Consider the following 47,417-nt stretch of genomic DNA (forward strand, 5'->3'; position numbering starts at 1 on the left):
TCTTCATTCGAGGGGTGCAAGGTAACGTCCTGCCAGACCGCGCCAGCATCATGCTCCGCGTGTCTCTAGGTGGGGGATTTTGAGGTGCCCACAGGTGGGGGAATTTGCCCGCCCATCGGGGCCAACTCTTGCTTCAGGCTATGAGTCCAACTGATTCGCGTTGGGTCGGTGTCGATGAAGCCATCCAGCTTGGCTTCCCGCGCCTTTTTGTCCAGCCCATTCGTCGCTTGTGCAAACCGAGCCACTTCGCTGTTATATGCGTCGATCATGCGCGTCATGTTCGCGGCGACGGCGGACTTGGAAGAGTTGTAACACCAAGCATCGCGCTGAGTTTTGACGCCACCCGAGTAGCTTTCGAACAGCGCCTGCGGCTCTTTTCCGTCCTTGTCGCCGAGCGCAATGTACTCCCCGAAGCCGTCGTCCCGCTGCTTCAACCAATCTCCGTGCTGGTCAGGCGTGATCGACCGCCAGCCACGCACTTGCGTGATTCCGTCGATGCTACCGAAGGTGCTGATCTTGGCTAGTTTCTCTTCGCGCGTCAGGTAGTCACCGATGTCATGGAAGAAAATCTGGCCGTGCTGTGTGGCGTCCGGGTTCTTGACCAAGATGGAGATGGCAATCGGTGCGCGGCTGCCGCCACCAAAAATCTTGCCGCCTTCCCTGCGCGACACTTCACCGGAAGTTCTCTGATTTCCCCGCAGGTGGAACACGTGGATGCTGCTGAACTCGTCAGCCAGACACTTTCGCAAGCCATCGGCCGTGTTTGCTTCAAGGAACCCTGCATTGGTCACAAAACCGATCACACCGCTCTTGCCGATCCGGTCGCTGGCCCAACGGATCGCACGAATGTAGCTGTCATACAGCGCGTTCTTGTTCGTGGCACTGGACCGCTCGGCATAGGTGCTTCGGATGCGACTGTCGAGATGCGGGTACGCCACATTCTGGTTGTTGTCGTTCGCGCTGTCCTGACCGGCTGAATAGGGCGGGTTGCCCATGATGACCCGGATGTCGAGCTTCTTCTGGCGTTTACGGCGGGCACTGTTGCTTGCCTGAACCGCATCAACCAAGTCTTCTTTCTCGTAAAGCTGAAAGGTATCTGCAAGACATATGCCTTCGAACGGCTGATACTTTCCGCCGACGATGCCGTGATACACGGCTTCTATGTTCACGGCGGCGATATAGTAGGCCAACAGCACGATCTCATTGGCGTGGATTTCGTGTTTGTACTTGTGCGGCAGTTCTTCGGGCTTGATGAGACCGCTTTGCAGAAGACGCGTCACAAACGTGCCCGTACCGACGAACGGGTCGATGATGTGGACGCCCTTGCTACCCAAGGTCTGGCCGAACTCGGACTGCAACACATGCCCGACACTATGAATGATGAAGTCCACGACTTCGACCGGCGTGTAGACAATGCCAAGTTTGTCTCGAAGCAGCGGGAACGCCTTGGCAAAGAAATTGTTATATAGCTCCACCACGATTTTCTGCTTGCCCGATGCATTGTCGATGCCTTCGGCCCGCATCTTCACGCTCTCGTAGAACCGTTCCAGCGTGTCGGATTCTTTATCCAGTCGGTGTTCTTGCAAAACGTCCAACACGCTCTGCATCGCCAGCGACATCGGGTTGTGCTTCGCGAAGCTGTAGTCGGCGAACAAGGCGTCGAAGACCGGCTTAGTGATGAGATGCTGCGCCAACATCTCGATGATCTCGCCATCCGTGATGCTGCCGTTCAGGTCGTCACGCAGTTCGGCGGCGAATGCGTCGAATGCTTCCCGCTCCTTGGTGTTGGCCGGGTTCTCGATAATGCCGGTGATGCGGTCGATGTGGGTCCGGGCGATCTTGGCAATATCGTTCGCCCAATCTTCCCAATGGTGACGGTTGCCGACCTTCTGTACCAGTTTCGCGTAGATAGCCTTCTCGATCTCGCCGATCTCGAATTCCAGTTCATGCTGTTCTTGCACGGTGCGCTTCTTGACCGCTTCGCCGATGGTGAAGCCGCCCTTACCAGCGTCCTTATTCTTCGTCCCGTTGGTTTTCTGCTGCTTCTTCTGAATCTTGTCAGTGATCGCGATGACTTCCATCTTGCTGGTGTCCTTGCCGATCAAGTCGAGCTTGTTCACCATCGCATCGAAGCGGTCATCGTGCGAGCGTAGGGCTTGCAAGACCTGCCAGACCACGGCATAGGTCTTGTTGTCGTTCAGGGCTTCATGCGGTTCGACACCGGCCGGAATCACGACCGGCAGGACGACATAACCGCGCTTCTTGCCCGGTGCATTGCGCATCACGCGACCGACTGACTGCACCACGTCAACCTGCGAGTTACGCGGCGTCAGGAACAGCACGGCATCCAATGCCGGTACGTCCACACCTTCGGACAAGCAACGGACGTTACTGAGAATGCGACAGGTGTTTTCGGGCGTCTCGGCCTTCAGCCATGCCAGCTTCGCTTCCTTCTCGCTGGCGTTCATGCCACCGTCAACGTGTTCGGCTTCGCAGTGAAGTCGCGCCGCCTGTTCAAACTCTTCGGTTTCTTCGCTTTCTTGATACGCTTCGACGACCGATTGGAACATCCCGGCGATCTGTTTCGAACTGACCTTGTGCGTCTTGGCCCCTTTCGAGACTTCAATGACCTGACAGAAGGCTACCGCACGGCTCATGGGATCGCCGTCGCCAACCAAGTCTTCGGTCAAGCCCTGCTTCGAAAGCGCCTTCCAGCAGCCGACGATCTTGGCAGCATCGTCCACCTTCAACTGGTTGTTCTCATCGCGCAGCAGGTCTTGCAGACGCCGGTTGACGTGCGTCTCTTCGACTGCCAGCACGATCACCTTGTAATCCACCAGCAACCCGCGCTTCACGGCTTCCGAGAAGGTGATGACGAACAGTTCTTCCCCGTACAGGGCCTTGTCGTCCATCGAGCAAAGCGCCACGTTGTCACGTTCAGCCGTGGCCTTGGCTGAATCCCCATAGATACGTGGCGTCGCCGTCATGTACAGGCGCTTGGCAGAGCGGATGTAGTCGGCGTCGTGGACCCGGACGAAGGTGCTTTCGTCATCGTCGCCGAAGGTCGCGCCGGTCGTGCGGTGCGCTTCATCGCAGACGATCAGGTCGAAGTCCGCCATCCCGAACTGCTTTTGCGCACGGCTGATGACATCAATTGAGTGGTACGTGCTGAACACGACGCTCATGTGCGATGCGTCGTGCCGCTTCGACATCTCTTCTACCAGTCGTGCCGAATTCGTGGTTGCCGGATAGCGCAGTTCATGGACGAAGGTCTGAACCATGTCGTCTTCTTTCTTGCGCTTCTTGCCAACGTCGCTGTCGGAACAAACCGCGAAGCTATGAAGCGGCGTCTCACTCTCCTGCGTCCACTCCGTCAAGGTCTGGCTCAACAGCGACAAACTCGGTACAAGGAACAGCACCCGCTTGCCAGCACCGGCGATTGTTTCGGCGATCTTCAGCGCGGTCATTGTTTTGCCCGTACCACAGGCCATTATCAGCGTCCCACGGTCGGCATCGGCCAGACCATGAACAACTGCGTTCAATGCACCCTGTTGGTGCGGGCGCAGTTCCTTCTTCGCCTTGATGACCGGCGCGGCCTTGGGATGGTACTGGCCCCAATCGATCTGGCTTTCTTCAAGGGCGGTCAGGTCGATCTTGCTGACTGGTGGCTGCTGGTCCAGCAACGCATCTTCGGCGTGTTCGCTCCAATGGTTCGTCGTGGCGACGATGATCCGGCGCGTGAAGGGCTTCTTGCCCGATGCCGTGAAGAAGCTGTCGATGTCGCCTTTCTGGACCTTGTAGTCCGGCGCGTACATCTTGCATTGAATCGCATGGAACTCGTCAGTGCCACGCGTCTTCGCCACAAGATCGATGCCGGTGTCCCGCTTGTCCAACCCCTGCAAGTCAGCCCATTCCGCATAGGCCCACACGTCGCTATACAGATCGCGATACGTGGCTTCGTTCCGCAAATAGGTGACGATCAACTCTTCGAAGTAGGTTCCTTTCTCCCGTTCAGTAACGGCAGTGTGGCGGAAGGTATCGAGTAGTTTTTCGAGTGCGGTCATATGTGTTGTTGCTTTCGTTATGGCGCTTCAGCCATGAAGCCGACATTATGCCTTCCGCCCAATCAACCGACACCTGACGAATTCGCGAAGCACGGGCAGAAAAGCCGAAAGGAGACACCCACGACATGGGTGGGCGCAAGATTGTGTGTTCTTCACCACAACATTGCCACGAGATGACTCGTGCCGGTATTGCGCAGAAGCCGCCAGTCGGCATCGCTGACGGCGTCTTGCGCGCCCGTTGCCAGCGCAACCACGATGCCGCGATGCGGCGCGTCGGCGAGCACCGCGTCGATGCGTGCACGCACCGCAGAGCGCACGCGTTCGATGCGAACGCCCATGCCCTGTGCATCCGCCGCCAGCCGTCGTGCGTGTTCGGGACGGTTGACGTAGCCGGTCGCGCGCACGCCGCGCGAGAGCAACGTGGTTTCCGGATCGCGCAGGCCGAAGTTGCCCTCGCCATGCGGACGTTTCAGCCGCACAGTCAAACGCCAGCGTGCGCCGGGTTCGATGCGTGGCAACGGCGCATCGCGCGCAACCCAGGTGAGCTGTATCAGTTGCGGCAGCTTCGCACCTGGGGCGCGTGCCGACCAGGACTCCACGGCGAACAGGAAGCTCGCCCTGCTTTCATCGTGGGCGAGCATGCGGGCGATATGTCCGGTCACGTCGATGTCGCGCGCCTGCCAGGCAGCGGGCAGCGCTTCGGCGAGCCGCAACTCCGCGCGCCAGGCTCCATAGCCGAACCCCGCACACGCCGAAGCCACGACGACGGCAGTCCATCCGGCGAACGTGCGCACGCCAGTCATGCCACCCGCACGCCCCGCACCACGTGTAGCATCGCGCAGCATCCACACCGCACCCAGCACAGCAAGCGCCGCCGCCACCGTCAACCCGAACCACGCGCCCCGCCCCGGCAACGCCGTCTGGCGTTGCAGCACGATCACCCCGAGCGCAAATCCGCACCACACTGCCCGCATCGCGCCTCCTTCGTTACGAGGGACGCGCCAGCACGAACCGCATATCGTTGCGCGCGCAACTTTATGCGGCAGCTTTATCGCGCGACTCGTGTGAATAGAGTGAAGCGCGCGCCACCTCGAAGGAATTATGCAGACGAAAGTGCGAGCCGGGGCAGCGCCGCCGCGGCATTGGCCGTTGTGCCAAGAGCGAGTTCCTCGGGCGTCAAGCCGCGCAAGGCAGCGAGCACGGCGCCGATGCGCGGCACCTGATCCGGCGTGTTGCGCGCCCGATAGAGCCAGGACGGCGAGATGTCGGGCGCGTCGGTTTCCATGACGATCGCTTCGAGCGGCAATTGCTCCGCGAGCCGCCGGATCTGCAAGGCCCGCTCGAAGGTCAGGTTGCCGCCGAAGCCCAGATGCACGCCCTGCTCGATAAACGCGTTCGCCTGCTGGAAACTGCCGTTGAACGCATGCGCGATGCCGTGGCGCACACCATGACGGCGCAGGCCCTTGAGCACCAGATCCTGCGACTTGCGCACGTGACAGATCGCGGGCAATTCGAACTCGCGGGCAAGACGCAGTTGCGCGTCATAGAAGTGTTGCTGGCGCGCGTCGTCGAGGCCCGGAACGAAGTAATCGAGGCCGATCTCACCGATGCCGACGAAACGCGAATCGGCGAGGCTCGCTTCGATCTCGGCGCGCAGCACGTCGAGATCTTCGTCGCGCGCTTGCGGCGTATAGAGCGGATGAATCCCGAGCGCGTAGACCGCGCCCGGTGTCCGATGCGCGAGCGCGCGCACGGTTGCGAAATTCTCGCGCGCGACGGCGGGAATCACGATGCGCGTGACGCCCGACGCGCGCGCGGCCGACGCCACCGCATCGCGGTCGCCGTCGAACTCGCTGGCATCGAGATGGCAATGCGTATCGATCCACATGAAAAGCGCGCTCCCACCGCGTGGTCCATTACACCGGCACGACCGGCTCCTCGTGCAACGTGCCGTCGCGCAGCCGCACGATGCGGTCGCAGCGCGCCGCGAGGTCCTGATCGTGCGTGACGATCACGAAGCTCGTCTGGAACTGATCGGACAATTCGAGCATCAGGTTGAACACCGTGTCCGCCGTGCTGCCGTCGAGATTGCCGGTCGGCTCGTCCGCCAGCACGCAGGCGGGCCGCGTCACCAGCGCGCGCGCGATGGCCACGCGCTGGCGCTCGCCGCCCGAGAGCTCGCCGGGGCGATGCCGCGCGCGATGGTCGAGGCCCACGCGCGCGAGCATCTCGAGCGCCTCGCGGCGCGCGTCGTCCTGTGTCATGCGGCGGATGCGCAGCGGCATCGCCACGTTGTCGAGCGCCGAGAACTCCGGCAGCAGATGGTGGAACTGGTAGACGAAGCCCAGCGCGCGATTGCGCAGGTCGTTGCGCTCGCGCTCGGACAACTCGGTAAACGGCTTGCCCAGCAGCTTGACATTGCCGGTGCCCGGCTCGTCGAGCCCACCCAGCACGTGCAGGAGCGTGCTCTTGCCCGAGCCCGACGCGCCCACGATCGCCAGTTTCTCGCCGCGCTTCACGGCGATTTCGGTGTCGTGCAAAACGTTCACGGCCAGCGCGCCCTGCCCGAACACCTTCGAAACACCATGCCCTTCGAGCACGTATGGATAGTCGCCCGCCGTGGCGAGGATCGATTGACGGTTATTCATAACGCAGCGCCTCCGCCGGACGAACCTTGGCCGCGCGCCAGCTCGGATAGAGCGTCGCGAGCGCGGAAAGCACGAACGCAATCGAGCCGATGCGGATCACGTCGGAGGCGACGAGTTCCGAGGGCAGCTCGCTGATGAAATAAACGGACGGCGGCAGGAATTGCACGCCGAAGAGATGCTCGATCATCGGCACGCTCCATGGAATGCTCCACGCGATCAGGCAACCGAGCGCGATGCCGATACCCGTGCCCGCAAAGCCGATCGTCACACCCTGCACGAAGAAGATCTTCATGATCGAGCCGGGCTGCGCGCCGAGCGTGCGCAGGATCGCGATATCGGCCTGCTTGTTGGTGACGGTCATCACGAGCGACGAAACCAGATTGAACGCCGCCACCGCGATGATAAGCGTGAGAATGATGAACATCATGCGCTTTTCGATCTGCACTGCGGAGAACCAGGTCTTGTTCTGCTGCGTCCAGTCGCGGATATAGAGATCGCCCGAAAGCGTATGCACGAGCTGGCGCGCGACCGCCGGCGCGCGCTGCATGTCCTTCAGGCGCAGGCGCACGCCGCTTGGCGCGGCGAGGCGGTAGAGCACTTCGGCGTCGCGGATATTGATGAGCGCGAGTGAGCTGTCGTACTCGTAGTGCCCCGACTCGAACACGCCGGCCACCGTGAACTGCTTCAGGCGCGGCAGCATGCCCGCGGGCGTGATGCTGCCTTCGGGCGCAACGAGCGTGACTTTGTCGCCCTTCGTCACGCCGAGATTCGCGGCAAGGTCGCCACCGAGCACGATGTTGAAGCTGCCCGGCGTGAGATCGTCGAGGCTGCCTGCCTTCATTTCCTTATTGATATCGGACACCTGCGGCTCTTCGGACGGCTCGACGCCGCGCAGCGCGACGCCGCTCAAGCTCTCGCCGCGCGTGAGGAGCGCCTGCGCATCCACGTAGGGCGCGGCGCCGATCACCTCGGGGTTGGCCTTCGCCTCTTTGGCCGTGAGCTGCCAGTCGGGCATCGTGCCCGTGGGCGAGAAGATTTCGATGTGCGCGAGCACCGAGAGCATGCGGTCGCGCACGTCGCGCTGGAAACCGTTCATCACCGAAAGCACGACGATGAGCGCCGCCACGCCAAGCGCGATGCCCGACATCGAAATGAGCGCGATGAATGAAATAAAGCCGTTGCCGGTCGTGCGCTTGCCGGCGCGGGTATAGCGCCAGCCTATTTGCCATTCGTAGGGAAGTTTCAAGCGAATCCTTTTGTACGTCTTCGTTGCGCGTGGGGCGCGCCGGCCCGCAAGCTGAATTACATGCCGCAGCGACTCGGCGGCCCGCCGGGCGATCAACCCGGCGATCAACCGCGAAGTTTGCCACACTACAGACACCTCACGGACTTTGCACCGCCTCGGCCCGCCGCATGCGCGGCTCTGGCTCTTTCCATTGGATGCGGTTTGCACACCCAGGTGCCCAGCTTGCTTACGATAAGTCACTGATTCCTATGGAGCTCTTGTCGAGCTTGCACGAAATTCCTGCGCAACTGCGCCTGTGGCCATTGCTGGCCACGACGCACACCGGGACCCGGGCATGACGCGTGCCGCACCCAGGCGCCACCTGGGCCGAAGTACAATGCGCACCATCATGCCTGTCGATCGTCTCCATCTCCTCGTGCCGTTCGCGCTGCCATCTGCTGCGGCAGCCTCGACCGCGCTTTCCGGCCTCGAATATCCAGCACTCTCGAAGCTGGTCGCGCGCGCGACCATGGGCGAGCAGGTGATCGGCGAGGATTTTCAGCGCACGCTGCCGCACGAGCGCTGGGTTGCGCGCGCGTTCGGAGCCGCCGCAAACCAGACGAAGGCCGGCGCCGCAGCCGACGACGAAGCCCCGCTTGCCCCGTGGATGCTGCTCGCTGACGGCGGCACGCCCGGCGACGCCACCTGGGCCTGCGTCCAGCCCGTGCACGTGCGCATCGCGCACGACCACCTGGTGCTGATCGACCCGGCTTCGCTCGAACTCGCCGACGCCGATGCCGCCGCGCTCTACGCCGTCGCCAAGCCGCTCATCGAAGAGTTGGGGGTGCGCGTCGAAGCACCCTCGCCGCAGCGCTGGTATCTGTCGAGCGAGCATTTCGGCACGCTCGCGGGCGCCTCGCCGCTGCGCGCGAGCGGACGCAATATCGAAATCTGGCTGCCGCACGAGGCCCACTCGGGCCAGCGCTCGCGCGCATGGATGAAGGTGCAAAACGAGGTGCAGATGGCCTGGTTCGAGCACCCGGTCAACGAAGCGCGCGAGGCGCGCGGCCTGCCCGCCGTCAATTCGATCTGGTTCCACGCACAGGGCGCGCTACGTCCGGTCACGCGGGCGTTCGCGCGCGTGCGCTCGGATGCCGCGGCCACGCGCGGGCTCGCGCTCGCCGCCGGCGCCGAGCTGGGCGCGGCGCCCGACACGTTCCGCGCGCTTGCCGCCTCGGCCGGCAGCGCGCCCCGCAGTAAGCCTGACAGTACGCCCAACGGCGCGTCCAACAACGCACCCAACCGCACCCCGAACGGCACTGCCAGCGAAAGCGCGCACGCGAACGGCGCCACGCTCGTCGAGCTCGATCCGTTCTCCGCCGCCTATATCCAGCAGGACTGGGGCCGCTGGAACGCCGCGTTCGCGCAACTCGAGCGCGACTGGTTCGCGCCCGCGCTCGCCGCCCTCCAGGCGGGCGAGCTGGCCGAGCTCGGCTTCACGCTGTGCGGCGACACTGGCTCGGTCACGCTCACGGCCACGCGCGGCGACCTGCGCAAATTCTGGCGACGCCGTGAGTTTGCGTCGCTGTTCATCGAATAACGTCCAACGTCTCCTCCACGCGTTTTTTTCCACGCGTTTTTTTCATGACCTCTCACGCATGACCCGAATCGTCACCCGCGCCTGCTCCCCCGCCGATACCGAAGCCCTGGTCCGCCACGGCCTGCATCCAGTGCTTGCCCGGCTCTATGCCTCGCGCGGCGTGTGCCAGCCCGACGAGATCGAGACCGGCCTCAATCGACTGATCCCGCCCGCCGGCATGAAAGGCCTCGACGACGCCGCGATGCTGCTCGCCGACGCGCTCGAAGCGGAGTGCCGCATGCTCGTGGTCGCCGACTACGACTGCGACGGCGCGACGGCCTGCGCCGTGGCCGTGCGCGGCCTGCGCATGCTCGGCGCGCAGATCGACTATCTGGTACCGAACCGCTTCGAGTACGGCTACGGCCTCACGCCCGAGATCGTCGCGCTCGCCGCACAGCGCAAGGGCGGCCAGCCCGACCTGCTGATCACGGTCGACAACGGTATCGCCAGCGTGGAAGGCGTGGAGGCCGCCAACGCGCTCGGCATCGAAGTGCTCGTGACCGACCACCACCTGCCCGGCGACACGCTGCCCGACGCACGCGCCATCGTCAATCCGAACCAGCCGGGCTGCACGTTCGAGAGCAAGTGCATCGCGGGCGTGGGCGTCATGTTCTATACGCTGCTCGCCTTGCGCGCCGAGTTGCGCACGCGTGGCTGGTTCGACGAAGCGCGCCCCGAGCCGCGTCTGGATGGTCTGCTCGATCTGGTCGCGCTCGGCACCGTCGCCGACGTCGTGAAGCTCGACTGCAACAACCGCGTGCTCGTCGCGCAAGGCTTGCAGCGCATCCGCAACGGCCGCATGCAGCCCGGCATCGCCGCGCTGTTCCGCGCCGCGGGCCGCGACGCGAAAAGCGCCTCGGGCTTCGATCTGGGCTTCGCGCTCGGGCCGCGCCTGAACGCGGCGGGCCGCCTCTCGGACATGTCGCTCGGCATCGAATGCCTGACCACCGACGACGTGGGCCGTGCATGGGAGCTCGCCCAGCAGCTCGACACGATGAACCGCGAGCGCCGCGAGATCGAAGCGGGCATGCAGCAGCAGGCGCTCGCCGATCTCGCCAACGTCGATCCGCAGGACAATGCCACGCTCACGCTTTTCAACGAGGGCTGGCATCAGGGCGTGATCGGCATCGTCGCGGGGCGGCTCAAGGAGAAGTTCCACCGCCCCTCCTTCACGTTCGCGCCCGCCGACGATAACGGCGAGCTCGTGAAGGGCTCGGGCCGCTCGATCCCCGGTTTCCATCTGCGCGACGCCGTCGATCTGATCAGCAAGCGCGAGCCCGGCCTCATCCACAAGTTCGGCGGGCACGCGATGGCCGCCGGCTTGACGATCGCCGCCGCTGACGTGCCGCGCTTTGCGGCCGCGTTCGAGCGCGTGGGCCGCGAGTGGCTGTCCGCCGAAGCGCTCGCACGCACGGTGGAGACCGACGGCGAGCTCGAAGATGCCTGGTTCACGCCCGATTTCGTCGAAATGCTCGACGCGGCGGTCTGGGGCCAGGGCTTTCCGGCACCCGTGTTCTCGGGCGAATTCGAGGTGGCCTCGCAGGCGCTCGTAAAGGACAAGCATCTGAAGCTGCAACTGCTGCGCGGCCGCCAGCGCTTCAATGCGATCTGGTTCAACCATACCGAGTCGCTGCCGCAGCACACGACCGTCGCCTACCGGCTCGTGCGCGACACGTGGAACGGCGTCTCGCGCGTGCAACTCGTCGTGGAGCACGCAGCGCTCTGAGCAGGACGCGAGGCACGCCGGGGTCACGCCCGGCGCCGCCGCACTGCCCGCCGCGCCCTTGACGCATGTCCAATCGGCTATAATTTGATGTTTTACAAGCCGGATCACGACACAAATGGAAGCGGAACGTCTCAACGCGATCGAAGCCCTTTTGGCGGACCTGCGCACGCGCGCAGGCGAGCTACGGGGGTATCTTTGACTACGACGTAAAAGCCCGACGGCTCGTCGAAGTCAACAGCGAACTCGAAGACCCCAACGTCTGGAACGACTCCAAGCACGCCCAGGGGCTCGGCAAGGAAAAGAAGTTGCTCGAGGGCGTAGTGCACGTGCTCGACGGCATCGAGAACGACACGCGCGACACGCAAGACCTCTTCGAGATGGCCCGCGAGGAAGGCGATGAGGACACGCTCCTCGCCATCGAGACCGACGCCGGCGAGATCGAAAAGCGCGTGGCCGACGTCGAGTTCCGCCGCATGTTCGCGAATCCGGCCGACCCGAACAACGCATTTATCGACATCCAGGCGGGCGCGGGCGGCACCGAGGCCTGCGACTGGGCTTCCATGCTGCTGCGCCAGTACGTGCGCTACTGCGAGCGCAAGGGCTTCAAGACCGAAGTGCTCGAAGAGTCCGAAGGCGACGTGGCCGGCATCAAGAGCGCGACGATCAAGGTCGAAGGCGAATACGCCTACGGCTTCCTGCGCACCGAAACCGGCATTCACCGCCTCGTGCGCAAGTCGCCGTTCGACTCGTCGGGCGGTCGCCACACGTCGTTCTCGTCGGTGTTCGTGTATCCGGAAATCGACGATTCGTTCGAGATCGAAGTCAATCCGGCCGATCTGCGTATCGACACCTACCGCGCTTCGGGCGCGGGCGGTCAGCACATCAACAAGACCGACTCCGCCGTGCGTATCACGCACATGCCGTCGGGCATCGTCGTGCAGTGCCAGAACGACCGCTCGCAGCACCGCAACCGCGCCGAAGCCATGGCGATGCTGAAGTCGCGCCTGTACGAAGCCGAAATGCGCAAGCGCCAGTCGGAACAGGACAAGCTCGAAGCGGGCAAGTCGGACGTGGGCTGGGGTCACCAGATCCGCTCCTACGTGCTCGACAACAGCCGCATCAAGGATCTGCGCACGAACGTCGAAATCAGCAACACCAAGGCCGTGCTCGACGGCGATCTCGACGCGTTCATCAGCGCGAGCCTGAAACAGGGCGTGTAAGCCGGGCGCGCCCCAAGGCGCCGCCCTCTCCTGCCGCGCCGCCTGCCGCCTCCATCGAGAGCGAGCGGTGCGCGCGGCGGAAACCGAAGTCCGCACGATATGCCACACGAGGTCAGACAGACCCCGAAAGGCGCTGCGGCCCGCGAGGCACCTCGCCCGGGCCGCAAACAGAAACATCCGCAGAAATACCCGCAGAAGCACCCGCGAATCCAATCATCCGAGCCACCATGACCGAACCGACCCAGCCGAACGCGGCCAGCGACGCGCCCGAAGTCGACGACAACCAGATCATCGCCGAGCGCCGCGAAAAGCTGCGCGCGCTGCGCGAAGCGGGTGTCGCCTATCCGAACGACTTCCGCCCCACGCACCACGCCGCCGACCTGCAGCGCGACCACGCCGACACCGACAAGGACGCGCTCGAATCCCAGGCGCTCGAAGTGTCGATCGCCGGCCGCATGATGCTCAAGCGCGTGATGGGCAAGGCGAGCTTCGCGACGGTGCGCGACGGCTCGGGCCAGATCCAGTTCTTCATCACGCCCGCCGACGTGGGCGAGAGCACCTACGACGCCTTCAAGAAGTGGGACCTGGGCGACATCGTCGCGGCCAGGGGCGTGCTGTTCCGCACCAACAAGGGCGAGCTCTCGGTGCGCTGCACGCAATTGCGTCTGCTCTCCAAGTCGCTGCGTCCGCTGCCGGACAAGTTCCACGGGCTGTCCGACCAGGAAATGCGCTATCGCCAGCGCTACGTCGACCTGATCGTCACGCCCGAAGCGCGCCAGACCTTCCAGGCGCGCACGGCCGCGATCTCGTCGGTGCGCCGCTTCATGGCCGACGCCGGCTTCATGGAAGTCGAAACGCCCATGCTGCACCCGATCCCGGGCGGCGCTGCGGCCAAGCCCTTCGTCACGCATCACAACGCGCTCGACATGCAGATGTTCATGCGCATCGCGCCCGAGCTCTATCTGAAGCGCCTGATCGTGGGCGGCTTCGAGCGCGTGTTCGAGATCAACCGGAATTTCCGTAACGAAGGCGTCTCGCCCCGTCACAATCCGGAATTCACGATGATGGAGTTCTACGCCGCGTACACCGACTACGCGTGGCTCATGGACTTCACCGAGCAGTTGATCCGCCAGGCCGCCATCGACGCGAGCGGCAGCGCCGTGCTCACGTATCAGGGCCGCGAGCTCGATCTGTCGAAGCCGTTCCATCGTCTGACGATCGTGCAGGCGATCCAGAAGTACGCGCCGCAATACACGACCGAGCAGCTCGCCGATGCGGCGTTCCTGCGCACGGAGCTGAAGAAGTTCGGCGTCGATGCGAACCAGCCGCAATTTCTCAACGCCGGCGTGGGTTCGCTGCAACTGGCGCTCTTCGAAGAGACTGCCGAGTCGCAACTGTGGGAACCGACCTACATCATCGACTACCCGATTGAGGTCTCGCCGCTCGCACGCGCCTCCGACACCGCGCCGGGCATCACCGAGCGCTTCGAGCTCTTCATCACGGGCCGCGAAATCGCCAACGGCTTCTCGGAGCTCAACGATCCGGAAGATCAGGCTGCGCGCTTCAAGAAGCAGGTCGAGCAGAAGGACGCCGGCGACGAGGAAGCGATGTTCTACGACGCCGACTACATCCGCGCGCTCGAGTACGGCATGCCTCCGACTGGCGGCTGCGGTATCGGCATCGACCGTCTGATCATGCTGCTCACGGACAGCGCCAGCATCCGCGACGTCATTCTCTTCCCGCATCTGCGCCGCGAAGACTGAGCATCGACACGCCACGGCGCGCTTCTTTCGTCGAAGAGGCGCGCCGAACGGGGCGCATGCGGTTCACGCCGCATGCGCCCCGTTTGCTTTTTTCGACGCCTTTTTCGGTGCGCTTGCGTGACGCTGCGTCGGCTACCTTCAGTTTGCCTTTCAGCCATTTGTAACGAGCGGTAAAGACGGCCGCCCCGCTGCCCGCGCACGCCAGGTGCTGCGCGCTCGAAACCGGCGTCATATAGGGCTACGCGACCATCACCATCGGTCGATCCCTTTTTCAATTTGCGCACGCGCAAGCAGGGTTACAAATTGAAACGTCCGGGCGAGGGAATTGGCTCAAACTGGTCCAAAGAAAACCAACTCTGCTAAAGACGGAGCCTCTCATGAACAATCCCGATCCGAAATCGACCACACCGAACCGCCGTATTCATCCGCTCGTCGCCACTGCGGCAGCGGCTGTCATTGTCGCGAGCCTTGCGGCCACGGCGGCCATCACCGGCGTCTTCCCGAAGGCCTCGAGCACGGCCGAACAAAGCGCCCAAACCCAGACTGGCCAGACCGCGATGATGGCGTCGCAACCCGTGGTCGACTCGACTCGCCCTGTGACCAGCGCACAAATTGCACAAAACGGCGCTCAGAGCGGTACGCCAGAGAACGCCCCGAATGCCGCCCAAAACAACGCGCCCGCGCAGCCACAGCCTGCGCCCGCAGCCCAGCAACAAGCTGCGGCACCGGCCGCCCCGCCGCCGCAGTACAGCCAGCAACCACAGCAATACGCTCGGGAGGCCCCGCCCCAGCAGGCCGAGTGCGCCTCGTGCGGCGTGGTCCAGAGTATTTCCGAAACGCGCCACGAAGGTCACGGCACCGGCATTGGCGCGGTGGGCGGCGCAGTCGCGGGCGGCGTGGTCGGCAATCAGTTCGGCAGCGGCAACGGCCGCACGGCAATGACGTTACTGGGCGCGCTGGGTGGCGGCCTCGCCGGCAATTCAGTGGAAAAGCATCTGCGCAGCACCACGAGCTACTCGGTACGCGTGCGCATGAACAGCGGCAAGATGCGCTACTTCACTTATCACGAAGCGCCGCCGTTCCAGCAGGGCCAGCGCGTGCGAGTCGAGCACGGCATGCTCGCCGCAGGCTGAAGATACGTGATTGCGTGCACCTGTCCTGCCGCCTGAGCACAACAGCCACAAACGAAAAAGGCGATTCGCCGTGCGGGCGAATCGCCTTTTTCATTGCTGCCTGCGGTAACCCGCGGCAACCCGAGCCAACGCAGGTCAGTAGTCCGCGTCTTCGATCCAGGCCGCCTGGATTGCCTCCAGGATCTTCTCGTTCGAGCGCTCGGGATCGTCGTCGAAGCCTTCGAGCTCGGTGATCCAGCGATGCAGATCAGTGAAGCGCACATACTGCGGGTCGATCTCCGGATGCGTATCCGTCAACGCCATTGCGATGTCCTGCGTATCGGTCCATTTCATGGCAGCGCGCTCCTCTCTCCGATGGATTAGTGATTTTCCTTCGCGTGGTTGATCGAGTAACGCGGAATCTCGACCACCAGGTCATCTTCGGCGGGCACGAGGGCCTGGCACGACAGCCGCGAAGTGGGCTCCAGACCCCACGCCTTGTCGAGCAGGTCGTCTTCAGTTTCTTCCGACGGCTCGAGCGCATCGAATCCTTCGCGCACGATCACGTGACAGGTCGTGCAGGCGCATGACTTCTCGCAAGCATGTTCGATCTCGATGCCGTGCGCGAGCAGCGCATCGCACACACTCTCACCCGGCTTGGCGTCGATGACCGCGCCCTCCGGACACAGTTCGACATGGGGCAGCACCACGATTTGAGGCATTGTGATTTCCGTATCCAATAACTTCTGTATCGGGCGCAACCCGTCTGCCGACGGTGTCATCGCCCATTCTACTGACGTCGCGCGCCTTGCAGCATCGGGAAAGCACGCACGCGTCGCGTGCTTTCCGGCGTACCTCCCGGCGCGTTTGCCGGTGCGCGCTCAAACGTCCCAACGTCCGGTCCCAACGTCCATTAAGCGTTCATTGACCGCGCATGGAGGCGCGCGCCCAGGCGCGCATCGAGTGGCGTTTAGCCTATCTCGTCGAGCTTCTTGCCCGCGAGCGCGCGCTTGATGCCCTTGTTCATGCGCCGGGCGGCGAACTCGTCGGTGCCCTCGGCAAGCGCCTTGGTCGCCGCTTCGATCGCGCCGGTGTCCTCGCCCTGCGCGATTTGCACGAGCGCGGCGACCAGCGTATCGAGTTGCGTGCGCTCGGCTTCGTCGAGCAACTCGCCATCTGCGGCCAGCGCCGAGTTCGTCGCTTCGATCACGCGCTGCGCCTCGACCTGGGCCTCGCGCAGCGCGCGCGCGCGCATGTCGATATCGGCCGTCTTGAAGCTGTCCTCGAGCATCTTCGCGATGTCGTCGTCGGCGAGACCGTAGGACGGCTTCACCACCACCGACGCCTCCACGCCCGAAAGCTGCTCGCGCGCGAACACGGACAAGAGCCCGTCGGCATCCACCTGGTAGGTCACGCGGATGCGCGCCGCGCCCGCCGCCATCGGCGGAATGCCGCGCAGCTCGAAGCGCGCGAGCGAACGGCAGTCGGAGACGAGTTCGCGCTCGCCCTGCACCACGTGGATCGCCATCGCGGTCTGACCGTCCTTGAAGGTCGTGAAGTCCTGCGCGCGCGCGACCGGGATGGTCGAGTTGCGCGGGATGATCTTCTCGACGAGGCCACCCATCGTCTCCACGCCGAGCGACAGCGGAATCACGTCGAGCAGCAGCCAGTCGTCCTCGCCGCCGCGGTTGCCGGCGAGCAAATCGGCCTGGATCGCCGCGCCGAGCGCGACGACCTGGTCCGGGTCGAGATTTGTGAGCGGCGCCTGGCCGAAATACTGCTCGACGGCGCGGCGGATCACCGGCATGCGCGTCGCGCCGCCCACCAGCACCACGCCCTTCACGTCCTTCGCGGCCACCTTGGCGTCGCGCAGCGCCTTCTTTGTGGGCGTGAGCGTGCGCTGCACGAGGGCCTGCGTGAGCGCCTCGAAGCGCGGCTCGTCGATCGTCAGCGCAATCTGCTTGCCGTTCGAGAGCGCCACTTCAACGCGCGCCTCGGGTGCCGACGAGAGCGCTTCCTTCGCGTCGCGCACACGGTCGAGCAGGAGGCGCACGTCTTCGGGCTTGAGCGCCGCGCGCTCGATGCCGGACTGCTCCAGCACCCAGGCAAAGAGCACGTGATCGAAGTCGTCGCCGCCGAGCGCGGAATCGCCGCCCGCCGCGAGCACTTCGAATACGCCCTTGGTGAGCTTGAGGATCGACAGGTCGAAGGTGCCGCCGCCGAGGTCGTAGACCGCGTAGAGCCCTTCGGCGCCGTTGTCGAGACCGTAGGCGATCGCAGCGGCAGTGGGCTCGTTCAGCAGGCGCAGCACGTTCAGGCCTGCGAGGCGCGCGGCGTCCTTGGTCGCCTGGCGCTGCGCTTCGTCGAAGTACGCAGGCACCGTGATGACCGCGCCGACGAGTTCGTCACCGAGCGTGTCTTCGGCGCGCTGGCGCAGCGTGGCGAGAATTTCCGCCGAGACCTCGACCGGGCTCTTCACGCCGTCGACGGTCTGGATCTGCACCATGCCCGGCGCGTCGACGAAGTCGTACGGTGCGTTCGCCGCGCCTTCCACTTCGGCCTTGCCGCGGCCCATGAAGCGCTTGACCGAGACGATCGTGTTGCGCGGGTCGCTAGCCGCGTCGGCCTTGGCCGTGCGGCCGATGCGACGGCCGCCGTTCGCGAGATAGCGCACAACCGACGGGAGCAGCACGTGACCGTCTTCGTCGGGCAGCACGTCGGGCACGCCGCTGCGCACCGCGGCGACCAGCGAGTTCGTCGTGCCGAGGTCGATGCCGACGGCGAGCCGCCGCTGATGCGGCGCCGGCGCCATGCCGGGTTCGGAAATTTGCAGTAATGCCATCTGTGTGATCTGTTGCGGGCCGTCTCGCATCGTCTGTTCGACGCGTCGACAACCCTGTGCCGTATCCGTTTTCTACGCCCTTTTTCGCCGTGCGCCCAGCCAGACAAGCCAGACCGACTGGCCGGGGGCCTAGTCTTCCAGCCGCTCGATTTGCGCGTCGACTTCCGCCGCGACGCGCTCGACAAACATCAACTGGCGCACGGCTTCCGCCGCCGGCTGGTTCGAGCCGCTGTCGAGCAACGCGCCCAGCTTCGCGAGGCGCACGCGCTCGTCATCGCGCAAGTCGCCCGCGAGCGCATCGAGCGCGTCGACGTTCTTCGCGCCCACCGCATCCTCGATCGCCTCGCGCCACTCCATTTGCTGCATCAGGAACGCGGGTTCCATGGCCGTGTTGTTCTCCGCGCCGACGTCGATGCCGCGCAAATGCAGCAGATACGTCGCGCGCTTGAGCGGGTCGCGCAGCGTCTGATATGCCTCGTTCGCGCGCGTGGCCCATTGCATCGCCACGCGCTTTTGCGCCTCGCCGGCCGCAGCGAAGCGGTCGGGGTGCACCTGTGCCTGCACGGTGCGGTAAGCGTGGTCGAGCGTGTCGGCATCGAGCGCGAACTGCTCGGGCAAGCCGAACAGCACGAAATGGCTATCGGAGAGCGAAGAGAGCGAGGCCATCGGATAAACGTTCTTGTGGGGCTGTCGTGGGGATCTGGCGCAGGCGCTGCTGCCGTGCACCACATCAAAAAATCAAAAAGGCGGCACAGGCCGCCTTTTCACCGCTACGCGCGGGCTCAAACGCGGAAGGACTCGCCGCAGCCGCACTCGTCCTTCACGTTCGGGTTATTGAACTTGAAGCCCTCGTTCAGGCCTTCGCGCACGAAGTCGAGCTCCGTGCCGTCGATATAGGAGAGGCTCTTCGGGTCCACGATGACCTTCACGCCGTGGCTCTCGAAGACGTTGTCCTCAGGCGCGAGCTCGTCGACATACTCGAGCTTGTAAGCAAGACCCGAGCAGCCCGTCGTGCGCACGCCAAGGCGCAAACCCACGCCCTTGCCGCGTCGGACCAGGTACTTCTGCACGTGCTGTGCCGCTTTTTCCGTCAACGTGATTGCCATAACGTTTCACCACTTCCCGCGTCGTTCGCTTCAGGCTTGGCACCTGCCTCGTCACGACGCGGTGCAGGCTTGCCTGCATCCAAAATCGTTCATCTCGCAGCAGCGCACCCGTGGGTTTGCCACTGCCCCGCCCGCTCGCGCGCCCCGATACGGCGCGCCTTTATCGCGAGCTTTTGCAGACTTTAAGCCGCAGCCTTTAAGCCGCGTCTGCCTTGGCTTCCGTCGTATGACGCTGACGGTAGTCGGCGACCGCTGCCTTGATCGCGTCTTCCGCGAGAATCGAGCAGTGGATCTTCACCGGCGGCAGCGCCAGCTCTTCGGCGATCTGCGTGTTCTTGATGTCGAGCGCCTGGTCGAGCGTCTTGCCCTTCACCCACTCGGTCACGAGCGAGCTCGAAGCGATGGCCGAGCCACAGCCATAGGTCTTGAACTTCGCGTCTTCGATCACGCCGTCCGCGCCCACGCGGATCTGCAGCTTCATGACGTCGCCGCATGCGGGCGCACCAACCATGCCGGTGCCGACCGCGTCGTCGTCCTTCGCGAACGAGCCGACGTTGCGCGGGTTTTCGTAGTGGTCCAGAACCTTGTCGCTATATGCCATGATCACACTCCTTCAATTCGTGTTTGCCGCGCTGCATCTGAGTTGCGCTGCGGCCTGTCCGGTTTTTGCTGCCGATTGGTTGGCGGCAAGCCTTAGTGCGCCGCCCACTGGATGGTCGACAGGTCGATGCCGTCCTGGTGCATTTCCCACAGCGGCGAAAGCTCGCGCAGCTTGGCGATCTTCGTCTGCAGCAGGTTGATCACATAGTCGACGTCCTGTTCGGTCGTGAAGCGGCCCACCGTGAAGCGGATCGAGCTGTGCGCCAGCTCGTCGTTGCGGCCGAGCGCGCGCAGCACATACGACGGTTCGAGCGACGCCGAGGTGCACGCCGAACCCGACGACACCGCCACGTCCTTGACCGCCATGATCAGCGACTCGCCTTCGACAAAGTTGAAGCTGATGTTCAGGTTGTGCGGGACACGCTTTTCCATGTCGCCGTTCACGTAGGTCTCTTCGATTTCCGAGAGGCCCTTGAGCAGACGGTCGCGCAGCATGCGCACGCGCTCGTTTTCCGTCGCCATTTCTTCGCGGGCGATGCGGAACGCCTCACCCATGCCGACGATCTGGTGCGTGGCCAGCGTGCCCGAGCGCATGCCGCGCTCATGGCCGCCGCCGTGCATTTGCGCTTCGATGCGCACGCGCGGCTTGCGGCGCACGTACAGCGCGCCGATGCCCTTCGGGCCGTAAGTCTTGTGCGCCGAGAACGACATCAGGTCGACCTTGAGCTTTTGCAGGTCGATGGGCGCCTTGCCCGTCGATTGCGCCGCGTCGACGTGGAAAATAATGCCCTTCTCGCGGCAGATCTCGCCAATCGTCTCGATATCCTGGATCACGCCAATCTCGTTGTTCACGTGCATCACGGAAACGAGAATCGTGTCGGGGCGGATCGCCGCCTTGAAGTCGTCCAGATCGATCAGGCCATCGTCCTTCACGTTCAGGTACGTGACTTCGTAGCCTTCGCGCTCGAGTTCGCGGCAGGTGTCGAGCACGGCCTTGTGCTCGGTCTTCACCGTGATGATGTGCTTGCCCTTGCTCTTGTAGAAGTGCGCAGCACCCTTGATCGCGAGGTTGTCCGATTCGGTTGCACCGGAGGTCCAGATGATTTCGCGCGGGTCGGCGTTGACGAGCGCCGCGACGTTCTCGCGCGCTTCCTCGACAGCGCGTTCCGCGTCCCAGCCATAGGCGTGGCTGCGCGACGCCGGATTGCCGAACTGCTCGCGCAGATACGGAATCATCTTGTCCACCACGCGCGGATCGACAGGCGTCGTCGCGCTGTAGTCCATATAAATGGGCAGGTGGGGAATGTCGTTATTCATCTATCGCTCCGGGGGATTCTGTCTGCTGCTTTGTGTATTGCGCTGGCCGTGGTCGGGACCCGAAATTCGGGATCAGGAGCCGGCCATGTTGAATATGGAATTCGGCCCGAGCGGTACCGTGCGCACCGGCTCAAGCGCCGGCGCCTCGGTGCGGCGGTCGCGCAGGACGGTGGGCGCGGCGCCTTCGCGGGCGCGCTGCTTGTCCACCAGATCCTTGAGGGACACCGAATCGAGGTACTCGACCATCTTCTGGTTCAGCGTCGACCAGAGCTCGTGCGTCATACAATGGCCGTCGTGCTGCTTGGTGCCTTCGCAGGCCCCCTTGCCGCCGCACTGGGTAGCGTCGAGCGGCTCGTCCACGGCGATAATGATGTCCGCAACGGTGACGTCCTCCGCGCGGCGCGCGAGGTTATAGCCGCCGCCCGGCCCGCGGACCGATTCGACGATTTCATGACGGCGCAGCTTGCCGAACAACTGTTCCAGGTACGACAGCGAGATATGCTGGCGCTGACTGATACCCGCAAGCGTCACCGGCCCCTGCTCCTGGCGCAGGGCCAGGTCGATCATCGCCGTGACGGCGAAACGGCCTTTGGTGGTGAGTCTCATGATGTAGGGGAACCGCAATTCTCGACAATTTTCGTCAAGTATAAATACATGACTAGTTTAGTCAAGTATCCGTGCCGCCAGTTGGGTTATTAGGCACATGACGAAAAGGGAAAACGGCGCAAAACTTGCATGAGGATGCGCCGCGACGTTCATCTTAGTCCGCCACTCGGTTCGTCAATTTGGGGCGCAACGCTGCCAGTAGGCCCGAGCAGGCCGCTTCGCACTGATCGAGGACCGCCTCAAACCCCGCAGCGCCGCCAAAATACGGGTCGGTGACCACACGTTCCTGCAAATGCGGCGCGAATTCCATCAACAGACGAATCTTGTCGCGCCCGGCGGGCGGCGCCACTTGCTCAAGCGCCGTTACATTGGCGTCGTCCATCGCAACGATCAAGTCGAACGTGCGAAAGTCTTCCACCGCGATCTGGCGAGCGCGCAGCGGCGCCAGATCGTAGCCCCGCTTCGCCCCGGCGCGCTGGGCGCGTTCGTCGGGCGCCTCGCCAATATGCCAGTCGCCGGTACCCGCCGAATCGACCGACACTTGCGCGCTCAGACCCGCCTCGTCGACAAGGCGCCGCATCACGGCTTCAGCCGTGGGCGAGCGGCAGATATTGCCGAGACAAACGAAGCAGACGGAAACCTTTTTCATCGTGTCGGGTGAGGCGGACGGACGGCGGCCTGGACCAGGCCATTGGACCACTCATTGAGCCACTGCGAGCGACCGCGGCGCAAACGAACTGCCGATTATACAAAGTGCCGGCGATATGCGCTGGCCTTGGCCAGCGCCATCGTCCCGTGACGGTTTAGATCGCGCTCGTCTGCGGCAGCGGCGTAGTGTTGTGTGTTGCCTTGACCGGGGTTTTGACGTGAACATTCGCATCGCCCGCGGTGCCAACCAGGCCATATGAAACCGCACGCGCCAGTTCGGCACTCACCTGATCGGCTGCCAGCGGAAACTGCTCCTGGGCAGTATTCAAGGCATGAACCCATGCAATCGCCGCGAGCGGCACAATCAGCGCCAGCGGCCAATACATCACTATTTTCTTTTTCATGATGCGACTCTCTCTCGACTGTAGGGCAATAGGCTCAGACGCACTATCGCCAGTCGAAATGATATAGATGACCGCAATCAGGAAAAACCCGATAAACATGAACACACTGTTGTCGCAGATTAAACAGTGCAGCGCCTGTCATTGATGGCTTGACGCAGCCGTTTCGTCACGTCTTCTGTGTTTGCCCTGTCGTGTCCAGATGCGTGTGCCGCGCGGCATACAGTTCGCGGAACGTGCGTCCGGTCGGAGCTGGCATGTCGCGCCCCTCGGTCCAGCCGCGCGCGAAAGGCAGCGTGCGAATAAGCCGAGCCTGCCCGCCCATGCGCTCCAGCGCACGCACGCCGAGCTTGGTAAGCAGCGCGTAGGCACTCGGATGCAGCGCGAACCAGCCCCACACCGCCAGCGCCGCACGCTCGCGCCAGGGACGCAAGTGCCGTTCGGTCTGCTTCTCGCGCAACTTGCGCAGCAGATCCGAGAGTGGGATGCCCACCGGGCAAACACTGTTGCACTCGCCGCAGAGCGTGGCGGCCTGCGGCAGATCGAGCGCCTTGTCGATGCCGACGTAGCTCGGCGTGAGAACGGATCCCATCGGCCCCGGATAGACCCAGCCGTATGCGTGTCCGCCCACCTTCTGATAGACCGGGCAATGATTCATGCAGGCGCCGCAACGGATACAGCGCAGCATCTCCTGGAACTCGCCGCCGATGAGCCCGGTACGCCCGCCGTCGACAAGCACGACGTACATATGCTCGGGCCCGTCCTGGTCTTGCGCGCCGCGCGGGCCCGTAAGAACGGAAAAGTAATTCGACGTGGCCTGCCCCGTCGCCGAGCGCGGCAGCAAGCGCATCGCAGTGGCAAGATCCTCGAGCGTCGGCAGGACCTTTTCGATGCCGGTGACCGCTACATGCACGCGCGGCATAACGGTACACATGCCTTCGTTGCCCTCATTGGTCACGAGCACGACCGAGCCCGTCTCCGCAACGAGGAAGTTGCCGCCCGTCACGCCCATGTCCGCCGAAAGGAAGTGCGGCCGCAGCACCTCACGCGCCTCGCGCGTCATGTCGGGAATTTCCGTGAGGCGTGGCTTGTGATGCGTCTTCGCGAACAGGTCGGCGATCTCGTCCTTGTCCTTGTGGACAACGGGCGCAATGATGTGACTCGGCGGCTCGTTATTGTTGATCTGCAGGATGTATTCGCCCAGGTCCGTCTCGATGGACTGCACGCCCATCTGCCCGAGCACCGTGTTGAGCTGCATTTCCTCCGAGACCATCGACTTCGTCTTGATGACCTTGCGCACCTCGTGCTTGCGCGCGATCCCGGCAACGAGCTTCGCCGCGTCGCGCGATGTCTCGGCGAACAGGACCGTCACGCCGCGTCGCGTTGCCTCGGCCTCGAACTGCTCGATCCAGACATCGAGATTCTCCAGCGCACGATTGCGGCGCTCCTTGAGCGCCGCGCGTGTGGCCGGAAAGTCGATCGCCGTGATCGCCTCCGCGCGCGCGGAAACGAACTTGGTCGAAAGCTTCTTGAGATTTTGCTGCAGACGCTGATCGGCCAGCTTCTGGCCAGCGCGCGCCTTGAATTGCATCGATTGAACTTGCATGGCGTGGAATCGGGGCGTAAATGCTTTCGTGTGCGGTCGGATTCAGGCGAATTCCGGTGGTATCGAGGGCCTTGAAGCTACGCCTGGCGGGTGAAACGGACGATATCAGCCGGCTGGCGAGCGGTGCCTCAAACGTCGCCGGCAAGCACCTGGGCAATGTGCAGCACCCGGGTGCTGGAGTCGCCGGTGCGACGCAAGCGCCCTTCGATATTCAGCATGCAGCCGAGGTCGCCGAGCACCACGGCACCCGCCCCGCTCGCCTGCACGTTCATACATTTTTCGTCAGCGATGGCGGTGGAGATCGCGCCGTACTTGACCGCAAAGGTGCCGCCGAAGCCGCAGCAGTGCTCGCAGTCCTTCATCTCCTGCACCGCCACGCCGCGCTGCGCGAGCAACTCGCGCGGTTGCGCCTTCACACTCAGTTCGCGCAGGCCCGAGCACGAATCGTGATAGGTTACCGGCCCGCGAAATTCGCCTTCGGGCAACGTGACTTTCGCGACATTCACAAGGAAGTCCGTCAATTCGTAGACGCGCTCGCGCAACTTGCCATAACGCGCCATCAACTCGGGGTCGTCGCGAAAGAGATCGCCGTAATGCGCGCGGATCATCCCGCCACATGAACCCGACGGGACCACCACGTAGTCGTATTGCTCGAATTCGCGCAGTGTCTTTTCCGCCAGATCGCGCGCGAGCGGACGCTCGCCCGAGTTGTAGGCCGGTTGCCCGCAGCAGGTCTGGGCGGGTGGGACCGCCACCTCATAGCCAGCCTCCTCAAGCAACTTGAGCGCCGAAAAGCCAATTTCGGGACGCATTGTGTCGACAAGGCAGGTAACGAACAAACCGACTCGCATGGGAACTCCTCGTGAAAACCGTCCCCGATTATCCGACGTTTCACCGTCACCACCAATGCCGGGCTGCCCCAGCGGGTTGCCCCCAGGATTGGCCGCCCGACGCGCTCGACACGCATGCGAACGCGACCGCCAAACCGAGGCGTCGTACCGTAAGCCGCTGTCTTTTTTCACCATACGAGATACAATGGCCTTTTCCGCGTCGCGTTTCGCATACGCGCAAAACGAATCTGCCCCCGGAACCTGCCCCCATGACCGACACCAATCCGGATCCGAAGACCTCGATTCAGGTGATCGAGCGCATGATGCGCCTCCTCGACGCGCTTGCCGCGCACACCGACCCGGTCAGCCTGAAGGATCTCGCTCAACGCACTGAACTGCATCCGTCCACTGCGCACCGCATTCTCAACGACATGGTGAGTTGCCGGCTCGTCGACCGCTCGGACCCAGGCACATACCGGCTCGGCATGCGATTGCTGGAGCTCGGCAATCTCGTTAAGGCGCGCCTCTCGGTACGCGATGCGGCACTCACGCCCATGCGCGAACTGCATCGCCTCACGGGCCAGACCGTGAACCTCTCCGTGCGCCAGGGCGACGAAATCGTCTATATCGAGCGCGCCTATTCGGAACGTTCAGGCATGCAAGTGGTGCGGGCAATCGGCGGCCGCGCGCCGCTGCATCTCACTTCGGTTGGCAAGCTCTTCCTGGCCGCCGACGAAGCGAATCGCGTTCGCGCCTATGCCACGCGCACGGGCCTCTCGGGCCACACGCGCAACAGCATCACCGACCTTGGCCGGCTGGAACGCGAACTCGCCCACGTGCGCCAACAATCCTGCGCACGCGACAACGAAGAACTGGAACTGGGTGTGCGTTGCATCGCAGCGGGCATCTACGACGACACCGGCAAGCTCGTGGCCGGGCTTTCACTCTCGGCACCTGCCGACCGCCTCCAGGACTCGTGGCTTGGGCAACTGAGCAAGACGGCGCTCACGATTTCGGAATCGCTCGGTTACCACCCGGAGCCCGTTGAAGGCAACGTACAGACGGCGGCTTGAGCTGGCTTGGATTGGCTCGAGTCGACTAGAGAGGCCAACCGTCGCGCAAACCTGTTTCGCGCAACCGCATTGAAACCCGTGAAGCGCCGGCACGTCCGGCGCTTCTCTTCTTTGCGGCTCTCTTCTCTCTCTCTTCTTTACGCTCCTCACTCGACAAGTTCAGCAAGTTGGCACTTGATGCGGGTGTCGATTTCGCGTGCTTCCTTCACCAGATTGACCTGCTTCGCGGTGCTCGCCGTCTCCAGCAGCGCGGGGTCGATGCTGTAACCCTGGCGGCCGCTCAGCCACGCGAGGATGTCACCGAGATGCCAGAGCGACGGACTTCCTTCGTGCACGGGCTGCGGAAAATCGACTGTGTGCGCGAGCATCAGCTTACGCATGTTTTGACGTGACATGCCTGTCATGTCGGCAACGTCTGTCAAGCCGACGAGATCCGGCGCGGCCTCCACGAGACGCGCCGCAGGCGCCGCCTGCTTCACGTTCTGCAACGCCGAGTAGATGGCCGACCACGCGCTCTCGCTGTCGCGCGCAAAGGCCAGCGCGATGCGGCCAGGCTGCCCCACGCCGATCGTGGCATCGTCGCAGCCTGCGTGGGCCAGCCGTTCCACGAGGTCTTCGTGATCGCAATCTTCCGGCGCGAGTTGATACTTGAGCGTGAATACATAGTTCATGAGTTACTCCTGCTGTATGGCGGTCGGTCGCTCTGGCGGCGCGCTCGCGCGCAGCGCCGAGCAATTGTCGACCACGCGCCTCAACAACCATGCATGGTTGCCGGCGTTTCGCGGCGTGCTCCAGATGCTCGTAATGCAAAACTCTCCGCACCGGCAGTCAGCCTGGTTATATGGGCAGTACATCCTGCCCCACGCATGGCCATTACCGTTAGCTGGTCTAACTAACCAACCCTTCGCCTCGGCGTAGGCCAGCGCAGCCTCGACCTCTTTCTTTGGATGCGATCGTCTCATCGGCAAACTCAGTGTATGGGCCGCCACCAAAGTTGTCAATTGACAACCAACAAACCTGAAGCGACCAAATCGCGCTATCCGGGCGGGCAGCGCGTCTCGAATCATTGAAATTCTGCTGATGAAACCTGGCGCCCGACAGCTAGCCTCATGGCGTAGGAGACGCGTGCATAGGACGCGCTTACGTCGGGCACCAAAGGCAAACGCCCCGCGAAAAGCGGGGCGTTTATCCTGGCGAAGCCGAAACCGGCGTGGCGGGCCGAATCAGGTACCCGCGCCCCCCGCGTCCGCGCTCGTAATGCGCGGTTGCTGGTCCGCGCCGCCGTTGTCGATCCACGTACGCACGCGGGCCGCGTCGGCGAAACGCGAATATTTGCCGCTCGAATCGAGCAGCACCATGATGACCGGACGACCGTGAACCGTCGTCTGCATCACGAGGCACTCGCCCGCTTCGTTGATGAAACCGGTCTTCTGCAGACCGATGTCCCATGACGAATTGCGAATGAGCGCGTTCGTGCTGTTGTAGGCAAGATTGCGCTTGCCCGTAAACACGTCATAGCTGCGGTCGGTCGAGAACTGGCGAATGAGCGGGTACTGGTAGGCCGCATTCACCATCTTCACGAGATCACGCGCCGTCGAGACATTGTGGCTCGACAGCCCCGTGGAATTCTCGAAGTGCGTGTCGGTCATGCCGAGCTGCTTCGCCTTCGCATTCATGGCCGCGACGAACGCCGGACGCCCGCCCGGGTAGTAGCGCGAGAGGGCCGCGGCCGCGCGGTTCTCCGACGCCATCAGCGCGATATGCAGCATGTCTTCGCGCGAGAGCACCGAGCCCACCGAGAGGCGCGAACCGGTGTTCTTCTCGTAGTCGCGATCTTCGTCGGTGACTTCGATCGACTCGGTAAGCGACGCCTTCGAATCGAGCACGACCATTGCAGTCATGAGCTTCGAGATCGAGGCGATGGGCACCACGGCGCGCGAATTCTTGTCGAAGAGCGGTTCCAGCGTGTTCTGGTCCACCACGTAGGCGACGCCCGAGCGCAGCATCAGCGAATCGGGCGTTTCATGGAGGCCGAACGCCTGGCCCGCGGTCGGCTGACGCGGCTCGAACGCGACACGGCGCACTGCCGTGCGATGACGGCCGTTCATTGTGTAACTGACACGGCGCTTCTTCGCCGTCGGACGTGCATCGTCGTCCTTAGCGGCGGCGACGCTGGTCGCGCCTGCTTTTTTGGCGACCTTTGCAGGCGCGGCCGCCTTCGTGCCGCTTGTGCCTTTCCTGGTAGTCTTTTTGGCTTTGGCCGTCGTGGCCGCCGCGGTGTTCTGCGACGCAGCAAATGCGCCCTCGGGCACTACGAGCGTCGCACTGATGACCACGGAGACAGCCACCGACAGCGCGGTACTGACAACCGATGAGGGCACCAGCTTGAACGACAGGAGCTTGTCGGATTTCATTGGTGTTCTTGGATGGAGCGGCGGGATCGTTCGCCAAGTGTAGTAAAACCACGAAAATTTCGCAAATTGAAGCACTTATGGCTACTCGTTAAACCGAAATCTGGTTTTCAATTGAGATGACCAATGTACTTCATGCATTCGATGGAGAAAGACAATCATCCGGGCAGCCCCACCCTGCTGCGCCCTGCGCTAACAACGTTCTCCGCTGTCTACGCATTGACGGCGCGCGCGATGCAAAACTTTATGTGGGAGTAATACCGAGGACGACTCTCTAACGCCGGTGCCGCCGAAAACGCGCGACGCGCGTTCGACCGCGATGAATGTTTAACGTTCCATGAAGGAATTTGGTGGACGCGCCCAGCGCAATCCCTCACCGGCCTCCAACGAGTCATACGACGCACGCCACGTCCGGCGCACATCGTCAGGCTCAATCTTGCCAGATCGAACGCATACATGCTTGACCTTGTCAGCCAAAGCCTTGCCGCACGTAGGTTGCGGACGCTATGCCGCAGTTCACCGAGACACAGAAGGACAGCCTCATGCCGCACGCATAAGTAGTTGTTTAAAAATAGTTTAATGTAATTGTGCGTCGCACCAAAAGTTCTTGACTTTCATCTCCAGCGACCTAAAATCGAAATCAATGCTGCGACGCACCAAAGCCACACTACAGCGCCGGGCAGATCATCCTCCAGTGTCTTGCCACTTACTTCAGGCGGCCCGCGAACGAGGCCGCCAAACATCCAGGAGCGTAAACATGAGTCTGCTGACCCCTGAGCAATTCGCCGCTGCCCAGAAAGCCAACCTCGAAACGCTGTTCGGCCTCACCGGCAAGGCATTTGAAGGCGTGGAAAAGCTCGTCGAATTGAACCTTCAGGCCGTTCGCTCAAATCTGACGGAATCGCAGGAGCACGCGCAGCGCGCGCTGTCGGCGAAAGACGCGCAAGAATTCTTCGCCCTGCAATCGAGCTTCGCTCAACCGCTCACCGAAAAGCTGCTGTCGTACGGTCGCCACGTCTACGAAATCGCTTCGGCTACGCAAGCCGAGTTCGCGAAGGTCGCTGAAGCCCACTACGAAGAACAAAACCGCAAGGTCCAGTCGCTCGTCGACAACGTCGCCAAGAACGCGCCGGCCGGCTCGGAAACCGCTGTCGCCGTGATCAAGTCGGCTATCAACGCCGCGAACACGACCTACGAAACGGTCCATAAGGCCACCAAGCAAGCCGTCGAATTGGCCGAAAGCAATTTCAATGCCGCCACCGCCGCGGCCAGCAAGGCTGCCGCGCAAGCTTCGCGCTCGGCTGCCGCCACTGCTGCCAAGAAGCCGGCCTGAGCATCACGCATCGACCTGTGGCGCGCTGAAAATCGCGCCCAGCGCCGGACCTGACGCTCCGGTCCGGCATGTCGCTTGCCCGGTCGCTGGAGGCCGGGAATTTTTTTAGCTCCAGCGCCTCTCGCAGTCGATCGGCAATCGATCGCAGTGTTTCTCACAGCGGCCCGCGGCGACCCCAATGTCCAAATAAAAACGGCGCACTCCTCGCGGAGTGCGCCGTTTTTTCATGCTCGCGGCAAATTACTTCTTCTTTTGCGGCGGCAGGTCCGTACAGACGCCTTCATACAGCTCGGCGGCCATGCCCACCGACTCGCCCAGCGTCGGGTGCGGATGGATGGTCTTGCCGATGTCGGTCGCGTCCGCGCCCATTTCCACGGCGAGGCAGACTTCGCTGATGAGGTCGCCCGCGTTCAGGCCGACGATGCCCCCGCCGATCACACGATGCGTATCTTCGTCGAAGATCAGCTTGGTGAAGCCCTCGTCGCGGCCGTTGGCGATCGCGCGGCCCGAAGCGGCCCACGGGAACACCGCCTTGCCGTACTTGATGCCTTCGGCCTTGCACTGATCTTCGGTCTTGCCGGCCCATGCCACTTCCGGATCGGTATAGGCCACCGACGGAATCTGCAGGGCGTCGAAGTACGCCTTCTCGCCGTGCGCCGCTTCCGCTGCCACGTGGCCTTCATGCACGGCCTTGTGCGCGAGCATCGGCTGGCCAACCACGTCGCCAATCGCGAAGATATGCGGCACGTTGGTGCGCTGCTGCTTGTCGACCTCGATGAAACCACGGTCGGTCACCGCGATGCCGGCCTTGTCCGCACCGATCTTCTTGCCGTTGGGCGAGCGGCCCACGGCGACCAGCACGAGGTCGTAGCGCTGTGCTTCGGCGGGTGCCTTCTCGCCTTCGAACGTGACGTAGATGCCATCGTCCTTCGCCTCGGCCTTCGTGGTTTTGGTCTTGAGCATGACATTCGCGAAGCGCTTCGCGTTGTACTTCTCCCAGACCTTCACGAGATCGCGGTCGGCACCGGCCATCAGGCCGTCGAGCATTTCCACGACGTCGATCTGCGCGCCGAGCGTCGAGTAGACGGTCGCCATTTCCAGACCGATAATGCCGCCACCGATCACCAGCATCTTCTGCGGAAGCTGGCGCAGTTCCAGCGCGCCGGTCGAGTCGATCACACGCGGATCTTCCGGCATGAACGGCAGCTTCACGGCCTGCGAACCCGCCGCAATGATCGCCTGCTTGAACTTGACGATCTTCTTGCCGCTCTCGCCCGCCACTTCCATATGGTACGGATCGAGGAACGTGCCCACGCCGGTCACGACTTCGACCTTGCGCGCCTTCGCCATGCCGGCCAGACCGCCGGTGAGCTTCTTGACGACGCCCGACTTGAAGTCGCGCAGGCGGTCGAGATCGATCTGCGGCTTGCCGAACGAGATGCCGTGCGAAGCGAGCGCAGCAGCTTCGTCGACCACGAGCGCCGTGTGCAGCAGCGCCTTCGACGGGATGCAGCCGACGTTCAGACACACGCCGCCGAGCGTCGAGTAACGCTCGACGAGCACGGTCTTCATGCCGAGGTCGGCGGAACGGAACGCCGCCGAATAGCCGCCAGGGCCAGCGCCCAGAACGAGCATGTCGCATTCGACATCGGCGCTACCGCCGAAGCTGCCGGCTTGCGGCGCCGGAGCAGCAGCCTTCGGAGCCTCAGCGGCCTTGGGCGCCTCAGCCTTCGGTGCTTCGGCCTTCGGTGCAGCCGCCGCGCCCGCAGTCGCCCCCTCGGACGCTTCGACCAGCGCGATCACCGTGCCTTGCGACGCCTTGTCGCCAGCCTTGATCTTCACTTCTTTGACGGTGCCCGCGACATCGCTGGGCACTTCCATCGTGGCCTTGTCCGACTCGAGCGAGAGCAGCGTCTGCTCCTTCTCGATCACATCGCCGGCCTTGATGTTGACTTCGATGACGTCGATGTCCTTGAAGTCGCCGATATCCGGCACTTTCACTTCGACGAGACTCATGGTGTCCCCTGTTGGAACGACCGGCCGCGCCCACCGCGGCGCGCACGCGCATAAACATGGCGCGTGCGACGCGGAGGCGTCAGTCGGTCAATGAAGCGGTTTTACAGAATCACGCGGCGGAAGTCGCCGAGGATCGCGCCGAGGTACGCGTTGAAGCGCGCGGCAGCTGCGCCGTCGATCACGCGGTGGTCGTACGAGAGCGAAAGCGGCAGCGTGAGGCGCGGCACGAATTGCTTGCCGTCCCACACCGGCTTCATTGCGCTCTTCGAAAGGCCGAGGATCGCCACTTCCGGTGCGTTGATGATCGGCGTGAAGTGCGTGCCACCGATGCCGCCGAGCGACGAGATCGAGAAGCAGCCGCCTTGCATCTGGTCCGGCTTGAGCTTGCCTTCGCGCGCGAGCTTCGAGAGCTCGGCCATTTCCTTCGCGATATCGACGAGGCCCTTCTTGTCCGCGTCGCGGATCACCGGCACGACGAGGCCGTTCGGCGTGTCGGCGGCAAAACCGATGTGGTAGTACTGCTTGAAGACGAGGTTATCGCCGTCGAGGCTCGCGTTGAACGCCGGGAACTTCTTCAGCGCCGCGACGCACGCCTTGATAACGAACGCGAGCATCGTGAACTTCACGCCTGCCTTCTCGTTTTCCTTGTTCAGCTGCACGCGCAGCGCTTCGAGGTCGGTGATGTCCGCTTCGTCGTTGTTCGTGACGTGCGGGATCATGACCCAGTTGCGGTGCAGGTTCGCGCCAGAGATCTTCTTGATGCGCGACAGCGGTTGCGTGTCGATCGGGCCGAACTTCGTGAAGTCGACCTTCGGCCACGGCAGCAGGTTCAGGCCCGCGCCGCCGCCGGCGGGCGCTGCGGCCGCGGTGCCCGGAGCCGCCAGTTGGCCCGTCATCACGCCCTTCACGAACGCGGTGATATCGTCCTGGGTGATGCGGCCCTTCGGACCCGTGCCCTTGACGCGTGCAACGTCCACGCCCAGATCGCGTGCAAACTTGCGCACGGACGGCGAGGCGTGGCTCGGACGGCGCGCGCCGCCTTCGCCCGCGGGGATGATCGGGGCCTGCGCGAGCGCCGACGGCGCTGCGGGCGCGGGCCGTGCCGGCGCGGCTTGCGGCGCGTCCGACGGCTCTTCGATGTGCTTCGCAGCCGGGGCGGCAGCAGGAGCCGCTGCGCCTTCCGCTTCCACGACGACGATTTCCGTGCCTTCCGACACGTTATCGCCGACCTTGACCAGGATTGCCTTGACGACACCGGCCACCGGGCTCGGCACGTCCATGGTTGCCTTGTCCGACTCGAGCGTGACGAGCGACTGCTCCTTCTCGACGCGATCGCCGACCTTCACGCCGATCTCGATGACGGGCACGTCCTTGTAGTCGCCGATATCGGGGACCTTGACGCTTTGCGCGCCGCCGCTCGCAGCCGGAGCCGCTTGTTGCGCGGGAGCAGCGGCCGGTGCGGGTGCGGCAGCTTTTTGCGCAGCCGGCGCAGCGGCAGGCGCAGCAGCGGGAGCCGCAGCAGCGCCCGCGCCGTCCAGCACGAGTACGAGCGTGCCTTCCGACACGTTATCGCCCAGCTTGACCTTCACTTCCTTGACCGTGCCCGAAGCCGGGCTCGGCACATCCATGGTCGCCTTATCCGATTCCAGCGTGATCAGCGACTGCTCTTTTTCGACGGTATCGCCCGCCTTCACCAGCACCTCGATCACAGGAATGTCCTTGTAATCGCCGATGTCCGGCACCTTGACTTCGATCGTTTGACTCATTGTTAGTGTCTCCGGGGCCGCATACGACACGCCTCCCCGCTTCGGGGAGGCGCACATGCCATGCACAGGGGGATGATGCGTTAGACGGTCATCGGGTTGGGTTTGGACGGGTCGAGCTCGTACTTCGCAATGGCGTCGGCGACCACCTTGCGCTCGATCTTGCCTTCGTCCGCGAGCGCGTTGAGCGCTGCGACCGTCGTCCAGTAACGATCGACTTCGAAGAAGTGACGCAGATTCTCACGCGTGTCCGAACGACCGAAGCCGTCGGTGCCGAGCACCACGAACTTGCGCGGCACCAGGCCACGGATCTGGTCGACGAGTGCGCGCACATAGTCGGTCGAAGCGATGATCGGGCCTTCCGTGCCCTTGAGCAGCTTCTCGACGTGCGACTCGCGACGCGGCTCGCTCGGGTGCAGCAGGTTCCAGCGTTCGACTTCGTGGCCTTCGCGAGCCAGTTCCGTGAAGCTCGGCACGCTCCAGAGGTCGGCTTCGACGCCCCAGTCGTTCTTGAGCAGGTCGGCCGCGGCGATCACTTCGTTGAAGATCGTGCCGGCGCCCATCAGTTGAACGCGCGGGCCCTTGGCCTTTGCGTCGCCCTTGCGGAACGAGTACATGCCCTTGATGATGTCCGTGGCCACATGCTCGCCCTGCGGGATCGCCGGGTGCTCATAGTTCTCGTTCATCACGGTGACGTAATAGAACACGTCTTCCTGATCCTGCACCATGCGGCGCAAGCCGTCCTGCATGATCACGGCCAGTTCGTAGCCGAAGGTCGGGTCGTACGTGACGCAGTTCGGCACCGAAGCAGCCCACAGAAGCGAGTGACCGTCTTCGTGCTGCAGGCCTTCGCCGTTGAGCGTCGTGCGGCCCGCGGTGCCGCCCAGCAGGAAGCCGCGCGAACGCATGTCGCCCGCCGCCCACACCAGGTCGCCGATACGCTGGAGGCCAAACATCGAGTAGAAGATGTAGAACGGCACCATGATCTCGCCGTGCGTCGAGTACGACGTCGCGGCTGCGATCCAGTCGCACATGCCGCCGGCTTCGTTGATGCCTTCCTGGAGAATCTGGCCAGTCTGCGATTCCTTATAGAACATCAGCTGGTCGGCATCTTCCGGCACGTACTTCTGGCCGTCTTGATTCCAGATACCGATCTGGCGGAAGAGACCCTCCATACCGAAGGTACGCGACTCGTCCGGCACGATCGGCACAACGCGCTTGCCGAGTGCCTTGTCCTTGAGCAGGATGTTCAGGATCCGCACGAACGCCATCGTCGTGGAGATCTCGCGGCCTTCGCCCGTGCCCTTGAGCAGCGGCTCGAATGCCTCGAGCGCCGGCACCGGCAGCGATTCCGCCTTCTGGCGGCGCGCGGGCAGGTAGCCGCCGAGGTCCATGCGCTTCTGGCGCATGTACTCGAGCTCCTTCGAGCCTTCCTCGAACTTGAGGTACGGCACGTCGACGATCTGGTCGTCCGAGATCGGCAGACGGAACTGGTCGCGGAACTTCTTGAGCTGATCCACCTGCATCTTCTTCTGCTGGTGGGTGATGTTCATGGCCTGGCCGGCTTCGCCCATGCCATAGCCCTTGATCGTCTTGGCGAGGATCAGGGTCGGCTGGCCCTTCGAGTTCTGGGCTTGATGGAATGCCGCGTAGATCTTGTGCGGATCGTGACCGCCGCGGTTCAGGTTCCAGATGTCGTCATCGGACCAGTCGGCGACCAGCGCCTTCAGCTCGGGCGTATTGAAGAAGTGCTCGCGCACGAATGCGCCCGACTCCGACTTGTACGTCTGGTACTCGCCGTCGACGACTTCCATCATGCGGCGCATCAGCGCGCCCGACTTGTCGCGCGCGAAGAGCGCGTCCCAGCGCGATCCCCAGATGACCTTGATGACGTTCCAGCCGGCACCGCGGAACTCGCTTTCGAGCTCCTGGATGATCTTGCCGTTGCCGCGCACCGGGCCGTCGAGACGCTGCAGGTTGCAGTTGATGACGAACACGAGGTTGTCCAGACGCTCGCGGCCGGCCATACCGATCGCGCCAAGCGATTCCGGCTCGTCCGTTTCGCCGTCGCCGAGGAAGGCCCAGACCTTGCGGCCTTCGGTCTTGGCGATGCCGCGCGCCTGCATGTATTTCATGAAGCGTGCCTGATAGATCGCCATGATCGGGCCAAGGCCCATCGAGACGGTCGGGAACTGCCAGAAGTCCGGCATCAGCCACGGGTGCGGGTACGACGAGATGCCCTGGCCGCCGACTTCCTGGCGGAAGTTGTCGAGCTGGTTCTCGGAGAGGCGGCCAAGCAGGAACGCGCGCGAGTAGACGCCCGGCGACGAGTGGCCCTGCACGAACACGAGGTCACCGCCGTGCTCGGCGGACGGTGCGTGCCAGAAGTGGTTGTAGCCGACGTCATAGAGCGTGGCGGCCGAAGCAAACGAGGCGATGTGGCCGCCGACGTTGGTGTCCTTGCCCGCGCGCAGCACCATTGCGATGGCGTTCCAGCGCGTGTACGAGCGGATGCGGTGTTCGATGTCCTGGTCGCCGGGATTCTTGGCCTGGTTGGCGACGGGAATCGTGTTGATGTACGGCGTGTTCGCCGAGAACGGCAGATGCTCGCCATGCACGCGGGCGAACTCGATCTGCTTCTCGATCAGATAGTGGGCGCGGTCGGGACCGATGGTGGAAATGACGCCGTCCAGCGCCTCCAGCCATTCGGCGGTTTCCTGAGGATCTTCGTCCTTCTCGGTGGCAATGTATTTCAGGACTTCGTCGGGTACAGCGGACATACTCGTCTCCTGGATGTAGGGGAACGCTGTTGATCGGACCATGCGGATGGCGACCCGACGTGACTGGGCCGACCGCAGCAGCATTGCGGCCGATTGTAATGACCGCCCCTGGCTTCATGCAAGGAATTTTTCGAATCGCGAGATGGATTTTTATAATGTGAAAAATTGCTGCGGCGCACGCTTAATCGTTCGTGCCCCTGCTCCGATATCGGCCAGTTTGCACCGGTTTATCGGCGATTTACCGCTTTTTTCACGGCGTTTCAGACTCTTACGCTGAGCTACAATCCTTGCCATGTTGACCGAACGGCTTTTCGCACGCTCGGCGCGGCCGCCCGGTTCGCCCGGCGAGTCGTCGCCGTCCCGCTGGCACCACGGACCCTGGTGGTCGAATTCCTATTTGCTGACGCCGCTCCTGTCGATCCTCGTCTTCCTGATCGTCATGAGCCTGATCTTGTGGAGCCTGAATCGCCGCGAGCAGCAACAGCAGGAAGACACGCTCTATCGCAACGTGGCCTGGGCGCAGCAGCAGATCCGCCTCTCCATGACGGGCGCGCAGGAGCAATTGCAGGCGCTCTCGCGCGATCTGACCGCCGGCCACAGCGACCCGCAGTACTTCCAGACGTCCACTACGGACATCATGCAGGGTCACCCCGAGATTCTCTACCTGAACTGGTATACCAGCCAGCAGGAGCCGCGCTGGCCCAACACGGCCATGCCGGTGTTCGGCCAGCGCCTGGCCAAGCCCAACGACGCGCAGATGGACGAGGCCGTGAAGGCCGCCTTCGACGAAGCCCGCACGACGCGCCGCCAGGTCTACTCGCCGCTCATCTACGACGACGTGGGCAACGGCTACATCACCTTGCAGACGCCCGTATATCGCGACCGCGAATTCCTCGGCTCGGTTGCGGCCGTGTTCTCGGTCGAAGGGATACTCAAGCACGACATCCCGCCCGAGCTGTCCGCCAAGTACAAAATTTCGATCATCGACGCGAACAACCGCGAGCTCGCCACCACCTCGACGCGCCCGCGCCTGCCGCGCGACGCCTACTACGATCTGCCGCTCGATCCGCCGGGCCAAGGCGTCTCGGTGCGCGTGTATTCGTATCCGCAGATGACCAACTTCACGAACAATACGCTCGTGTGGCTGGTCGCGGGACTATCCTGCTTCGTTTTGTGGAGCCTGTGGAGCCTATGGAAACACACGCGCCAGCGCTTCGAGGCACAGCAGGCGTTGTACGCGGAAGCCTTTTTCCGGCGCGCGATGGAGAACTCCGTGCTGATCGGCATGCGTGTGCTCGACATGCACGGCCGCATCACGCACGTGAATCCGGCGTTCTGCCGCATGACCGGCTGGGACGAAAGCGATCTGGTCGGCAAGCACGCGCCGTTCCCCTACTGGCCGCGCGACGCCTACCCTGAAATGCAGCGCCAGCTCGACATGACGCTGCGCGGCAAGGCCCCTTCGTCGGGCTTCGAGTTGCGCGTGCGCCGCAAGGACGGTTCGCAGTTCCACGCGCGGCTCTATGTCTCGCCGCTCATCGACAGTTCGGGCCGCCAGACCGGCTGGATGTCGTCGATGACCGACATCACCGAGCCCAAGCGCGCGCGCGAAGAACTCGCCGCCGCGCACGAGCGCTTTACCACGGTGCTGGAGAGCCTGGACGCCGCCGTTTCCGTGCTTGCCGCCGACGAAGCCGAGCTGCTGTTTGCCAATCGCTACTACCGCCACCTCTTCGGCATCCGCCCGGACGGCCATCTGGAACTGGCCGGCGGCGGCGGCTTCGATTCAGCGGCGGCGTCGTCGGATTCGATCGACATGGTGGACGCCTACGCGGGCCTGCCCGCCACGGCGCTCACCGAGAGCGCCGCCGACGCTCAGGAAATCTACGTCGAGAGCATCCAGAAGTGGTTCGAGGTGCGGCGCCAGTACATCCAGTGGGTGGACGGCCACCTCGCGCAGATGCAGATCGCGACCGACATCACCACGCGCAAGCAGGCCCAGGAGCTGGCCCGCCAGCAGGACGAGAAGCTGCAGTTCACGAGCCGCCTCATGACGATGGGCGAAATGGCCTCGTCGCTCGCGCACGAACTGAACCAGCCGCTCGCCGCCATCAACAACTACGCCTCGGGCACCGTCGCGCTCGTGAAGTCGGGGCGCGCTGCGCCCGACAATCTGCTGCCGGTGCTCGAAAAGACCGCGCAGCAGGCGGTGCGCGCGGGCATGATCATCAAGCGCATCCGCGAGTTCGTGAAGCGCAGCGAGCCCAAGCGCCAGGCCGCGCGCGTGGCTGACATCGTCGCCGACGCCGTGGGTCTCGCCGAGATCGAGGCGCGCAAGCGCCGCATCCGCATCGTGACCGACATGCGCTCGCGCATGCCCGTGATCTACGTCGATCCGGTGCTCATCGAGCAGGTGCTCGTCAATCTGCTGAAGAACGCCGCCGAAGCCATGGCCGAGGCGCGCCCGAATTTGCCAGATGCGGCCGTGGACCCGGTGATCCGCGTGATCGTGAAGCGCGACGGCGGCAACGTCTGCGTCAGCGTGGTGGACCAGGGCCCGGGCGTGGACGAAGCCACCGCCGAGCGCCTCTTCGAACCTTTCTACAGCACCAAGTCCGATGGCATGGGCATGGGGCTGAATATTTGCCGCTCGATCATCGAATCGCATCGCGGGCGTCTTTGGGTGGTCAACAACGTCGAAGCAGACGGCCACATCAGCGGCGCCACGTTCCATTGCAGTCTGCCTATTGGCGAATCGGACCGCTCCTCGCGCGACGGATCCGACGAGCCGACTCCACAAACCGTTACGGGAGAGCCATGAACAGCCCAGTCACAACCCAGGAAACCGTCTTTGTCGTCGACGACGACGAGGCCGTACGAGACTCCCTGCGCTGGCTGCTCGAAGCGAATGGCTACCGCGTGCAGTGCTTCACGAGCGCGGAAGAATTCCTCGAGGCGTACCAGCCGGCGCAGCAAGCCGGACAAATCGCCTGTCTGATTCTGGACGTGCGCATGCAGGGCATGAGCGGACTCGAGCTGCAAGAGCGCCTGATCGCCGAAAACGCCTCACTGCCGATCATCTTCGTGACCGGCCACGGCGACGTGCCGATGGCCGTCTCCACCATGAAGAAGGGTGCGATGGACTTCATCGAGAAGCCTTTCGACGAAGCCGAACTGCGCAAGCTCGTCGAGCGCATGCTGGAGAAGGCCCGCAGCGAAAGCACCAACGTGCAGCAGCAGCGTGCCGCGGCCGAGCGCCTCGGCAAGCTCACGGCGCGCGAGCACCAGGTGCTCGAGCGCATCATCGCGGGCCGCCTGAACAAGCAGATCGCCGACGATCTGGGCATCAGCATCAAGACCGTGGAAGCGCACCGCGCGAACATCATGGAGAAGCTGAACGTGAACACGGTCGCCGACCTGCTGCGCCTCGCGCTCTCCAACAAACCGCAACAAGCGCAGCAGCAGTAAGACTGCGCCTGGCGGCGCAACCGGGAACGGCGCATTACGTTGCACGCAACCGTGCATCTGCGCGGCGCTTGACGCCGCGCAGCGCCTTCCCTACCACATTCCCACCATTTCTTCCTGCCTCGTGCGACCGGTGTTTCGCCTGGCCGCGACAGTGCGCGCGCGCCGCGCGAGTATAATGTCGCCCTTCGCAGCCGGTGCCCGCTTCTCCCGACGCCTGTACGACGCGCATGTGCGACGGTCAACCCGCCGCGCTCCGGCATGCATTTGCGCATCGCCCACACTCGAACTCGACCGACCATGACAGCCACCCTCATCGACGGCCTCGCCCTCTCCAAGAAACTGCGCGCCGATGTCGCCACGCGCGCCGCCGCCCTCACCGCTCGCGGCCATCAGCCTGGCCTCGCGGTCGTGCTGGTCGGCGACAATCCAGCGAGCGAAGTCTATGTGCGCAACAAGGTGAAGGCCTGCGAGGACAACGGCCTTTATTCGTCTTACGACCGCTATGCCGAATCGCTCCCGGAAGCCGATCTGCTCAAGCGCATCGACGAGCTGAACCGCGACCCGAAGATCCACGGCATCCTCGTGCAGTTGCCGCTGCCGAAGCACATCGACAGCCACAAGGTGATCGAGGCGATCGCGCCGGAAAAAGACGTGGACGGCTTTCACGTGGCCAACGCCGGCGCGCTCATGACCGGCCAGCCGCTGTTCCGCCCCTGCACGCCCTACGGCGTGATGAAGATGTTCGAGGAATACAAGATCCCGCTCGAGGGCGCGAACGCCGTGGTGATCGGCCGCTCGAACATCGTCGGCAAGCCAATGGCGCTGCTGCTGCTCGAAAAGGGCGCCACCGTCACGATCTGCCATAGCAAGACGCGCGACCTCGCGAAGCACACGCGCGAAGCGGACGTCGTAGTGGCCGCCGTGGGCAAGCGCAACGTGCTGACCGCCGACATGATCAAGCCGGGCGCGACCGTGATCGACGTGGGCATGAATCGCGACGATAACGGCAAGCTGTGCGGCGACGTCGATTTCGCGGGCTTGAAGGACGTGGCCGGCTTCATCACGCCGGTGCCGGGCGGCGTCGGCCCGATGACCATCACGATGCTGCTCGTCAATACGATCGAAGCGGCGGAGCGCGCGGCCGGCGTCTGAGTACGCGCTGCCAGCAAAACAGAGCTGTCGCCAAAGCATCGCTGAACGGCCCGCGCATTCACGCGCGGGCCGTTTTTTTTCGTGCGTGCACGGGCGATCCATCGCATGCCGCCGCGCGTCGATTGCGCCGCCGCAGCCTGACTTCTGTTAATTTGGTCGATTGCACCGGTTGGAAAGTGTGTCCCGCGCCCCAATAACCGGAATATCGGGGTGCGCGGCGCCCCGGCCCATTTCATGCGAATTAAACGCGAGATAACCGCGACAGAAGGAACAGGACGCATCATGGCAACTACTCCCTCCGATAATCCGCTGCTCGATTTCACCGGCCTGCCGCGCTTTGGCGAGATCCGTCCCGAACACGTGACGCCCGCGCTCGACGTGCTGCTCGCGAACGCGAACGCCGCAGTCGATCGCGCGGCCCTGCCGATGACACCCGCGCAGTGGAGCGACGTGGTCGAGCCGCTCGAGCGCGCCACTGAGCCGCTTTCGCGCGCCTGGGGTGTGATCGGCCACCTGAACGCCGTAGCCGACACACCGGAGCTGCGCGCCGTCTACGGCGAGAACCTGCCGCGCGTGACCGAGTTCTGGTCTAGCGTCGGCCAGAATCTCGCGCTCTACGAGAAGTACAAAGCCATCACGAACCACAACTCGTTCGAGTTGCTCTCGGGCGAGCGCAAGAAGATTCTCGATAACGCGCTGCGCGATTTCCGCCTTTCCGGCGCGGAGCTGCCCGAAGACCAGAAGCCGCGTTTCGCTGAATTGCAGGAGCGCCAGGCCTCCCTCTCGAAGGCGTTCTCCGACCATGTGCTCGACGCCACCAACGCCTATGCGTTCTACGCCACGAACGAAAGCGAGCTCGCGGGCCTGCCCGACGACGTGATCGCCGCCGCGCGCGAAGCCGCCGAGCGCGAGAACAAGGAAGGCTGGAAGTTCACGCTGCACTTTCCCTCGTATTTCCCGGTGCTGCAATACTCGGAAAACCGCGCGATGCGCGAGACGATGTATCGCGCCTACGTCACGCGCGCATCGGAGCTGGGACCCCAATATGGCGGCGGCAAGCCCGACTGGGACAACACCGCAATCGTCGGCGATCAACTGAAGCTGCGCGCCGAAGAAGCGAAGATGCTCGGCTACAACAACTTCGCCGAAGTCTCGCTCACGCCGAAGATGGCCGAGTCGCCCGCGCAGGTCACGAGCTTCCTCGAAGACCTCGCCACGCGCGCGCGCCCGCACGCCGAAAAGGACTGGCAGGAGCTGCGCGAATTCGCCGCCAGCGAGTTCGGCCTCACGAACATCGAGCCGTGGGACATGGCCTTCGCGGCCGAACGCCTGCGCCAGAAGCGCTACTCGTTCTCTGAGAACGAGGTCAAGCAATACTTCCCCGAAGACTTCGTGCTCAAGGGCCTTTTCAAGGTCACGGAGACGCTCTTCGGCGTGCGCATCCGCGACGACAAGACCGCCGTCTGGCATCCGGACGTGCGCTTCTTCCGCGTGGAGAACGCGGACGGCACGCTGGTCGCGCAGTTCTATCTCGACCTCTACGCGCGCGAAGGCAAGCGCGGCGGCGCATGGATGGACGACGCACGCTCGCGTCGCAAGCTCGAGAGCAATGGCGTGCAAACGCCGGTCGCGTATCTCACCTGCAACTTCTCCGCGCCGGTGGGCGGCCGTCCCGCCTGCTTCACGCACGACGAAGTCATCACGCTGTTCCACGAGTTCGGCCACGGCCTGCATCACATGCTCACGCGCGTGGACGAGCTTTCGGTCTCGGGCATCAACGGCGTGGAATGGGATGCCGTCGAGCTGCCCTCGCAGTTCATGGAGAACTTCTGCTGGGAGTGGGACGTTCTCACGGAGATGACCTCGCACGTCGACACGGGCAAGCCCCTGCCGCGCGAACTCTTCGACAAGATGCTCGCTGCGAAGAACTTCCAGAGCGGCCTTGGCACGCTGCGCCAGATCGTGTTCTCGCTGTTCGACATGGCGCTGCACGTGGACTTCGACGCGTCGAAGGACAAGACCGTGAACGACCTCGCACGCGAGATCAACGAGCGCTATCACGTCATTGCGCAGGCGCCGTTCTCGCGCTGGCCGAACACGTTCAGCCATATCTTCGCGGGCGGCTACGCGGCAGGCTACTACAGCTACAAGTGGGCCGAAGTGCTTTCCGCCGACGCTTATGCGGCATTCGAAGAGGCGGCGCAGGCCACGAAGTCGAGCGTGCTCGACGCGGCCACCGGTACGCGCTATCGCAAGGAGATTCTGGAAGTGGGCGGCAGCCGCCCGGCGATGGAATCGTTCAAGGCATTCCGCGGACGCGAACCGAGCATCGATGCGCTGCTGCGCCATAACGGCATGGAGCAGCCGCCGGCGCAGCATTAAGCCTGCTTACGCCTGGGTGCGCCTGGGTGCGCTCATGTGTGCTCAGGTAGGCTTAAGCACGAAAAAACCGCGCACGGGAGCGTATCCCGTGCGCGGTTTTTTATCGCCGGACTTTCAGCGGTGCAGCTTGAAATCGACACTCCCGGGCCGGCCTTCGAGCGCAAGCGCTGCGCGTTGCGCGGGTTGGCGACTCACCACCCTGCCCCGGCTCACCACGGCGAGGCGCGCCGCGCGCAGGCGAATCGCCTCGACGGCGTCGCGTGCATCGAGCACCACGAGGTTCGCAGCACGCCCCGGCGCAACACCATAGCCTTCGAGGCCCAAGATCTTCGCGGGATTGAGCGTAACCGCATCGAAGCATGCGCGCGACGCCTCCACGCCCGTCATCTGAGCAACGTGCAACCCCATCTGCGCGACTTCAAGCATATCGCCCGAGCCGAAGCTGTACCACGGGTCCATCACGCAGTCGTGGCCGAACGCGACGTTGATGCCCGCCGCCATCAGCTCGGGCACTCGCGTCATGCCGCGCCGCTTCGGATAGGTATCGGAGCGGCCCTGCAGCGTGATGTTGATGAGCGGATTCGCGATCGCCGCCACGCCCGACTCGCGCATCAGCGGGATCAGCTTGCTCACGTAGTAGTTGTCCATCGAATGCATCGACGTGAGATGCGAGCCCGTCACGCGGCCGTGCAAGCCGAGACGATGCGTTTGCGCGGCGAGCGTTTCGATGTGGCGCGAGAGCGGATCGTCGGACTCGTCGCAATGCATGTCCACGCGCAAGCCCTTTTCCGCCGCGAATTCGCAGAGCAGCCGCACCGACTCCGCACCGTCGGCCATCGTGCGCTCGAAGTGCGGAATGCCACCCACCACGTCCACACCCAGCGCGATGGCGCGCTTGAGATTGTCGAACGCGCCGGGGCTGCGCAAGAGGCCATCCTGGGGAAAGGCCACGAGTTGCAGGTCGAGATACGGCGCCACGCGGCGCTTCACCTCGAGCAGGGCCTCGACGGCGAGCAAGCGTGCGTCGCAAACATCGACGTGCGAGCGGATCGCCAGCAACCCGCGCGCGACGGCCCAATCGCAGTACTGCAACGCACGCTCGACAAGCGCCTCCTGCGTGAGATGCGGCTTGAGCTCGCCCCACAGCGCGATGCCCTCCAGCAACGTGCCCGACGCGTTCACGCGCGGCAGGCCCCAGGACAGCGTGGCGTCCATGTGGAAGTGCGCGTCGACGAACGGCGCGCTCACGAGCGCACCGGCCGCGTCGATCTCCTCGCGCGCCTGCGCCGCGAGACGCGGCTCGACGGCAGCGATGCGCCCTGCCTCGATACCGATATCGACCGTGGGATGCCCGGCGGGATGCGCATGCGCGAGCACGGCGCGACGAATGATCAGGTCCATGGATGGCTCCTTGCTGGCGTCTTCTTGTGTCGCGAGTTGGCGTGGCGCTTCCTTGCACTGCGCCTGGACTCTGCCTGGATTGCGCTTCGATTCTATCGGCGCCTGAAATGCCCTGCCAACACGGCGCCGCGCGCGAGTCACGCCCCCGCTTCGCGGTCGTCGTCTTCGGGATCTTCGTCGAACAGCGCGAACTGGCCGCGCAGCGCGGGATTGTCCTCTTCGAGCCGCACGCCGGCACCCAACAGCCGCACCGCGAGCTTGCGCCGCGCGAGCCCCTTCTCGAGCAGTGCCAGCAGCGTGGGCAGATCGGTGGCATCGGCCACGCACTCGACCGTCGTGCGCTGAAAGTTCGCGAAACGGATCTTCACGAAGAGCTTGCGCACGGCGTGCGCGCAGCCTGCGCGCTCGATGCGCACATCGAGCTGCGTCGCAAGGCGCTTGAGCTCCTCGCTGCACGCTTCGAGCGTGAGCAGATCGTTCACGTAGGTCGTCTCGACGCTCACCGACTTGCGCTCCTGATCCGCGCGCACGGGCCGATCGTCGATACCGCGCGCAAGCTCGTAGAGGCGCTTGCCGAACACGCCAAAATGCCGGTGCAGATCGAATAGCGACCAGGTGCGCAACTGCGCGCACGTGGACAGCCCGAGGTTCTCCAGCTTCGCCGCCGTGACCTTGCCCACGCCGTGAATCTTGCGCACGGGCAGCGCCGCGACGAACGCATCGACCTCGTGTGGACGCACGACGAAGATCCCATCGGGCTTGTTCCAGTCGGACGCGATCTTGGCGACGAACTTGCTGGGCGCGACGCCCGCCGACACCGTCACGCCCACGGTCTCACGCACGCGCTCGCGAATCTCGTTCGCGATGAGCGTGGCGCTGCCCTTGCAGCGCGTGGTGCGCGAGACGTCGAGATACGCCTCGTCGAGCGACAGCGGCTCGACGTCCGCCGTGTAGTCGCGATAGATCGCCATGATCTGCCGCGACGCAATACGGTACTTTTCCATCGCCGTGGGCAGGATCAGCAACTCCGGACACTTGCGCATCGCCAGCGCCGACGACATGGCCGAATGCACGCCAAAGCGGCGCGCCTCGTAATTGCAGGTCGCGATCACGCCGCGCTGGTCCGGCCGGCCGCCCACGGCGAGCGGACGCCCGCGCAGCGTGGGATCGTCGCGCATTTCGACCGATGCGTAAAAGCAGTCGCAATCGCAATGGATGATCTTGCGAGCGAAGCGGGTGGCCGCTGCGGCTTGAGGCGCTGTCGGTACAGACGGCACGGGCGGCGAAAAATCGGAGGAAGGCGTGTTCAAAGTACTCATACTGTACAAAAACACAGTGCTATTTTCAAGAAAACTGTCCGGCGGTGTCTGCGCGCGTCCCCCTGCCGTACCGCAATCTTCGGACGGGACCGTACCTGTACAGCGGTGCTGGCGTGCCTATACTCGTCCGATCATTTCAATCATTTGCGGAATGCGCGATGAAAACGATCGGTGTAATTGGCGGAATGAGCTGGGAGTCGTCGGCGGAGTATTACCGCCTGCTGAACCGCTACGCGAAGGCGCGGCTCGGCGGCCATCACAATGCACGCAGCCTCATGGCGACGGTCGATTTCGCCGATGTGGAAGCCTTGCAGCGCGCGGGCGACTGGGAGGCACTAGGCGCGCAGATGGCTCAGGCGGCCATGCAACTGGAGCGCGGCGGCGCCGATCTCGTGCTGCTGGCGACGAACACGATGCATCGCGTATGCGCATCGATCGAAGCGGCGATTTCGATTCCCTTCCTGCATATCGCCGATCCGACCGGGTCGGCGCTGAAAGCGGCCGGCGTGACCCGCGCTGCCCTGCTCGGCACGCGCTACACGATGGAGCAGGACTTCTACGTGGGGCGCCTGCGCGAGCGGCACGGGATCGAGGCCATCGTGCCGGGCGAGCACGATCGGGAGAATGTGCATCGCATCATCTACGACGAGCTTTGCCACGGCACGGTCGATAACGATTCGCGGCGTATCTATCAGCGTGTTATCGAAGATCTGAAAACGCGTGGCGCGCAGGCCGTCATTCTCGGCTGCACGGAAATCACGCTGCTGATCGGCCCTGCGGATTCGGCATTGCCTGTGTTCGATACCACCGCGCTGCATGCGCAGGCCGCGGTGGATTGGGCCTTGAACGGCTGATATGACTCCCGGTGTCAATCGGGATCGGTTTTTCGGTTTCTCTGGTTCATGTTGCCGGAATTTCCTGAGGGCGACGTAGCAGTACATCTCGACGGTGGATCAAGCTGATATC

Annotated in this window: 38 protein-coding genes; 12 read left to right on the plus strand and 26 right to left on the minus strand. The window is 63.8% G+C overall.

The window, feature by feature from the left end; translation table 11 throughout:
* Positions 1 to 65: 65 nt before the first annotated feature.
* From L5014_RS32010 to L5014_RS32030, 5 genes are all read right to left on the minus strand, one after another.
* Positions 66 to 4,064, minus strand: a complete 3,999-nt coding sequence (locus tag L5014_RS32010) for a DEAD/DEAH box helicase (protein ID WP_238467808.1) — start codon at positions 4,062 to 4,064, stop codon at positions 66 to 68.
* 152 nt (positions 4,065 to 4,216) lie between these two features.
* Entirely contained in the window at positions 4,217 to 5,038 is an 822-nt protein-coding gene (locus tag L5014_RS32015) for a ComEC/Rec2 family competence protein (protein WP_238467809.1), read from the minus strand.
* Between the two features lie 125 nt (positions 5,039 to 5,163).
* On the minus strand, positions 5,164 to 5,952 hold the full coding sequence (locus L5014_RS32020; RefSeq protein ID WP_238467810.1) for a TatD family hydrolase: 789 nt from the start codon (positions 5,950 to 5,952) through the stop codon (positions 5,164 to 5,166).
* A gap of 28 nt (positions 5,953 to 5,980) precedes the next feature.
* Positions 5,981 to 6,712 (minus strand): lipoprotein-releasing ABC transporter ATP-binding protein LolD, encoded by a 732-nt coding sequence (lolD, locus tag L5014_RS32025; protein WP_238467811.1) that lies wholly within the window; start codon positions 6,710 to 6,712, stop codon positions 5,981 to 5,983.
* On the minus strand, positions 6,705 to 7,958 hold the full coding sequence (locus L5014_RS32030; protein WP_238467812.1) for a lipoprotein-releasing ABC transporter permease subunit: 1,254 nt from the start codon (positions 7,956 to 7,958) through the stop codon (positions 6,705 to 6,707). The genes lolD and L5014_RS32030 overlap by 8 nt, the downstream gene beginning before the upstream one ends.
* A 376-nt stretch (positions 7,959 to 8,334) precedes the next feature.
* Here L5014_RS32030 and L5014_RS32035 point away from each other — a divergent pair, with 376 nt between their 5' ends.
* The 4 genes from L5014_RS32035 (at position 8,335) to lysS (ending at position 14,285) form a co-directional block, all read left to right on the plus strand.
* Positions 8,335 to 9,537 carry a regulator gene (locus L5014_RS32035; RefSeq protein ID WP_238467813.1) on the plus strand — a complete coding sequence of 401 codons (1,203 nt, stop codon included), beginning with the start codon at positions 8,335 to 8,337 and terminating at the stop codon, positions 9,535 to 9,537.
* Positions 9,538 to 9,595: 58 nt separating this feature from the next.
* Positions 9,596 to 11,302 carry a single-stranded-DNA-specific exonuclease RecJ gene (recJ, locus tag L5014_RS32040; protein ID WP_238467814.1) on the plus strand — a complete coding sequence of 569 codons (1,707 nt, stop codon included), beginning with the start codon at positions 9,596 to 9,598 and terminating at the stop codon, positions 11,300 to 11,302.
* Positions 11,303 to 11,417: 115 nt separating this feature from the next.
* Positions 11,418 to 12,522 (plus strand): peptide chain release factor 2 gene (gene prfB / locus L5014_RS32045; RefSeq protein ID WP_238467815.1). Its coding sequence is split into 2 segments (ribosomal slippage): positions 11,418 to 11,498 and positions 11,500 to 12,522, totalling 1,104 coding nucleotides; the frame shifts between segments, so codons are not numbered across the junction.
* 227 nt (positions 12,523 to 12,749) lie between these two features.
* Positions 12,750 to 14,285, plus strand: a complete 1,536-nt coding sequence (gene lysS / locus L5014_RS32050) for a lysine--tRNA ligase (protein ID WP_238467816.1) — start codon at positions 12,750 to 12,752, stop codon at positions 14,283 to 14,285.
* Here the strand turns inward: lysS and L5014_RS32055 are convergent.
* Positions 14,251 to 14,517: a hypothetical protein gene (locus tag L5014_RS32055; RefSeq protein ID WP_238467817.1), complete on the minus strand. Its 267-nt coding sequence runs from the start codon at positions 14,515 to 14,517 to the stop codon at positions 14,251 to 14,253. The genes lysS and L5014_RS32055 overlap by 35 nt on opposite strands.
* 145 nt (positions 14,518 to 14,662) lie before the next feature.
* On the opposite strand from L5014_RS32055, the gene L5014_RS32060 reads away from it, so the two are divergent.
* The gene (locus L5014_RS32060; RefSeq protein WP_238467818.1) at positions 14,663 to 15,418 is read left to right on the plus strand and encodes a glycine zipper 2TM domain-containing protein; all 756 of its coding nucleotides are present in this window, start codon (positions 14,663 to 14,665) and stop codon (positions 15,416 to 15,418) included.
* A gap of 135 nt (positions 15,419 to 15,553) precedes the next feature.
* Here the strand turns inward: L5014_RS32060 and iscX are convergent, their stop codons facing one another.
* The 12 genes from iscX to L5014_RS32120 form a co-directional block, all read right to left on the minus strand.
* On the minus strand, positions 15,554 to 15,751 hold the full coding sequence (iscX, locus tag L5014_RS32065; RefSeq protein WP_238467819.1) for a Fe-S cluster assembly protein IscX: 198 nt from the start codon (positions 15,749 to 15,751) through the stop codon (positions 15,554 to 15,556).
* 26 nt (positions 15,752 to 15,777) lie between these two features.
* Entirely contained in the window at positions 15,778 to 16,119 is a 342-nt protein-coding gene (gene fdx, locus L5014_RS32070) for an ISC system 2Fe-2S type ferredoxin (protein WP_238467820.1), read from the minus strand.
* Positions 16,120 to 16,367: 248 nt separating this feature from the next.
* Positions 16,368 to 18,239, minus strand: a complete 1,872-nt coding sequence (gene hscA / locus L5014_RS32075; RefSeq protein WP_238467821.1) for a Fe-S protein assembly chaperone HscA — start codon at positions 18,237 to 18,239, stop codon at positions 16,368 to 16,370.
* 129 nt (positions 18,240 to 18,368) lie between these two features.
* A complete protein-coding gene (hscB, locus tag L5014_RS32080) occupies positions 18,369 to 18,905 on the minus strand; it encodes a Fe-S protein assembly co-chaperone HscB (RefSeq protein ID WP_238467822.1) in 537 nt (178 codons plus the stop codon).
* Between the two features lie 116 nt (positions 18,906 to 19,021).
* Complete coding sequence (gene iscA / locus L5014_RS32085; protein WP_028216880.1) at positions 19,022 to 19,345, minus strand: iron-sulfur cluster assembly protein IscA; 324 nt, start codon at positions 19,343 to 19,345, stop codon at positions 19,022 to 19,024.
* 196 nt (positions 19,346 to 19,541) lie between these two features.
* Positions 19,542 to 19,946 (minus strand): Fe-S cluster assembly scaffold IscU, encoded by a 405-nt coding sequence (iscU, locus tag L5014_RS32090; RefSeq protein ID WP_028216879.1) that lies wholly within the window; start codon positions 19,944 to 19,946, stop codon positions 19,542 to 19,544.
* A 92-nt stretch (positions 19,947 to 20,038) separates the two neighbouring features.
* A complete protein-coding gene (locus L5014_RS32095) occupies positions 20,039 to 21,262 on the minus strand; it encodes an IscS subfamily cysteine desulfurase (protein ID WP_238467823.1) in 1,224 nt (407 codons plus the stop codon).
* A 72-nt stretch (positions 21,263 to 21,334) separates the two neighbouring features.
* A complete protein-coding gene (gene iscR / locus L5014_RS32100; protein ID WP_238467824.1) occupies positions 21,335 to 21,868 on the minus strand; it encodes a Fe-S cluster assembly transcriptional regulator IscR in 534 nt (177 codons plus the stop codon).
* Positions 21,869 to 22,022: 154 nt separating this feature from the next.
* Positions 22,023 to 22,517 carry a low molecular weight protein-tyrosine-phosphatase gene (locus L5014_RS32105; protein ID WP_238467825.1) on the minus strand — a complete coding sequence of 165 codons (495 nt, stop codon included), beginning with the start codon at positions 22,515 to 22,517 and terminating at the stop codon, positions 22,023 to 22,025.
* Positions 22,518 to 22,671: 154 nt separating this feature from the next.
* A complete protein-coding gene (locus tag L5014_RS32110; RefSeq protein WP_238467826.1) occupies positions 22,672 to 22,920 on the minus strand; it encodes a hypothetical protein in 249 nt (82 codons plus the stop codon).
* 166 nt (positions 22,921 to 23,086) lie between these two features.
* Positions 23,087 to 24,523, minus strand: coding sequence for a lactate utilization protein B (locus tag L5014_RS32115; protein WP_238467827.1), 1,437 nt, complete (start codon positions 24,521 to 24,523; stop codon positions 23,087 to 23,089).
* Between the two features lie 128 nt (positions 24,524 to 24,651).
* A complete protein-coding gene (locus tag L5014_RS32120; RefSeq protein ID WP_238467828.1) occupies positions 24,652 to 25,374 on the minus strand; it encodes a (Fe-S)-binding protein in 723 nt (240 codons plus the stop codon).
* Between the two features lie 248 nt (positions 25,375 to 25,622).
* Between L5014_RS32120 and L5014_RS32125 the strand changes: the two genes are divergently transcribed.
* Positions 25,623 to 26,426 (plus strand): IclR family transcriptional regulator, encoded by an 804-nt coding sequence (locus tag L5014_RS32125; protein WP_238467829.1) that lies wholly within the window; start codon positions 25,623 to 25,625, stop codon positions 26,424 to 26,426.
* 146 nt (positions 26,427 to 26,572) lie between these two features.
* Here L5014_RS32125 and L5014_RS32130 read toward each other — a convergent pair whose 3' ends face one another.
* The 3 genes from L5014_RS32130 to pbpG all read right to left on the minus strand — a co-directional run bounded on the left by L5014_RS32130 (position 26,573) and on the right by pbpG (position 28,840).
* The gene (locus tag L5014_RS32130; protein WP_238467830.1) at positions 26,573 to 27,097 is read right to left on the minus strand and encodes a helix-turn-helix transcriptional regulator; all 525 of its coding nucleotides are present in this window, start codon (positions 27,095 to 27,097) and stop codon (positions 26,573 to 26,575) included.
* Positions 27,098 to 27,100: 3 nt separating this feature from the next.
* Complete coding sequence (locus L5014_RS32135) at positions 27,101 to 27,388, minus strand: hypothetical protein (protein ID WP_238467842.1); 288 nt, start codon at positions 27,386 to 27,388, stop codon at positions 27,101 to 27,103.
* 261 nt (positions 27,389 to 27,649) lie between these two features.
* Positions 27,650 to 28,840 (minus strand): D-alanyl-D-alanine endopeptidase, encoded by a 1,191-nt coding sequence (gene pbpG / locus L5014_RS32140; RefSeq protein ID WP_238467831.1) that lies wholly within the window; start codon positions 28,838 to 28,840, stop codon positions 27,650 to 27,652.
* A 754-nt stretch (positions 28,841 to 29,594) separates the two neighbouring features.
* Between pbpG and L5014_RS32145 the strand changes: the two genes are divergently transcribed.
* Positions 29,595 to 30,170, plus strand: coding sequence for a phasin family protein (locus tag L5014_RS32145; protein WP_238467843.1), 576 nt, complete (start codon positions 29,595 to 29,597; stop codon positions 30,168 to 30,170).
* 240 nt (positions 30,171 to 30,410) lie between these two features.
* Here the strand turns inward: L5014_RS32145 and lpdA are convergent, their stop codons facing one another.
* The 3 genes from lpdA to aceE all read right to left on the minus strand — a co-directional run bounded on the left by lpdA (position 30,411) and on the right by aceE (position 36,729).
* Complete coding sequence (gene lpdA / locus L5014_RS32150) at positions 30,411 to 32,186, minus strand: dihydrolipoyl dehydrogenase (RefSeq protein ID WP_238467832.1); 1,776 nt, start codon at positions 32,184 to 32,186, stop codon at positions 30,411 to 30,413.
* A gap of 101 nt (positions 32,187 to 32,287) precedes the next feature.
* On the minus strand, positions 32,288 to 33,952 hold the full coding sequence (aceF, locus tag L5014_RS32155; RefSeq protein WP_238467833.1) for a dihydrolipoyllysine-residue acetyltransferase: 1,665 nt from the start codon (positions 33,950 to 33,952) through the stop codon (positions 32,288 to 32,290).
* A gap of 80 nt (positions 33,953 to 34,032) precedes the next feature.
* A complete protein-coding gene (gene aceE / locus L5014_RS32160) occupies positions 34,033 to 36,729 on the minus strand; it encodes a pyruvate dehydrogenase (acetyl-transferring), homodimeric type (protein WP_238467834.1) in 2,697 nt (898 codons plus the stop codon).
* Positions 36,730 to 37,021: 292 nt separating this feature from the next.
* Between aceE and fixL the strand changes: the two genes are divergently transcribed.
* The 4 genes from fixL (at position 37,022) to L5014_RS32180 (ending at position 43,731) form a co-directional block, all read left to right on the plus strand.
* Positions 37,022 to 39,550: an oxygen sensor histidine kinase FixL gene (fixL, locus tag L5014_RS32165; RefSeq protein WP_238467835.1), complete on the plus strand. Its 2,529-nt coding sequence runs from the start codon at positions 37,022 to 37,024 to the stop codon at positions 39,548 to 39,550.
* Complete coding sequence (fixJ, locus tag L5014_RS32170) at positions 39,547 to 40,197, plus strand: oxygen response regulator transcription factor FixJ (RefSeq protein ID WP_238467836.1); 651 nt, start codon at positions 39,547 to 39,549, stop codon at positions 40,195 to 40,197. Before fixL ends, fixJ begins: the two co-directional genes overlap by 4 nt.
* 297 nt (positions 40,198 to 40,494) lie before the next feature.
* Positions 40,495 to 41,349: a bifunctional methylenetetrahydrofolate dehydrogenase/methenyltetrahydrofolate cyclohydrolase FolD gene (folD, locus tag L5014_RS32175; protein ID WP_238467837.1), complete on the plus strand. Its 855-nt coding sequence runs from the start codon at positions 40,495 to 40,497 to the stop codon at positions 41,347 to 41,349.
* Positions 41,350 to 41,631: 282 nt separating this feature from the next.
* A complete protein-coding gene (locus L5014_RS32180) occupies positions 41,632 to 43,731 on the plus strand; it encodes a M3 family metallopeptidase (RefSeq protein WP_238467838.1) in 2,100 nt (699 codons plus the stop codon).
* Between the two features lie 114 nt (positions 43,732 to 43,845).
* Here L5014_RS32180 and L5014_RS32185 read toward each other — a convergent pair whose 3' ends face one another.
* Complete coding sequence (locus L5014_RS32185) at positions 43,846 to 45,132, minus strand: amidohydrolase family protein (RefSeq protein ID WP_238467839.1); 1,287 nt, start codon at positions 45,130 to 45,132, stop codon at positions 43,846 to 43,848.
* A 137-nt stretch (positions 45,133 to 45,269) separates the two neighbouring features.
* Complete coding sequence (dinB, locus tag L5014_RS32190) at positions 45,270 to 46,451, minus strand: DNA polymerase IV (RefSeq protein WP_238467840.1); 1,182 nt, start codon at positions 46,449 to 46,451, stop codon at positions 45,270 to 45,272.
* A gap of 158 nt (positions 46,452 to 46,609) precedes the next feature.
* On the opposite strand from dinB, the gene L5014_RS32195 reads away from it, so the two are divergent.
* Entirely contained in the window at positions 46,610 to 47,305 is a 696-nt protein-coding gene (locus tag L5014_RS32195) for an aspartate/glutamate racemase family protein (protein ID WP_238467841.1), read from the plus strand.
* The last annotated feature ends 112 nt before the right edge of the window (positions 47,306 to 47,417 follow it).

Source organism: Paraburkholderia tagetis (assembly GCF_022213065.1).
GTDB classification, from domain to species: Bacteria; Pseudomonadota; Gammaproteobacteria; order Burkholderiales; family Burkholderiaceae; genus Paraburkholderia; species Paraburkholderia tagetis.

Coding starts and splice junctions, on each gene's coding strand:
- aceF (WP_238467833.1), bottom strand. CDS start 33,952: ATGAGTCAAACGATCGAAGTCAAGGTGCCGGACATCGGCGATTACAAG.
- aceE (WP_238467834.1), bottom strand. CDS start 36,729: ATGTCCGCTGTACCCGACGAAGTCCTGAAATACATTGCCACCGAGAAG.
- folD (WP_238467837.1), top strand. CDS start 40,495: ATGACAGCCACCCTCATCGACGGCCTCGCCCTCTCCAAGAAACTGCGC.
- hscA (WP_238467821.1), bottom strand. CDS start 18,239: ATGGCATTACTGCAAATTTCCGAACCCGGCATGGCGCCGGCGCCGCAT.
- L5014_RS32015 (WP_238467809.1), bottom strand. CDS start 5,038: ATGCGGGCAGTGTGGTGCGGATTTGCGCTCGGGGTGATCGTGCTGCAA.
- lpdA (WP_238467832.1), bottom strand. CDS start 32,186: ATGAGTCTCGTCGAAGTGAAAGTGCCGGATATCGGCGACTTCAAGGAC.
- L5014_RS32180 (WP_238467838.1), top strand. CDS start 41,632: ATGGCAACTACTCCCTCCGATAATCCGCTGCTCGATTTCACCGGCCTG.
- iscX (WP_238467819.1), bottom strand. CDS start 15,751: ATGAAATGGACCGATACGCAGGACATCGCAATGGCGTTGACGGATACG.
- lolD (WP_238467811.1), bottom strand. CDS start 6,712: ATGAATAACCGTCAATCGATCCTCGCCACGGCGGGCGACTATCCATAC.
- L5014_RS32145 (WP_238467843.1), top strand. CDS start 29,595: ATGAGTCTGCTGACCCCTGAGCAATTCGCCGCTGCCCAGAAAGCCAAC.
- iscU (WP_028216879.1), bottom strand. CDS start 19,946: ATGGCATATAGCGACAAGGTTCTGGACCACTACGAAAACCCGCGCAAC.
- L5014_RS32055 (WP_238467817.1), bottom strand. CDS start 14,517: ATGACGCCGGTTTCGAGCGCGCAGCACCTGGCGTGCGCGGGCAGCGGG.
- iscA (WP_028216880.1), bottom strand. CDS start 19,345: ATGGCAATCACGTTGACGGAAAAAGCGGCACAGCACGTGCAGAAGTAC.
- lysS (WP_238467816.1), top strand. CDS start 12,750: ATGACCGAACCGACCCAGCCGAACGCGGCCAGCGACGCGCCCGAAGTC.
- L5014_RS32195 (WP_238467841.1), top strand. CDS start 46,610: ATGAAAACGATCGGTGTAATTGGCGGAATGAGCTGGGAGTCGTCGGCG.
- L5014_RS32120 (WP_238467828.1), bottom strand. CDS start 25,374: ATGCGAGTCGGTTTGTTCGTTACCTGCCTTGTCGACACAATGCGTCCC.
- iscR (WP_238467824.1), bottom strand. CDS start 21,868: ATGAGACTCACCACCAAAGGCCGTTTCGCCGTCACGGCGATGATCGAC.
- dinB (WP_238467840.1), bottom strand. CDS start 46,451: ATGAGTACTTTGAACACGCCTTCCTCCGATTTTTCGCCGCCCGTGCCG.
- L5014_RS32060 (WP_238467818.1), top strand. CDS start 14,663: ATGAACAATCCCGATCCGAAATCGACCACACCGAACCGCCGTATTCAT.
- L5014_RS32135 (WP_238467842.1), bottom strand. CDS start 27,388: ATGAGACGATCGCATCCAAAGAAAGAGGTCGAGGCTGCGCTGGCCTAC.
- L5014_RS32115 (WP_238467827.1), bottom strand. CDS start 24,523: ATGCAAGTTCAATCGATGCAATTCAAGGCGCGCGCTGGCCAGAAGCTG.
- L5014_RS32095 (WP_238467823.1), bottom strand. CDS start 21,262: ATGAATAACGACATTCCCCACCTGCCCATTTATATGGACTACAGCGCG.
- pbpG (WP_238467831.1), bottom strand. CDS start 28,840: ATGAAATCCGACAAGCTCCTGTCGTTCAAGCTGGTGCCCTCATCGGTT.
- recJ (WP_238467814.1), top strand. CDS start 9,596: ATGACCCGAATCGTCACCCGCGCCTGCTCCCCCGCCGATACCGAAGCC.
- L5014_RS32125 (WP_238467829.1), top strand. CDS start 25,623: ATGACCGACACCAATCCGGATCCGAAGACCTCGATTCAGGTGATCGAG.
- fixL (WP_238467835.1), top strand. CDS start 37,022: ATGTTGACCGAACGGCTTTTCGCACGCTCGGCGCGGCCGCCCGGTTCG.
- L5014_RS32185 (WP_238467839.1), bottom strand. CDS start 45,132: ATGGACCTGATCATTCGTCGCGCCGTGCTCGCGCATGCGCATCCCGCC.
- L5014_RS32020 (WP_238467810.1), bottom strand. CDS start 5,952: ATGTGGATCGATACGCATTGCCATCTCGATGCCAGCGAGTTCGACGGC.
- L5014_RS32105 (WP_238467825.1), bottom strand. CDS start 22,517: ATGAAAAAGGTTTCCGTCTGCTTCGTTTGTCTCGGCAATATCTGCCGC.
- L5014_RS32035 (WP_238467813.1), top strand. CDS start 8,335: ATGCGCACCATCATGCCTGTCGATCGTCTCCATCTCCTCGTGCCGTTC.
- L5014_RS32130 (WP_238467830.1), bottom strand. CDS start 27,097: ATGAACTATGTATTCACGCTCAAGTATCAACTCGCGCCGGAAGATTGC.
- fixJ (WP_238467836.1), top strand. CDS start 39,547: ATGAACAGCCCAGTCACAACCCAGGAAACCGTCTTTGTCGTCGACGAC.
- L5014_RS32110 (WP_238467826.1), bottom strand. CDS start 22,920: ATGAAAAAGAAAATAGTGATGTATTGGCCGCTGGCGCTGATTGTGCCG.
- hscB (WP_238467822.1), bottom strand. CDS start 18,905: ATGGCCTCGCTCTCTTCGCTCTCCGATAGCCATTTCGTGCTGTTCGGC.
- fdx (WP_238467820.1), bottom strand. CDS start 16,119: ATGCCTCAAATCGTGGTGCTGCCCCATGTCGAACTGTGTCCGGAGGGC.
- L5014_RS32010 (WP_238467808.1), bottom strand. CDS start 4,064: ATGACCGCACTCGAAAAACTACTCGATACCTTCCGCCACACTGCCGTT.